This window comes from Bacillus cereus, assembly GCF_002561295.1.
In the GTDB taxonomy this organism is placed as follows: Bacteria; Bacillota; Bacilli; order Bacillales; family Bacillaceae_G; genus Bacillus_A; species Bacillus_A cereus_S.
Genome location: NZ_NTUG01000009.1, coordinates 173,015 through 224,957, shown reverse-complemented (window position 1 = coordinate 224,957; position 51,943 = coordinate 173,015). Strand labels below are relative to the sequence as shown.

The window sequence follows — 51,943 nt, the reverse complement described above, 5'->3', positions numbered from 1 at the left end:
TTTCATAATGTTTTAGATGAAAAAGAAAGAAAAAATCCAATCGCTATGTTAAACCAATATTTACGTGATAGCGAGCGTGAAGTAACAAAAATTGAAAAATTAATCGAGCGTCATAAAACATTAAAATCTAACTTCGCTCGTGAACTTGAGCAGGCTCGTTACTTCGTAAATAAGAGATCAAAGCAAGCGATCATCGCACAAGAAGCAGGGGAAATGCAATTGCATGAACGTGCTTTGGAAGAAGTCGCATATTACGAAGGGCAAGTATCCCGCTTAGAAGAGATGTATGCAGGTGTAGTGGAGCAAATCGATGAGTTAGAGCGCCGCCTTTCTGAAATGAAAAATAAGTTAAAAGAAATGAATGCAAAGCGCATGGAATTAATGGCTCGCGAAAATATGGCACATGCGAACCGTCGTATGAATACAGCTCTTCATAAAATGGATGAGAATAATCCGTTCTTACGATTTGAAGAAATTGAAGATCATATTCGTGATTTAGAGCTTCGTATGAATGAAGAACATGAACGTGATACATTTGATATGAAAATTGCGAAACTTGAGCGTGACATGAAAGAAAAGGATGAAGTATCTTTAACAAAATAGTTGTAGTACATCATAAAATGAATTTATGGTAATAGAGAAAAGGTATTGCGGAAAGCAATACCTTTTTTATTTACGGATAATAAGTTTCTCATATTAAAATTTAGTGGAAGGAATGGGATGTCTACTATCAATCTAATTTTTTGAGTGGAAGAGAGACGGAACATGGTAGTAAAAAGGATGTGTAAATAGGAATAGTTGTTACATGATATTCACTAATTCTACTAAGACTATAATCGGGATTAGAAAAAGCAAGCGTCTCAGTAGGAGTATAGTGCTAGAACATGTTACAATACAGCTAAGAACAAGCAATAAAGGAGAGTTTATTTACGTGAAGATTAAAGCAATTGAACCGACGCCAAGTCCAAATACAATGAAAGTTATCTTAAATGAAGTGTTACCATCAGGGGCACGTAATAACTATACAAACGAAAATACAGAACAAGCACCAGAGCAAGTACAACAAATTTTAAAAATTGAAGGGATTAAAGGTGTATATCATGTTGCGGACTTTTTAGCAGTAGAGAGAAATGCAAAGTATGACTGGAAAGTACTGTTGCAACAAGTTCGTGCTGTGTTTGGAGAAGAAGTAACTGAAGAAGAGGAGAGAGAGCAACTTTCACATTTTGGTGAAGTGAAAGTGTTCATTCAAATGTTCTTTACAATTCCGATGCAGGTGAAATTAACAGATGGAACAACGGAAGAACGAGTAGGTTTACCAGACCATTTTAAAGAAGCGATTATGAAAGTGCAAATGTCTGCGCCTAACGTTGTGAAAGAGCGCAAATGGGTAGAGCAAAGCACACGTTACGGCAACTTTGAAGAAATTGGAAAAGAAGTAGTGGAAGAAATTGTCGCTGCTTATCCAGAGGAACGCGTTGAAAAAACTGTAAAAGAATTATTAGATCAAGCAGGCGCTAAAGAAGTAACGATTACAAAGCGTGAACCATATAAAGTAACAGAGGAAATGATGGCAGATCCGGATTGGAAAAACCGCTATGCAGCGCTTGAGCAAATGGATCCTACAGAAGAAGATATTCCCGTATTGAAGAAAGCGCTAGAAGATGAGAAAGTATCGATTCGTCGTCTGGCAACAGCGTACTTAGGTATGGTAAAAGGTGAAGAAGTATTGCCATTACTTTATAAGGCTTTACTTGATCGATCTGTAAGTGTGCGCCGTACTGCGGGAGACTGTTTATCAGATGTAGGGGATCCAGCAGCGATGTTTGTTATGATTAAATCACTGAAAGATTCAAGTAAATTAGTACGCTGGCGTGCAGCAATGTTCTTATTTGAACTCGGTGATGAAAGTGCAATTCCAGCTCTGCGCGTTGCACAAGATGATCCAGAGTTTGAAGTGGCAATGCAGGCTCGATTAGCATTAGAACGTATTGAAGGCGGAGAAGAAGCGAAAGGATCTGTTTGGAAACAAATGACGGAGTCTCGCAAAGGAGAGTAATCCTATGATTGTTTTCTATGATAGCTGGTGTCCGATGTGCACAGCAGTGGCAGAGCGTACGAAGAATCTTGATAAAAAAGGTAAGATGAAGTTTGTCTCATTTCGTGATAAAGATGTCGTGGAGGAGTATCAACTTTCCGAAGAGATACAAGAAAAGATGGAACAAAGACTTTACATTTTAAAAAATGATAAATGGTATGACGGAATTGGTAGTATATATATATTAGCGAAAGCTGTGCCGTTATACTGGTTCGCGGTACCTTTTATTAAAGTATCTATTTTACTTGGATTTGGAAATAAAGTGTATGATTATATTGCCAATAATAGAAAACTCGTACCTGTTGGACACTGCCATGAAGGCGTTTGTGAAATTCCTTCAAAAAAATGAAAACATTGCTATCTTTCTTTTGCACCTATTATAAGAGCGTGATATGATGAATTTGGAATGAAAGTTGAAGGAGAGATTACAAGATGTCAAATGCATACGAAGAATATATGCGTCAAATGGTAATTCCAATGCGCCAAGAATTAGTGCGTGCTGGATTTGAAGAATTAACTACTGAAGAAGCTGTAACAGAATATATGGAAAATGCGACAGGTACAACATTAGTTGTTGTAAACTCTGTTTGCGGCTGTGCAGCTGGTTTAGCTCGTCCATCAGCTGGTCAAGCAGTTGTACGTTCTGAGAAACAACCTGACCACCTTGTAACTGTATTCGCAGGACAAGATAAAGACGCAACTGCAAAAATGCGTGAGTACTTCGGAGAGATTCCACCGTCTTCACCATCTATGGCAGTATTAAAAGGAAACGAAGTTGTTCACTTCATTCATCGTCATGAAATTGAAGGAGCAACAATGGAAGAGATTATTAATAACTTAGAACAGGCTTTTGAAAAGCATTGCTAAAAAGGGGGGAGTCATTCTCCCTTTTTTCTTTATATATGAGGTGAAACGATGATTGTAACAACAGCAGGGCGAACGAATGAGGAAATGACAACTTATGCAAAAGAGGTAGCGGAAGAATTACAATGTTCTTTTGTCGTACGGAATGATATATCTATATCTAATTTGCATAAACAGTTTGAACAAGATGTACTTGTCGTAGGGAAGAATCGGTTAGCAATTTATCCAAAAGGAACAGAAGAATCGTTCTTTTTCCACCCTAATTCTGCAATGTTTCGTGTGAAAAGATTAATGCGGGGAGAACATGATCCATTTGTACAAGCTGCAAAATTAGAAAAAGGAATGACTGTGTTAGATTGTACGCTTGGCATGGCATCAGATAGTATTGTAGCGAGCTATATTGTTGGAAAAGAGGGATCTGTAACAGGTCTTGAAGGAAATTGCTATATGGCTTATATAATGAATAAAGGTTTAAAGCAGTGGTGTGCGGGAATACCAGAAATTGATGAAGCAATGCGTAGAATTAGAGTGAAGGAAACCGAACATTTTGATTTTCTAAAGAACTGCGAAGACGATAGTTATGATGTTGTATATCTGGATCCAATGTTTGAAGAAACAATAATTGAATCTGATGGAATTCGAGGTTTAAAACACTTTGCTTTGTATAACAATATTACAGATGAGACGATTTATGAAGCAAAGCGTGTCGCGAGAAAGTGTGTCGTGTTAAAAGATCACTTTCGTAGTTCGCGATTTGAAAAACATAACTTTCATGTATGTAAAAGAAAAAGCGCAAAATTTCATTTTGGTGTAATTGAACCTTGCTAATTATTTGAAAAGATGTATAATAAGCAATAATCAATCATATAAAATGTCGTAGATGAAGAGAGTAGTCTGGTTCAGAAGTAAAGCGAGCTAGGGATGGTGAGAGCCTAGTACGGAGAAACGGATGAAGCGCACTTCGGAGACGCTGCTTGAAATGAATAGTAGAGTAAGCCGGGGCCCCCTGTCCTCGTTATAAAAGGGAAAGTGGTTCTTCGGAACAACAAGGGTGGTACCACGGGTGATAACTCGTCTCTTTTTTAGAGACGAGTTTTTTGTGTTTTAAAAAATAAGGAGGGAGTAACATGGAATATAAAGTTAAATTTGCAAAAAGTTTATTTGAAGTGATCGAATCAGAGTTATCATTGGAACAGATTACAGGTCTAATTGAAACTCCGAAGCAAGATGAATTTGGAGATGCAGCATTCCCTTGTTTTATGCTTGCAAAGCAATATAAAAAAGCACCAGCAATTATTGCGAAAGAAGTCGCTGAGAATTTAAATGATTCATTTTTTACAAAAGTGGAGGCAGTTGGTCCATATGTGAACGTATTTTTCAACCGTCATATCGTAAGTGATGACGTATTAAAAATGATTTTAGCTGAAAAAGAAGAATACGGACAGGGACATTTTGGGCAAGAAAAAACAGTAGTAATCGATTACTCTTCACCAAATATCGCGAAGCCGTTCTCCATGGGACATTTACGTTCAACGATGATTGGGAACTCTTTAAAACATATCGCTGAAAAGTGTGGATATGAGGTTGTAGGAATCAATTATATCGGTGATTGGGGAACACAGTTTGGAAAATTAATTACTGCATATAAAAAATGGGGAAATGAAGAGCTTGTAAAAGAAGATCCGATTCGTGAATTATTTAAGTTATATGTTCATTTCCACGAGGAAGTGAAAGAAAACCCAGAGCTAGAAGAAGAAGGGCGTGCATGGTTTAAGAAATTAGAAGATGGTGATGAAGAAGCGGTCTTTTTATGGAATTGGTTCCGTCATGAATCTTTAAAAGAGTTCTCTCGCATTTATGAACTTCTTGGTGTTGAATTTACGAACTTCCAAGGAGAGGCTTTCTATAATGATAAGATGGATGATTTTGTTGAGATTTTAGAAGAAAAAGGGTTATTAGAAGAATCAGATGGAGCACAAGTTGTCAATTTAGAAAAAGAAGATATGCCGCCATGTTTAATTAAAAAGTCAGATGGAGCAACGCTTTATGCAACCCGCGATTTAACAGCCGCACTCTATCGTCAAAACACATATGAATTTGATAAAGCACTGTATGTAGTAGGGGCAGAACAAAGCTTGCACTTTACACAATTTTTCACGGTATTAAAGAAACTTGGTTATAATTGGGTAGATGGGATGGCTCATGTACCATTTGGACTCATTTTAAAAGATGGTAAAAAGATGTCCACACGTAAGGGGAAAGTAGTATTACTTGAGGAAGTATTAGAAGAAGCGATTATGCTTGCAAAGCAGAACATTGAAGAGAAAAATCCAGACTTAAAGCAAAAAGAGGAAGTGGCTAAGCAAGTCGGTGTTGGGGCAGTTATTTTCCATGATTTGAAAAATGAGCGTATGCACAATATTGAGTTTTCTTTAGAAAAGATGCTGAAATTCGAAGGGGAGACAGGACCGTATGTTCAATACACGCATGCACGTGCTTGCTCTATTTTACGAAAAGAAAATGTTGAATTTGAAACAGAATCGTTCGCGCTAAATGATGATCATAGTTGGAGTACGATAAAATTATTAAATAGATTCCCTAAGGTCATTGAAACAGCCTTTTCTAAAAATGAACCTTCACATATTGCGAAGTATTTGTTAGATGTCGCACAAGCATTTAATAAATATTATGGAAATGTTCGTATTTTAGAAAATAATGAAGAGAAGGAAAGTAGACTTGCACTTGTTTATGCAGTAATAGTGGTATTAAAAGAAGGATTGCGCTTGCTTGGAATGGGTGCTCCAGAAGAAATGTAAGCAAAACAATTTTATAATATGAAGATGTTAAAGGATACTATGGTTTCATAGTATCCTTTTTCTTTTACGAACTGATAGAATAAGGAGTATATCATGTATATGCAGGAAATAAAGAAAGCTCAGAGAAGAAATACTTGATCAATGTTAGAAGTCTTATTTTTTAGTTTGATAGTATTTCTAAAAGTAAATATGTCAAAATCGTGTACGAATGAAAATAGATTCGATATTAATTTTGAAAACCTTGCTTAAATCACCTATCTCCTATGGAAAAACAGAGATAGTCTTGTTATGATAACAGGGCATAGTCCTTTTTTGTAACTAAAATAGATAGAATTGTGGGAAAAGTGCAAGAAAAGGACAAACACAAGGGAGGAACAACATGAAGCGTGTTGCTTGGTTTACTGATAGTACAACTGCAAACTTTACAACAGGTGCAGATAATTTTGTTATACCGATTGAAATTGTTATTAATGGTACAGCCTATAAAGACTGTGAAGAAGGTGTTCGTGAACGTGTTTACGATGCGTTAAAAGAAGGTGTAACAGTAACGACGTCACAACCAAATTTAGGAGAAATGGTTGCTCTTTTCTCGAAATGTAAAGAAGAATATGAAGCAGGATTTGCTATCACAATTAGTGGAAGAGTAAGTGGTACTTACCAAAATATGAAACTTGCTGCAGAAATGGCAGGATTTCCTCTAGTTGTAATAGATAGTGAAACAACGAGTTATCCAATGGATGAAATTTTAACAAAAGCGCAAACGTTATACCGTGAAGGTATGACTTTACAAGATATAGAAAAGACAATACAACATGTGGAACGTAGTCCTTACTATGTATTTCCGAAGGATTTGAAAGGTCTATATGCAAGTGGACGTGTGAAGGGCGTACAATTTATACTAGGTAGTTTACTAAGTATAAACCTAATTTTAGAAGTGAAGAATGGCGAACTTGTGCTTGAGAAGAAAGTTCGCAAAATACAAAAATGTAAAGAATATATGCGAAGCGAACTTGAAAAAGAACTGCCGGAAGTAGTACATGTTTTCCATGCGAATGATGAAGAAGGGGCAGAAGAATGGATTGCTGATTTCAGAGCAATATTTCCTGAAATGAAGTTTTTAATTTACCCACTTCCTATATCCTTTGCTGTTCATGCAGGTGCTGGAACAATTGCGATTAGCTTTTCGAAAGGAAAAAACCGTGAATAATTCACGGTTTTTTTATGTAGATAAGATATAAAAAAACTTATAAAATTAAACTAAATACATGCAAAAATATAATGCATAATGTGTATGATTGAATACAGGATATAAGCTATGTAAAATCGAAGCAAGCAAATAGGTGTATAAAAATAATTATTCGAGGTGAATGCATGTTAGAATTTAGGCGATTAGAAGCATGTTTGAAAGAGAAGCGGTTTGTAGATGGATTGCAAGAAATACATCAAGAAATTGCACATATACGAGAAATAAATACGCTATCTTATGTAAAAAAGTGGCTCTCTTCGATTTCATCCACTGAGGAATTTGATACAATAATCCGTCTTACAGATGAAGGGCTTATGCACCAATATAGTGCCTTTTTAATCCGCTATTCATATAAAAAATTTCCAAATATGAGAACGCTCTCTTTATATTGTGATGAGCTAATAGATGACCGAAAAGTACTTGATGCTGAAAAATTATTAAAGGACGCCTTGGAAGATATAAAGGTAGATCAAATAGATTCTAATATTTTATCTAAAGCATATTTTACATTGGTAAGGTGCCTAGTAGAAATGAAACGAAATGAAGAAGCACTCCAATATATGAAAAAAGCTGAGAGTTATAGTACACGTCCAGTTTTTGATAAATGGGGCTATTTTTATATACAAACAGGAGAATGGGAGAAAGCAGAGAACTCGCTTTTAGCTGGAATGGATCATAAGGAAAACGAAGAATTAGCAATCTATCTATTATCACAGCTGTATGCATATAAAGGCGAGCAGAAACGAGCGTTACAACTAATTGACGACGCGATAGATCAGTTTCCGCAAGTACCGTATTTTTATTTTGAGAAGGTGAAACATTTATTAGATTTACAGCGTTATGAGGAAATGCTAACTATAATAGATAAGGTCAATCGGATATTGCCGTATCATTCGTATAAAGTATATTTTACACATTTACGTGCAGAAGCGTTGTATAAAATGAATAAGATTCAGGATTTATCTGTTCTACTAAAAACAGAAATAAGTTTAAAGGAGTCGTTATATCATAATATAGAAAAATGCCCGACAGGAAAAAAGGTACGATTACCAATAGTACCAATTGTACAAAAGGATAATTATTGTGTTCCAGCAAGCTTGGAGATGATGCTCCGTATATGGGGGGAAAGTCGTACACAAGATGAGGTCGCAAATCATATATTCGATGTAACAGGATCAAAGTTTTCAGATACGGTTGTTTATTTGGAAAAACTAGGTTATGTTTGCCGTTATTTTAAAGGAACTGAAAAGAACTACAAAGCATTACTGGATCAAAACATTCCAGTTTTATTAAGTATAGATATTGAACATGCATCCCACGTTCAAGTTCTTTCTGGATATGATGATCAGTTACAAGCTTTTTTTGTTCAAGATCCTAACTTTTTGGAACCACTTTTTATTGAATATGAGAAGCTACAAGAAAGATATCGTTACACCGATGGCCTATCTATTGTATTTGTTCCTAAGGAGGAAAAGGAACAATTGTCATTTTTAGTAGAAGAGGAAGATGTATATTTCCGCAAGCTATTCTCTTTGACGGATCATTTAGAAGAACAGGATAAACAAGGGATTGAAGAACTAGTATCTTTTTTACAAGAGACAAGCGAAAATCCGTACACGTGGTTATATACAATTAAACATATGGATGTTGAAGTAAATCAGGAGTTTATTCTTTTTTGTGCTGAAAGGTTAATAAAGAAATATCCAGATTCAGACTTTGTTAAGCTTCATAGTGCACAATGCTTTATCCGTATACAAGATATGGAGCGAGCTAGTGATGTCTTACAAAGTGTCGAGAAAAAGAATAATCAAGCATTGTATCACTTTATACATGGACGCTATTCTTTAGAGAAAGAGGAGTATGAGGAGGCAATTTCTAGCTTTCGTTCATCATTACAATTAGATGCTGACCAACCAATCGCATGGAGTTTTCTAGCATTATCATATATGTATATCGATCAGTCTGAACAGGGCTTGAAAATGTCACAAATTGCAATTCAGCGTCACCCGGATAGATTTGTTTTTGTAAATCATGGTTTGATTTTAATGGATTTAGAGCGTTATGAGGAAGCATATGAAGTGTTTAATGATTTACTAAAAGAATATAAGTATGAAGCGCATATATGGTATGAAAGAGCCAAATGTGCACATCAAATGGGAAAATTATATTTAGCTATTAAAGGACTTCAAATTGCAATTCAATTAGATAAAGAAGCTCCATATTCATACGTGAAACTATCAGAAATATATGAATCGGATGTGGAAGATAGGAAGAGTGCAGAAGAAGTTCTATTGCAGGGGATCGAAAATTGTGAAGAATCATCGTCATTATATGTTCGATTAGGAGATTTACACTTTCAACATGATGAATTTGAAGAAGCTGAAAAAATATATAAACGTGCTTTAGAAAAAAATAATAGAGACGTTTATTCTCACTTTGGTTTGATTCAAATCTATATGGCAAAAGAACAGTATGGTGATGCAAAGCATTATATTTTAAATATGGAAAAACAATTTGAACAACATGATGAGTTTCTAATGAATGCAGGAATGGTACTATGGGACGCTGAAATTGAATTAGGGGCTAATGAAGAACAATTAAAGATAGCGTTGTCGAAGTTAGAAGATGGTATTCGCTGCTTGAAAAATAATATAGCGAGTATGTTAGAAGAGTATGTAAATAGAATTGAAGGAACGACGTTTGTACAACGTGGAATTGCATTTTTAAGAAAGCTAGGAAAGGAAAGACCAGATGTAATCGAGTATGGCTGTTATGCTGGTATTTTATATGAATCTATCGGACAGTATGATCAAGCGATAAAACGATACAATCAAGCAATAAAGCGCAGAACGAGTGCGCTTCCGTATTGTCGCATTGGTGAATCTCTTATGGTATTAGGGGAATTAGAGTCGGCAAAAAAAGCCTATGAAACTTGCTTAGAAATAGATGAAAACTTTATAGGGGTACATTTGAAGTTAGCGGAAATATATGAAATAGAAGAAAATCGCTTGAAAGAACAATATCATATGCTTCAAGCAATGTTGCAAGACCCAGTCATCGTCAATATGGAGTATGTGGCAGAGCTTTCGGTAGAAAATAATCTTCATAAAGAGCTTTTATCTGAGTTAGAAAAATTAGCTGGAAAAGTAAATGAAATGTGGCGTTTAGATGCTCTTGCATATGTATATGGGGTCATGAAAGAGAGAGAGAAAGAACAAAAATTAGTGGGAGAAGCTTTACAAATGGATGAGGAACATGTAGAAGTACGATATCACTATGCAAAAGTACTTGTTAGAAAAAGGGATTCAGAAGCGATTCCATTTGTTACAAGTTTAATAAGACAAGATATTGAAAATGAGCGTGTATTTGAAGTGTATGTTCAAGCGATAGAACAGCAGCAGAAAGTATCTCAAATACGAGATTCTCTCCATTTGTTGCCCGTTAAGAAAAAAGAAAGAAGTACTGCATTTATGTACGCTGCCTCTGCACTTGCTGAGAGGCTAACTGCGAAACAACAAAATGAAGAACTGAAGAAATCAATCTTTACAAGAGCATTTTATCGAATGAAAAACCGTGCGAAAGAGATCTCACGTATTACAACTGTTATTGATTTATTTGAAATTTCCTTAAGATTAAATCCTAAAAATAGTATGGCAGCACAGCGTTTAGCGATGTTTTATGAAAATGGAAATATGATTACAGAAGCGATCGATGTATTACAAACTTCATTAGAAAGCATTTGGGATGTTAATACGGCAAGACAACTTGTAAAAATTCTCATTGAACACGGTGATGAAGATGAAGAGATGTTAAGAGGTGCTCTTGAATTCATCAAACAGATGGTTAGAGAAGAGCCAAATGATTATAACACTCTGTTATTACATTCCAATGTTTTGTTCATGTTAGGGGAAGAGAAACAGGCAGAAAAAATCTGTTTACAATTAATTGAAAGAATGCCTTTTGTGAGTCGTGCATTCCTTGCTTTAGTGGAAATCTATCAAAGTGAAGCAAGATTTGAAGATGCTATTTCAATGTTAGAAGAGGGAGTCTTGCATCATCCCAAAAATCATGCGATGTTTCTCGCATTAGCAGCGTCTTATCACCAGATTGGAAAAACAGAAAAGGCAGAAGAGCTAACAAATTATATATTATCTTTCGATTCTTCGGATTTGTTAGTTCGATACAATAGAGCATGCTATTTAGCTGTTTTAAAGAGAAATGATGAGGCGAAAGTAGAACTTGAAACAGTTCTTCATGAAGATGAAACTGGATTTTTTGCAAAACTTGCGGAAGATGATGAAGATTTAGTGGAAGTATGGGAAACGATAAAGTAATAGAAATTTTTCATGATGTATACGATTCGAAATTTAGGGTGAAAATGAAAATATATTTTTGAATTGATTGACAATTATCTGTTTTATGGAATAAAATAGCTGTTAATAAAAGTATACAAATCTGAAGACGAGAAAGAGTAAAATATTGTACTGTTCCCCAGAGAGTCGGCGTTATGCTGAAAGCCGATGTACAGACTTTATTTGAAAATCATCTCCGAGGATCCGTGGCTGAATAAAGTAAGCTCGGACGGATGTCTACCGTTACAAAGATCGCGTATGTTAGTACGTTGCTAAGTGCTATTGGTGAAGATGCTAATAGAATTAGGGTGGTAACGCGGGTAAACCCGTCCCTATTTATAGGGACGGGTTTTTTGTGTGCTTTTACAAAATTTCAAAGGAGTGATTGTAAATGGAGAAGGTAGATGTAAAAGAATCAGCTGTAGGGAGAGAAACACGTATTCGCAAACAGTGGAACGAGCAGCATATCTTTGAGCAATCCATTCGAAATCGTGAAGGTGCACAATCTTTCGTTTTTTATGAAGGGCCACCAACTGCAAATGGATTGCCGCATGTGGGACATGCGCTTGGACGGACAATTAAAGATTTAGTCGCAAGATATAAAACAATGACTGGATATAAAGTACTCCGAAAAGCTGGCTGGGACACACATGGATTACCGGTAGAATTAGGAGTTGAAAAACAGCTTGGTATCTCTGGTAAACATGAGATTGAAGAATACGGAATTGAACCATTTATTCAAAAATGTAAGGAAAGTGTATTTACGTATGAGAAGCAGTGGCGTGAATTTACTGAGAGTATCGGATATTGGGTCGATATGGATAACCCATACGTCACATTGCAAAACCCTTACATCGAAAGTGTATGGCATATTCTTGGGACGATTCATGAAAAAGGCTTGTTATATAAAGGTCATCGAGTTTCGCCATACTGTCCAAGTTGCCAAACATCACTTAGTTCACATGAAGTGGCGCAAGGATATAAAACAGTAAAAGATTTAAGTGCGACTGTGAAATTTAAGGTGCAGAATAGTGAAAATGAATATTTACTTGGCTGGACAACAACACCGTGGACATTACCTGCAAATGTAGCACTTGCTGTACATCCAGATATGGAATATGTGAAAGCAGAGAAAGATGAAAAGGTTTATATTGTCGCAAAAGAGCGTGCAAATGATGTGTTAAAAGATGGATATCAAGTATTATCTACTCATAAAGGAGAAGAACTAGTAGGTCTTTCCTATAAACCTCTATTTCCAATGAAGGAAGTTACAAATGGATACCGTGTTATTTCGGCGGATTTTGTTACAGGAGATAGCGGAACGGGACTCGTTCATATCGCGCCAGCTTATGGGGAAGATGATTATAAAGTTGTACAGAATCAAGGGTTATCGTTTCTTCATGTTGTAGATGAGCAAGGGAAGTATACGGAAGCTGTTCCATTTTTACAAGGGAAGTTTGTGAAAGAATGTGATGTTGATATTGTTCGTTATTTAGCCGGAGAAGGATTACTATATCATAAAGAGAAATATGAACATAGTTATCCGCATTGCTGGCGCTGTGATTCACCGCTTCTGTATTATGCTGGGGAAAGCTGGTTTATTCGAACAACTGAAATCAAGGAGACCTTTTTGAAAAATAATGATGAAGTCACATGGTATCCAGATCATATGAAACACGGAAGATTTGGAAAGTTTTTAGAGAATATGGTGGACTGGAATATTAGCCGAAAACGCTACTGGGGAACACCGTTAAATGTATGGGAATGTGAAAGCTGTGATCATCAATTTGCACCGAAGAGTATTGAGGGATTAAGAAAACATAGCGTGGGGCGGGTAGCAGAAAATTTAGAGCTTCATAAACCGTATGTAGATGAAGTGAAGGTATGCTGTGAAAAATGCGGCAGCTCGATGAATCGTACGCCTGAAGTAATCGATGTTTGGTTTGATAGCGGTTCGATGCCATTTGCACAATATCATTATCCTTTTGAAAATAAAGAGCTTTTTGAGGAGCAATTTCCAGCAGATGTAATCGCAGAGGGTGTTGATCAAACGCGTGGTTGGTTTTATAGCTTATTAGCAGTATCTGCTTTATATACTGGAAAAGTGCCTTACAAGCGTGTATTATCTCTTGGGCATGTGCTAGATGAACAAGGACAGAAAATGTCTAAAAGTAAAGGGAATGCACTAGATCCAGTAGAGTTAGTTGAAAAGTTTGGTGCAGATGCACTAAGGTGGGCTCTTCTTGTTGACAGTGCACCGTGGAATGCAAAACGTTTCTCGGAAAGAACAGTACAAGAGGCAAAGTCAAAACTTGTAGATACGCTTGTGAACGTATACAGCTTTTATGTTTTGTACGCAAATCTAGATGGATACGATCCGAAAGGGAAGTACGAGGTTAAGAGAACAAAACTAGATGAGTGGGTACTATCACGTCTTCATAGTACAACGAAAAAAGTAAGAACCGCATTAGAAGATTATCAATTTACAAATGCAGCTCGTGAAATTGCGGCGCTTGTAGATGAACTGAGTAACTGGTATGTGAGACGTTCTCGCAATCGTTTTTGGGAGTCTGGCATGAATCCTGAAAAAGCAGCGGCATATGAAACACTTCATGAAGTCCTTGTTACAGTTAGTAAGTTACTTGCTCCGTTTACACCATTTGTAGCAGAAGATATTCATCTTAATTTAGAAGGAAGTAGTGTTCATGTAGCGGATTATCCAGAGGCAAAGGAAGCATGTATTCAAACAAAGCTAGAACAAGAAATGGATGCCGTTTTACAAGTAGTTGAGCTTGGACGTAGCAACCGAAATCAACATGCATTAAAAGTAAAACAGCCATTAGCAGAACTTGTACTACTCGATCATCATGAGCAGAAAGTAGATTGGGAATCTTATCGTGATATTGTAATGGATGAACTGAATGTAAAATCATTTCATGTAGAATTAGATGAAACAAAATATACATCGTACCAATTAAAGCTTGATTTTAAGACGGCAGGACCGAAGTTTGGGAAGAACGTCAATGCTGTAAATCAATGGCTGAAACAATTATCACAAGAAGAAGTACAAGGGTTTATGGGGGCTGAAAAAGCAGTGTGCAAGCTTGAATCTGGGGAAGAAGTAGAAGTTACCGTAACACTTGAAGATGTATTAGTAGAAAAGGTACCAAAAGCAGGGTTTTCTAATGCTTCAAATGGACAATACACCGTAATGTTAGATACGAATGTGACAGATGAATTGTTACAAGAAGGAATGGCACGTGAGTTTATTCGAGCCGTTCAAGAATATCGAAAACAATTAAATTTACCAGTTAATTTGCGAGTAGATGTTATTTTAGATACAGAGGATGAATTACAAAACACGCTAACAAAGCATAAAGATTTATTAGAAGAAAATTTATTAGTAAAACAATTTACGTTTCAAGCATTATCACAAGAAGATGATGAAATTTCTTTAGGTGAGAAAAAGGTTCGAATCAAATTAAGTCCAGCTAGCTAAATTGCAAAAATAAAATCCTGTATGAATCATGCAGGATTTTGTTTTTTGTCTGCAAAAGAGACAGACTATTATCTGTTTGTGGTTGAAAATGATAGAGAAACACGACTTATATAAAAATAGTTCTTTTTGTTTAGAACACATGTAGGAGAGGTGATTATGATAGACATTTCACAAAAATTAAATATTGAAACTTTACAGAACAAAATCCAGGATCAGTTTGATCGAGAGATATTGAATATTTTAAATGGACAGGCAATGTACGAGCAATTTCAAATACATCAATTAATGGGAAAAAGTGATTATGTTCCTTTTAATGAAGCTATGTGTTCACATGAAACAAGTGAGATGATTTTTAGTGATGAATTTAAAAGATTAAGAACTTTAGGACATCAGGTATCTTTACAAGAATATGAGAATATTACCATTCTTCCTTTGAAGCTACTGCTTGAAAAACGTTACAAATGCATTGTTTTATGGTTTGGTGATGACATGTTCTGTCAGATGAATTTGCTGACGGTGCTGGCATATTTAGAGCAAGTGGGATATAAAGGTAAAGTATTCTTTTGTATGGTGGATGAAATGACTTATGAGGTAGAAGAAATTGAAATATCTCCAGCAGGTTATAAAGAAATTTATCGACAGGTATTGATCCAGCATTATCTTCCGAAAGATCAATTGATGCCGGTCATGTTTCAGGGGATCAGATTATATTTGGAATACTTAAAGAAAGATAATGAAATCACAGCTTATATAAAAAAACATCTACATAAACCTCATGATGAATTGCTGAAAGATTTATTTCCTTTGTTTCCTCAGTATGGTTTAGGTGATGTGCAATATTTAAAAATTATTGAAACCATAGCTAAATCCTAGTGTCTTTAGCTATGGTTTTATTTATAAAAAATAGATTGATCAATTCATAATTCACCCAGTAATCTTTCGCATAATCCACTCTATAGGTCCTCTAGAAAATTTATTTCTCCATAACCCTAAATCATATACAAAAAATGAAAAAACAAATAGTAAATGTTAACACAAAATCGAATTCAATAATGCTTCTTTTAATTTCCATAGGGAAAACGTCCTTTAAATATGTTATGCAATACTCATAGTGAGTTATATTTTTCGAAAGTATGTATTACTTTCATGCACAAATGTTGAGAAAATATTACTTTATCTATTCGTGTGAAAAAGAGAAAGGTAATGTAATCAACTTTATAGAATTACTCGTACATTCAAAAATTTATTAAAGAGAGTGGAGAGTGATTCGAATGTTGAAAAAAAGAGTAGTGGCAATTGCTGCGGCAATACCGTTAGTATTAGGAACAGTATCTACTGCTTCAGCGGTAGAAGGGAAGCAGGTAAAGATAGATAGATATTCTCCTCAGGAAAAAGCAGCTGAATATTTAAAAGCGAATGCCGCGCAGTATGTATTAAAACCAGACCTATCAGACTTGCAATATATTTCAACAACGGATACACAAGTAGCCTCTTATGTTAGGTTTCAACAAGTAGTAAATGGTTCCCCTGTATTTTCAAGGCAAATAACCGTGACTCTTAATGGAAAAGGACAGGGGTTGCTTGCGGTTTCGGATTACCAACCTGTTCAAAAGGTAAAAGAAATAAAGCAAAAAATTAGTGAGAAAGATGCGGAGCAAAAATCAAAGGCATATGTTGGTGGAGAAAGTGAACAAAATCTATGGGCTCCAACAATGAATGAATTTGGTTATGTTATTGAAGATGGCGTTGCTATTCCAGTATATCGAGTTGTAGTCCATTCCAATCAACCATTTGGTGCATGGGAAACATTTATTGATGCTGAGAGTGGAAAGTTAATTAAAAAGGTTGATATAAACCGGAAAGCAGAGGGGACAGGGAAAGTGTTTATGCCTAATCCTGTCGTATCAAGTGGTAGTTTAACTGGATTAAAGGATAATAATGATGCAGATTCAGCAACATTAAATAATCAATTAAAAACCGTTACTTTAAAAGGCTTAAATGGAACTGGTTTTTTAGTTGGAGATTATGTCACTATTTCGTCAAAAGCAAAAACAAAATCGTCAACTCTTCAATTTAATTACACACGTGCAAATGATAGTTTTGAAGATGTGATGGCATATTATCATATTGACACTTTACAACGTTATATCCAACAAATAGGTTTTAATAATATTAATAATCGTTCTATTAAAGTGAATGTGAACGGAACGAGAGATGATAATTCTTTCTACTCTCCATCAACAAAGGCTTTAACATTTGGAACGGGTGGAGTAGATGATGCGGAGGATGCGGGAATTATCGCACATGAATATGGGCATTCGATTCAAGATAATCAAGTGCCAGGCTTCGGAAATTCTGCAGAAGGCGGAGCAATGGGAGAAGGATTTGGAGATTTCTTAGGTGCAACTTATGAAGACGCTACATCAAATACAGGATATGGAAAAGCATGTATAGGAGAATGGGATGCAACCTCTTATTCTAGTTCTAATCCAACATGTTTACGCCGACTAGATAATAATAAGGTGTACCCAAGAGATGTGCAAAATGAAGTACACGCAGATGGAGAAATTTGGGCACAGGGTGAGTATGAAATGGCACAAGCTTTCGGTCGTGATGTAGCAACAAAAATCATTTTACAATCGCATTGGTCGTTAACACCAAATGCTAAATTCAATGATGGAGCAAAAGCGATTAAACAAGCAGATGCTCTTTTATATGGGGGACAACATGCCGCGGAAATTGACCGCATTTGGGCAGCACGCGGAATTCGTACAAATTAATATTGTGAATAAGAAAAAATCCGTGGTTTTTCATTTAATCACGGCTTTTTTGAGGGAGGGAGCATTATTTTTTTGTTTCTTTAAATACAAAGTGCACTTTAAACTTTCTGCCTTCGACCTTTTGACCATTTCGCATTGCTCGAAATGGATGCTCTTGCCATGTAATCGTGACATCTACTTCATCTGATTTTGTAGAAACAGGAAAATTCGCATGCTCAAATCCTATTTTTCCACTTGCTATCCGACCTTCTTTTGAAGAAAATAGTTCATATTTTGTTTCTTTGTTCGGTTCATTTCGAAATACTTCTACTTGAACGTTGTATACTTCATTTTTTCCGATGTTTTGTACGGAGAAGTGATAGGTGTGAAAAACACCTTTTTTAGGTTGCAACATGTCTTTGTCTTTCTGTTTGACTTCATCAATATTGATTTTCCATTGTTTTGAATGTTGCGAGACGGGTAAAGACTGTGGAGAATAGGCATATACTTCATTTGTCATAAGCATACATAGTAGCAAGAACGAGAAACTTACAATTTTTCTCATGTATAAACCTCCAGAATAAATTTACTACTAATATGCGTAGAAAGGTAAAGCGCTATGTAATGAAATGAAAAAATTGAAGAATGGAAAGCTTGCTGAGAAAATTGCAGAAGCTACACATGAAAAGTATTCAAAAGATAATGTACGGATGTTTTTAAATAAAAAGGATATAGTAAAAGAAATTGAAAAAGTAGCAAATGAAAATGATGTTGTATTAGTGACGAGATTATGAAGGATGGCAGTAGAAGACAATGGAATTGAAATTAAAATCAGAAAATAAAGAAAAATAACTTGCATTTTTTCTTTTAAAGGAATAGAATACTCTGTAAATATAAAAAGTGATGAACAGGAAAAGTACATGGTGCAAGGGTCTACAGAGAGCAATCGGTTGCTGAAAAGATTGCGATACCGCATGATGGAAAGACACCTGTGAGCGTTGCTTTGAACGTGATGATTAGTAAAAGCAAACGGTACCTACCGTTATCAGGTCTAAGATGGTCAGTATGACAATTTGGGTGGTACCGCGGAAAAATCCGTCCCTATTTATAGGGGCGGATTTTTGTATTCTTTGAAAGGAGGTGAGTGACCGTGGATGATGACGATGACAACAATAATGTAAATAAATATGAGAACATAGGAGGAAAAAATAATGGATCAAACAATGAAGCGGTCACTCGTTCGTGAATGTAAAACATCTAGCCAAAAGGTAGTTTTATTACAAGGTTGGGTAAAGAAAATTAGGCATCTCGGGAATATCAGTTTTTTATTATTACGTGACCGAACAGGTGTCATCCAATGTGTGTTAGAAAAGGAGTTAGCTGGATATAAAATAGATGTAGAAAGTGTTGTTCAAATTATTGGCGAACTTGTAGAAACTACAAAAACAGAATTAGGCGTGGAAGTAATTGTAAAAGAAGTAAAGGTACTAAACACTTCCGAACAACTTCCTTTTGAAGTGAATAAAAGAAAGTTGCAAGTTGGTTTAGATCAAATGTTAAATGAGCGCGTCATATCGCTTCGTCATGAACGGATACAAGCAATTTTTACGATTCAATCTACGCTCGTACAGGCATTTAGTGAATTTCTAATAGAGAACGATTTCACACGTATCTTTACACCGAAAATTGTTTCGCAAGGAGCAGAAGGTGGAGCGAATGTGTTTAAGCTCCCGTATTTTCAGAAAGAAGCGTATTTAGCTCAATCGCCTCAATTCTATAAACAAATGATGGTCGCAGGTGGATTGGAACGTGTTTTTGAAATCGCTCCTGTTTATCGAGCTGAACATCACAATTCTTCTCGTCATTTGAATGAGTATATCTCTTTAGATGTAGAGCTTGGATTTATTCATGATTTTCATGAAGTGATGGCATTAGAGGCAAATGTTTTACGCCATATGTTTGAACAAGTTGAGCAGAAATGTAAAAAAGAGTTAAAACTCTTACAAGTTACAGTTCCTATCATTACAGAAATTCCAAAGATTACACTTGCAGAGGCACAACGTATATTAAAAACAAAATATAAAAAAGAATCACCAGCAGGGGATTTAGATACAGAGGGCGAAAAGTTACTCGGAAAATATGTGAAGGAAACATACGGTAGTGATTTTGTTTTTATTACACATTATCCGAAAGAAGCGAGACCGATGTACACAATGCCGAATAGAGAAAATCAAGAGGTTACAGACTCCTTTGACTTATTGTATAAAGGGTTAGAAATTACATCAGGTGCGCAGCGCATTCATGATTACGATATGTTACTTTCTTCTTTTAAAGAAAAAGGATTACACTCAGGAAATTTCCAATCTTATATTGATACATTTCGTTATGGGTGCCCGCCACATGGAGGATTTGGGATTGGGCTAGAAAGGCTTGTATATAAATTTTTAGAATTATCGAATGTGCGAGAAGCGAGTGCATTTCCGAGAGATTGTACGCGTCTTGTACCATAAATTGAAAAGAATCTTCGTGCTTGATGCGAAGATTCTTTTTTATGATAGCGATTTGTATAGTAAGCTTCTTTCGTAGTAGTTTTTTGTTTGAAAGAAGAAAAACTTCTTTTTTTTCGACAAAAAATAAATATCTTTCTTGACACTCATATATATAAACGATATAATTCGTAGTAATTTCAAAAGAAATTATATTCAGAATATTAGATTGCGTGGAATAGGAGTAGTAAGGTCATGTATTTGTACAGAGAGCTATGGGTTGGTGCGACATAGTCAAATAACATCCTGAACTCGCCTAGGAGCAGTAAGGTGGAACAGAAGTCTAATTCTTAGTAAATCTTAACGGTTAACCTTCGATAACAGGTTTGTAATCAAACGATTACTGCTAAGGTGGATTCATAATGGAATCAATAAGAGTGGTACCGCGTTAAGTAAATGGCTTAGCGTCTCTTTATATAAAGAGATGCTGGGCCATTTTTTATTATATATAGGAAGAAATGGAGGGTTTATTTGGATTGATCAATTATATTTATTTATTAATATAAAAAGATTTAATTAGGAGGAAAATAGGATGAAACAGACGGAGCAATGGACTTCAAAACTAGGCTTTATAATGGCAGCAGCAGGATCCGCAATTGGACTTGGCGCAATATGGAAGTTCCCTTATATTGCTGGGAAGAGCGGAGGAGGCGCATTCTTTTTAATTTTTATATTGTTTACAGTATTAATAGGCCTTCCGTTATTGATAGCGGAATTTATGATAGGGCGTAGTACACAGAAACAAGCAATTGGAGCATTTAAAAGCATCGCACCGAATACAGGATGGCATTGGATTGGACGTCTTGGCGTTGGCACTTGTTTTATTTTGCTATCATTTTATAGTGTTGTTGGTGGCTGGGTATTAATCTATTTATTCAGAGGGATTACTGGACAATTGATTACACCGCAGCAAAATTATAGCTCGTTATTTACAGAAACAATTGGGGATCCTGTTTGGGCAATCGTTGGTCATTTTGCCTTTATGTTTATTACGATTTGGGTCGTATCAAAAGGGGTACAAAATGGGATTGAAAAAGCGAGTAAATATATGTTACCAGCATTGTTTGTTCTGTTTGTCGCTCTTATTGTACGCTCCTTAACACTTGATGATGCGATGAAAGGGGTTAAATTTTTCTTACAGCCGGATTTCTCAAAAATCACATCGGAAAGTATTTTGTTTGCAATGGGACAATCATTCTTTGCAATTAGTATAGGGATTTCAATCATGGTCACGTATAGTTCTTATTTAAATAAAAAAGAAAGTTTGCCACGTTCAGCGGTAACGATTGTTGGACTGAACCTATTTGTTTCTCTATTTGCTGGTCTAGCTATTTTCCCAGCAGTCTTTTCACTAGGAATGGAGCCAACAGAAGGACCAGGTTTGCTATTTATCGTATTACCATCTGTATTTAGTCAAATTCCATTTGGTAGCTTTTTCTTAACAGTATTTCTTGCACTATTTACATTTGCAACATTAACATCTGCATTTTCTCTACTTGAAACAGTTGTTTCAGCACTAGCAAATGGGCAGCAAGAAAGAAGAAAGAAATTGTCATGGATCATTGGGTTTTTAATTTTCTTAATAGGTATCCCATCTGCACTTTCATTTGGCGTGTGGAGTGATATTACAATCTTCGGTAAAAATATTTTTGATGCGATAGACTTTTTATCTAGTAATATTTTAATGCCACTCGGGGCCTTATTTATTAGTATTTTCGTATCATTTAAAATGGAGAAAAGAGTACTGGAAGCTGAATTCTTTGTTGGCGGAAATTATGGGAAATCAGTATTTACTTGCTGGGTATTTTTACTTCGATATGTTGCTCCGATTGCGATTATCATTGTCTTTTTGAATGTGATTGGGATTATTTAACTTGAAATGTTATAATATTCAGTAAAAATAGAGGTGGATAAAATGAATTATTACGCAACCGATATATAACGTGTTCAGATTCGTGCTCCTCCTATTTGTATATGAGGTCAAAATATGAAAATAGGAGGAGAGAAAGATGCTGGAAGTGCGTGGGAAAAAGTTATATGTGGAGACATATGGATCACGAGAAAATCATCCTGTATTGTTTCTTCATGGAGGACCTGGTGAGATGTGTTTTGATTTTTCCTATCATCAAGCACATAGATTACAAGATTTCTTTCGACTCATTGCTATTGATCAACGTGGGGTAGGGCGTTCAGAAGAGATTGGGAGGCAAGAGCAGTTTGGGTTGAGGGATCTTATTGAAGACTGCGAAGAGTTAAGGAAGATGTTAGAAATTGAAAAATGGTCTGTTATTGGACATTCCTTTGGTGGTTTTCTAGCGTTGTTATATGCAGAAATGTATCCACAATCCATTCAAAAAATTATTTTTGAAGGTCCTACTTTTGATTTTGCATTAACTAGTAGAGCATTATTAAAAAAGACAGCATTTCTACTAAAGAAGTATGGAAAAGAAAAACAAGGAAATGAATGCATAACGATCATCGAGAGCGATGCTAGTTCAGAGGAACTACTAGAGGCTTATTCGAAATTAAGTGGCGAATTAGAAGAAAACAGAATGGAAATATATAATTACGGTGAGGATGAAACGGATTATAGTTTATATAGTGAAGAAGAATGGGAAGAGTTTTATAATCGTTCCGAAATTCATTTTGCAAGATTGAAAGAGGAAGGGGCTATTCATCAATCACTACTATCAAAATTAAAAAATGTTGAGAATCCGATATTGCTCATTATAGGGAAACATGATGTGGTAACCTGTGAAAAACAAATCGAAACTTTTAAAAGAGATGCTCAAAATGGTGAAATTATTGTCTTTGAAGAGAGTGGTCATACACCACATTATGAAGCAGCGGATCAATTTGCAGAAACTGTAATTAATTTTTTGAAGTAAAATAAGAAAAGGTGCTTCATGAAATGAGAAGCACCTTTTCTTTATGTTAAATTTCAGGATGGAAGATTGTAATGTAAGGCCATTTACTTTGCCAGTTCTTTTTTTGTAATCTTTTTTCATACATATTAGTGCGCTCTTTTGTTTCGAGGAAATGAGGTGTTGGCTTCACCTGTAACGTGAGAACATCTTCTATTCCACAAGGGGCAGTTAATACAACATGATTTTGATCATCTAATGTAACTCCCAGAGCAGTCGCAGTTTCTGGGAATTTAGAAATTGCATCAATGGAAGATGAGTAGGGTGGCATGTTATTAACTACATGCATGCGAGCTTGATTTTTCACTGACCATGGAATAGTAGAATCTATATTTTTAAGTTTATTTTCTAATTTTTCTTCGGCCGATTCGCTTATATGTAATGGGTCAAAATAGATAATATCTATGTCTGGCGTTGGCGTTCTTACTTCATATCCATGAAGAACATCCCAAATTTTAGAGCGAACAAATCCAGCGCAAACCCACCAATCAGGCAGTTGTAGAGATTTCACCGTCTGTAATACTTCTATCATCCAAGTATCGTTTTGTATAAGTTTAATAATATCTTGTTCTGTTTTCATATGCATACATATCTCTCCTTAAAAAATGTACTCTTTTATTAGGGGTTGCTTCTACTAATTGAGATTCCATAATGGAGTGCGTCATTCACTGCGTGAGTTTAATAATCCATAAAATCCAATAGGCGCCAGGTACAAATAAGAGTTGAGCTAATAGTGTACCGAGAAATCTTGAAATCATAAGCCAACCAAACGTTTTACTCATTGTGTCAGCACCGTTTTCTGATTGAAGCGCACGCTCTGTTAAAAGAGCAATACGCGGATCTAGCAGTACAGTTAATAAAATTGTAGCAAATCCGTTAATAAGACCGGAAGCTGTGATAGCTTTCGTTGCGAATTTCGGACTCAAATAAGAAGCATATAAGGCTGAAAGGACCCCCGCAGTATAAATTGCAGTTGCGAACACATTAATGAGCATAATTCGTTTTGGAATACCGCCAACTCGCATACGGTGGATCATTTCGAATTTTGGAAAGCGGACATATTTTTTTGTATACTTCAATTTTTGCACATTGTTTGTGTTCATCATTCGAATGAATGAGCCATCTGCTTCAAAATTTTGAATTACATATCCAAATAACTTTGTTAAAGTTGGGTACAGAATAATGGAGAGCAGTGTACCGATAGAAGCGGATAATAAAACAAGGCGCATCGTACTTTCTAAATTAATTAAAGCACCACTCTTAGCTTGATTGATGATACCACCAAGTAAAAAAGCTTGTAGCAAGTTGGATGTTCGTGAAATAAGTAATACCATCCCAACAACGGATAATGCGACGACAATTTTCTTTAAACGAACGCCTGCTAGTCGAATACTATAAGAGCTCGTTTCAACTGCATGGATGATAATTGTAAAAGCCATTATAAAAATTAATGTTGTCATCATTTTTAGTCACCATTTTTCTATGAAATAATAATTATAATACAACAAGAGCAAAGTTTTGGGTATATATGGATAAAACTTAGATGAAAAAGAAGAGACATATAAAAGAATACAAAGATTTGAAATAGTGTAATATTTTGTTAATATAGAAAGGATGGCAATTTTTTTAGGGGGGTGTGTCATGCATACATATTATAGTAATCGTGCCAAAGAGTATGAAGCAGTGTATGATAGGGACGATTCAGTGAGACAAGCAGAACAATTAACATTACAACAAAAGCTAAAAGGGTTGTGTTGCGAGAAGGAAGTTCTAGAAGTTGCTTGTGGTACAGGATATTGGACACAGTATGTAGCGGAAGTGGCTGAACATATTACGGCGGTAGATTACTCGGAAGAAGTATTGGAGGTAGCAAGAGCTAAGGGGCTACCGGAAAATAAAGTTTCTTTTCATAAAGGAGACGCGTTTGAATTGGGAAAATTCCAGAAAACATTTCAAGGCGCATATGCAAACTTTTGGTTCTCACATATTGCAAAAGAGGAGGTCACTAATTTCCTAGAACAATTTCATAAAGTGTTAGAAAAAGGAGCAATGATTTGCTTCGCAGATAATATGTATAATGAAGGAATTGGTGGACAGCTTTTACATAAAGATGGAGATGAAAACACGTATAAAGTTCGTTCACTTGCTAGTGGAGAACATTATGAAATTATAAAGAACTATTATACGAAAGAGGAACTGATAGCTATCTTTGGACCTTTTGCAATAGATTTAGAAGTTCATATGGGCGAATGTTTTTGGTGGATTACATACACAGTAAAATAAACGGGGGAGAATGGATGTATACAACATTTCTATTTGATTTAGACGGAACATTAACAGATCCAAAAGAAGGAATTATTAATTCGGTTTTATATGCATTACGAAAAATGGAAATAGATGAACCGAATCAGGAAGAGATAGAATCTTTTATAGGACCTCCGATTCAGCATTCGTTTGCAGATAGATACAAAATGAATGAAAAACAAGTTGAACAAGCTGTTGCATATTTTCGAGAATATTTAAAGCAAAGTGGTTTGCTTGAAAATAAAGTTTATGAGATGGTTCCATGCATTTTACAAGAATTAAAAGATGAAAAGAAACGTTTATTTGTCGCAACTTCAAAACCGACCATATTTGCAAAACAAGTGCTAGAACACTTTAACTTGAGTCATTTTTTTGAAGAAATTGTAGGTAGCAATTTAGACGGAACTCGAATAAAGAAAGATGAAATTATTGAATATATTTTACATACGAATTCAGAGCTGCAAAGAGAAGAGATAGTAATGATTGGGGATAGAAAGCATGACATGATAGGGGCTAACTGTAATGGCGTCGATTCTATTGGTGTATTGTATGGATATGGAAGTGAAGAGGAATTAAAAGAGGCGGGGGCAACACACATTGTGAAACATGTCGAAGAGTTGCGAAGCTTTTATACAAAAGATCAAAGTTTAAAAATATAAGGTGAAAGAAGGAAATCCCTTTATAGAGAGCGGTAGCTAATTCGCTTTTGTTTAAAGGGATTTTTCAAATGTAATAGAATAAATAATAAATATGCTATTTCCATTATAAAAATTTTGTTAGAAAAAGAGGAGGAGTGTCAGGATTTGAATTGTTAGGAAAAGAGATTTTGTAGGGAATACATAGAAAACGACGAGTTAAAAAGATTGAATTTTCAATCAAAAAGGAAGGTGAGAGAATTGGAGTTAGTTATTATTTTATTAGCACTTAGTTTACTTATGTTTGTTGCCTATAGAGGATTTTCAGTTATTTTATTTGCACCGATTTTTGCATTATTTGCAGTGTTTTTAACGGAACCTAGTTTTGTATTACCTTTCTTTTCAAATATTTTTATGGAGAAAATGGTAGGCTTTATTAAATTATATTTTCCAGTCTTTTTACTTGGTGCAATCTTTGGTAAAGTAGTAGAAATGTCTGGAATTGCAGATTCAATTGCGAAGACAATTATTGACGTGGTGGGTGAAAAGCGGACCATTTTGGCTATTGTTTTAATGGGAGCTGTTTTAACTTATAGTGGTGTCAGTGTTTATGTTGTTGTATTTGCAGTCTATCCATTTGCAGCAAAATTGTTTCGTCAAGCGAATATTCCTAAGCGTTTAATACCAGGAACAATCGTTCTTGGAGCCGTTACATTTACGATGGATGCACTTCCAGGATCACCGCAAATTCAAAATGTAATCCCAACAACATTTTTTAAAACAGATATTTATGCAGCACCTATACTTGGTATTATTGGAGCGATTTTTGTTTTAACGTTAGGTTTAATTTATTTAGAGAACAGGCGTAAGAAGGCAAAAGCAGCTGGAGAAGGGTATTTTGGTTTTGAAGATGGGAATTCTGAAATGGCAGCATCATTAGAGTTAGAGCAAAAGAATCATACTCCTTTCCAAAGTATTGAAATTTCGAGGGCACAGCAAGTTGTTGCTTTTGTACCCCTTATTTTAGTAGGGGTTATGAATAAGTTTTTTACGATGACAATTCCAAAGTGGTATCCGAATGGTTTTGATTTTTCGGCAATTGGAATGCCAGCATTTGGAAAGGTAGAGTTAAGTGCAGTAATTGGGATTTGGTCGGTAGAATTAGCACTTGTCATTGGAATTATTACAACGCTTTTATTATATTGGAAGCGTGTTGTAACGGGATTCCAAGCCGGATTGAATACAAGTATTGGAGGAGCGTTACTCGCAACAATGAATACAGGAGCAGAGTTTGGATTTGGTGGTGTGATTGCAGCACTTCCTGGGTTTGCGATTATACGAGATAGTATTTCTGCAACATTTACGAATCCACTCGTGAATGGAGCAGTGACAACAAATATTCTTGCTGGTATTACCGGTTCAGCTTCAGGGGGGATGGGAATTGTTTTAAGTGCGATGGGAGATAAATTTATTGCGGCTGCTGATCAATACAATATCCCACTAGAGGTTATGCATCGCATTGTCTCAATGGCATCGGGTGGAATGGATACACTTCCACATAACGGAGCGATTATTACAATCCTTACTGTTACAGGATTAACACATAAACAATCGTATCGTGATATATTCGCTGTAACAATATTGAAAACGGTCGCTGTATTTTTAGTAATTGCTTTTTATACATTTACAGGAATCTACTAATAAATTTATTGTTCTGGAAGGAAATAATGATTTGAAGTAGAATATTAAATTTGATAATTTATGTAGTAGAAGGTTCACATTATAAAATATTTAGTAGGGAAAGAAGGGGTGGGTTACTTGCAAGAAATCGCGGAATTTCGTATGCCAAAGAACGTTTTATATGGGAGAAATTCACTTGATAAACTAGGAGAACAAGCGATTAAACTAGGGAAAAAAGCCTTCATTATCAGTGATTCTATTATGAGAAAGCTTGGCTATATCGATGCGTGCGTGAAACTACTAAAAGCAAAAAAAATAGATGTTATTACCTATGAAAATGTAAATGTAGAACCAACAAATATGCATGTTTTGGAAGCATTAACGATATGTACAGAGTCAAAATGTGATTTTATTATTGGCCTTGGCGGAGGAAGTTGTATTGATGCAGCAAAAGCGGTAGCAATCCTTTCTACAAACGAGGGAGAAATTGAAGATTATGTACAAAAGCATATAGAAATAGAAAAGCAACCGTTACCTCTTATTGCGATTCCGACAACATCTGGTACTGGATCAGAAGTGACAAGTGTTGCTGTTATTACAAATACAAAAACAAATGTCAAAATGATGATGAAGCACCCAAATTTCACGCCACAAATAGCGATTATCGATCCTTTATTGACATGTTCTGTTCCACCGAATGTTACGGCAGCAACAGGCATCGATGCACTATGTCACGCGATTGAAGCCTATCTTTCTAGATTTTCGCAACCGCTTACAGATGTACTAGCACTTGCAGCAATTGGATCGATAATGAAACACTTACGAATCGCCTATGAAGATGGAACAAACCTAGAAGCACGCGAAGCAATGATGATCGCTTCTTTACAAGCTGGTATTGCCTTTTCAAATGCAACGGTTACTTTAGTACATGGAATGTCACGTCCAATCGGAGCGCTATTTCATGTGCCACATGGTATATCAAATGCGATGTTATTACCAGCAGTTTTAGATTTTACAAAAGTTTGCTCAGTTAAACGTCTTGCCGATATTGGTCGGATTATAAACCCGGACTTACATTCATTATCTGATGGAGAAGTTGCTGATTATACGATTTTTGAAATAAAAAAACTTTGTTTAGACTTACATATCCCGAATCTTAGGGAGTATGGAATTGATCAACTTGAATTTGAAAATGCCCTTTCAAAAATGGCAAAAGATGCATTAGCTAGTGGGAGCCCGAGTAATAATCCACGCATTCCTTCTTATCATGAGGTGAAAAAATTATATCGCATTTGCTTTGACTATCAATATGAAAATCCCGTAATTACCTCGTGAAAATTCTGAATATTATTAAAATATTTCCACGGAAATGAAAAGAGGTGCATAGAGTAATTTCAATGGCATCGGGAGGAATGGATACACTCCCGCATAATGGAGCGGTTATTACATTATTAGCCGTAACAGGATTAACACATAAACAATCATATCGTGATATCTTTGCCATTACGATTATTAAAACATTAGCTGTTTTCCTAGTTATCGGTGTTTATAGTTTAACTGGGATTGTATAAATGAAAATACGCAAACACGACTTTTACATTAAAGTCGTGTTTTTATTATATAAAAAATATACAATAAAAACAGGTAAGTAATCTATTATTTGAGATTAGGGAGGGACTTTATATGAAATTGATTGGCCTTATCGGTGGGATGAGCTGGGAGTCATCGGTTGAATATTATCGGATAATCAATGAAGAAGTAAAAAAGAGATTAGGAGGTTTACATTCAGCGAAATGCATTTTATATAGCGTTGACTTTGCGGAGATTGAACATTATCAATCTGAAGGTGATTGGGAAAAGGCCGGGAAGATATTAGGAGAAGCTGCATATTCTCTTGAGAAGGCTGGAGCTGACTTCATTGTTATTTGCACAAATACAATGCATAAAGTTATTAGTAATATTAAAGAGAATGTGAATATCCCTATTCTACATATTGCGGATGCAACAGCTATGGAAATAAAAAAACATGGGATTCGATCAGTTGGTTTACTTGGAACGAAATATACGATGGAACAAGATTTTTATAAATCCTGCATAGAAGAAAAGGGTATGAAAGTAATAATCCCAAATGAAATGGATAGGGAAATAGTAAATAGAATCATATATAACGAGTTATGTTTAGGAAAGATAAATCAAACAGCAAGAGATTCCTATAAGAGAATAATACATAGTTTAGTACAAAATGGAGCAGAAGGAATTATATTAGGGTGTACAGAAATAGGACTATTAGTGAAACAGGAAGATACTCAAGTTCCTTTATTTGATACAACTTTTATACATGCGGTTGAAGCTGTAAACATATCTTTAAGTGATTAAAACCACTAAACAAACATAATATTATTATGTAAACTGATGTGATTGTATAGATGGAAAACATTCAGAAAATATTTTATAATGTAAGTGGTTACAATAAGGGGGAGTATGGATGTTTTCACTTCAGCCAATTGCTTTTGTACATAATGAAAGAAAAATGATAAGAGATGATGAATGGGGAGATGTACAATCTTTTATTACATTAATAGAATCATATGCAGAAGAGAGTATATTAGGAATCGAAAGCTTTTCGCATATTGAAGTAATCTTTTATTTTCATAAAGTAACAGATGAACAGATTCAATATTCGGCTAGACATCCACGGAATAATAAAGAATACCCGAAAGTAGGTATTTTTGCCCAGCGAGGGAAAAATCGTCCAAATCGATTGGGAGCGACAATTGTAAAAGTCGTAAGGCGAGAAGGAAAATCAATTGTAGTGGAAGGATTAGATGCAATTGATGGCACGCCTATATTGGATATAAAGCCTGTTATGAGGGAGTTTTTACCGGATGAAGATATTATACAACCTGAATGGGCAACGGACATTATGAAAGAGTATTGGAAAGGGAGCGAAATAAAATGAAAGTATACGAAGCAACAATTGCAGATTTAGATGGATTAGCGGATGTGTTTAACAATTATCGTATGTTTTATAGACAGAAATCAAATGTAGAAGAAGCAAAAGTATTTTTACGTAATCGTATAGAACGAGAAGAATCTATTATTTTTGTAGCTGTAGAGAATGGACAATACCTTGGCTTTACCCAATTGTACCCTTCTTTTTCATCTATTTCTATGAAAGAGTTATGGATATTAAATGATCTTTTTGTTCAAGAAGGTAACCGCGGAGCTGGCATTGGAAAGAAATTATTAGAAGCAGCGAGAACTTTCGCATTAGAGAATGGTGCGAAGGGATTAAAACTGCAAACAGAAATAGACAATATATCAGCGCAACGATTATATGCTGAAAATGGTTATTTGAGGGATAGTCGTTATTTTCATTATGAATTAACATTCTAGCATCAATATGAATGCAGGTGAACATACAAACAGAACTCTATCATGCAACATATATTACTATTGTATAAGTTAACGTGTCTGTTCTTATAATTTATATATGATAGGGGGAAGGTGTTTTGCCACAGATACCATATCCAAATCCACACCTTGTGGCATTTTGTGGGGAAGTACGTCAAGTGACATGTGGTAAGCCGGTACAATTGATTGATTTCTATATGAGCCCTGGAAACCTATATTTGTTTTATGCTGAAACAGGTGAAATTTTAGGAGCATATTCATGTGGATCATTTGGATTTATTCCAGTTATTGTACCAGTTCCTATGAATACAACGTACAATATTATTTGTGATTGCTAGCAAGTTTGTATATGAAAAATAAAAGGCCTAACATATTAAGCTTGATTAATGTGTTAGGCTATTTTTCATAGTGCTAATCATTCCATTAAAAGACATATAGTATGGCGCGTTAAAATCCAATTTACAGCATCTGAAAAGTTTTCTGCAATATAATCTGGTTCAATATGAGCCCAGTTATCGCGATAGGTGTGTAAAGCATCGTGGCCAGCCCCTGTTTGAACTAATATCGTTGTTGCATGAACATTCGCACCCGCAACGATATCAGTCCAGCGATCACCGATGACAATACATTTTGTTAAATCAAGTTCATGTTTTTCTGCTGCTTGCAGAAGCATACCGGTACTTGGTTTTCTGCATTCACATCCATCTCCATGTCTATGAGGACAAAGGTACACATCATCAAAACCGAATGCTTCTAGTTCTTGAATAAAATCTTCTATACTCGCTTTCCCATCAGCAATACCAGGCTGGTTTGTAAAGGAAAATAGTTTTATATTTTGCTCTTTTAATGCCCGTAAAGCATCTTGTGTAAATGGAAATAAGGTGAATTCACCTGGATAATGTATGGTAGTGTCTCCTCCAATTGTTCCATCTCGGTCAATGAAAATAGCTTGAAAGTTTGTCATAATAATTCGTTCCTTCCACCTAACAGATTAAAAATATTTCACAAATCGATATCCGTTTACTTCGTATCCTAATTTTTTATAGAATGGATGAGCTTCTGTTCGCTGTGTACCACTTACAAGCCATGTACCAATACAGTTATGCTCTTTTGCTAATTCTTCTGCATAGTTCATTAAAATTTGTCCAATTCCTTTTCTACGTGCTGCCAGATCAACGCTAATAATGGATATTTCCCCATATCGTGTCACATCTTCTAAGTTCTCTCGTATGCGAAATCCAAGAAATCCAAATATCTCACTATCTTCTTCGTAAACATATAGGAAATCAAATGGGCTCATTTCAACAAACTGTAAGCGGTTTTGCATGTCTGCTTGAGAGATAGTAGAACCTTTTAATTCTTTTGTTAGTGAACAAAGAGCTTCTATATCGGTCACAATCGCTTTTCGAATGTTTGATTTCATACTCTCAACTCCATCTGTAAATATAAATTAGTAACTCCAAATGTTAAAAATTCTGCCAAAAAACAGTTTTTCCTGCTACTCATATTAATATTTAATATATTAGATATGCAGAATAATATTTTAAAAGAAAATATGTTATGATTTACCTGGGTATTATTGTAAATGGAGGGGAAACAATTTGTTACAAGTCAATATTCGCTCAGCGGGTTATGAAACAGGAGAAAAAACAATCCATGATATAGCTTTTTCAATTAAAAAAGGTGAACTGGTGGCTCTTATCGGTGCTAATGGTGCCGGGAAAAGTACGACAATTAAGTCAATGCTTGGTTTGCTTGCAAATATGGAAGGCGAAATTTCGTTTGGTGAAAAAGAGAATCCGTATGCATATGTGCCAGAACATCCAACTTATTATGATTATTTAACTTTATGGGAGCACATTGAATTGTTAATGGCTGCACGTGGGTGTGAAGTAGGGAGCTGGGAGGAACATGCATGCGAGTTTTTACATACATTTCGAATGGAAAAGCATAAGCATGAATACTTATCAAAGTTTTCAAAAGGTATGAAACAAAAATCAATGTTGATTTTGGCGTTTTTAATGGAACCGGACTTTTATATTATTGATGAACCGTTTATTGGATTAGATCCAGTAGCAACACGAGAATTTTTAAATTTCTTATACAAAGAGAAAGAGCGTGGAGCAGGTATTTTACTTTGTACACACGTATTGGATACAGCCGAAAGAATATGTGAGCGATTTTTACTGATTTCACAAGGTACATTAGTAGCAAATGGAAATCTACAAGCGATTCAATCACTTGCGGAAATGCCGGATAGTCCATTATTAGATTGTTTTGATGCAATCGTAAGGCGGGAACAACATGATGAAACAACAGTTTTATAGAAGATTACGTCATGAACTACAAAGGAAATGGAAATCGATTCGCTCTGTAACTGATTGGACAATCGCATTATATTTTATCGTTCCAGCACTTGTGTTTAGCGGGATTTATTATCATTCGTTATGGACAAGGGAATTATCTGCAGAAGAACCGGCTTATTTTTTATTAGGTTTGTTTGTGTTTTCCTTTGCTACATATTCAAGAGGGATGCGTTCGTTTTTTGAGAAAGCAGATAGCCTGTTTTTAATTCAACACCCAGTTCATATGCAAAAGTTAATAAAATATGGCATGGTATATACCTGTATTCGAATAAGTATAACAAATATCATTGTAACGCTCATTATGTTACCTATATTGGTTAAGAGTATGGATACATCCCTTTTACAAGTTGTATTATTTTGGTTATCCTTTACCGTTTTTCGGTGTGTACTATCGTTATTGGTAAGATATATGGATGTGCGTGAAGGTAAACGCTGGGTATTATGGATTGTAAAGATTATTGTGTTTTTTATGAGTTTTATTTGCTTGGGAAGTGGAGTGTTTTTAGGTTTTCAGCATCCAGTATATGCAATGCTATTTATTATTGTATTGATTGGAATTAGTTTGATATTAATAAAAGAAAAAATGAATTATAAGCGTTTCTTTTTTAAGGAAGTTGAAAAGGAAAAGGAAGAAGGAATGCGCTGGACGATGGAAATTATGCATTTTAGTGGTCAAACAACGAAGCCAAGTAATAACGCGAGACCATGGTTGTTTCCACGTTCTAAGCATATATTGGGAAAGAAATCTGATTCGCGTATTATTGAATTATTTTTCAAGGAGTATTTTCGATCAGGTGCTTCTCTAAGTTTTTATATAAAAATTATTTTTTTGAGTGCAACATCTATAAAAGTAACACCATGGTGGATTGCACTTATTATTGTTGTATTTTCGGGTGTTGCTATTGCACGTTATTCTGGTGACCAATGGAATGAGTTTACGAAAAAAATGTTCCTTCAGTTATATTGTAAACAAGGGAAGTTATTATTGTTAAAAGGAAGGGCCACGATGTGCTTGTTTATTCCGGCTGTTTTCATTTATGGAATAGTTCTTCTGGCACAATTTTATTTATTACCAGCTATTATTATAGGTATCCTGTTATTAATAGTAATAGGATGGATCGTATTTTTACCATAGAAAAAGAGCTCTAATGGCTCTTTTTTAGTCTGTAATGCATTGGTATATAAAATATAGTAAAACGAAAATACTTACGACGGAGTACATGAGATCTAAAGTCATTGTAAATCCCCCTCATGATTGTTGTACTTATATAATATGAAATCTTACTATTCTATATGCAAATGAAAAAAATATGAAAGTTAATAAATTTGTAAAGTGCAAAAATTAGCATCATTTTGTATAATGGAAGAAACAACCGTTATAAAAATATAAGTAGTGAAAGAGGAGGGAATAAAAAAATGCCAAATTGGTTTAGAAAGACGTTAGTCGCATTAATTACTGTATTTACATTTGGCTTAGTGACGCCTCCTTCTATTTTGCTTGATAATGCAAAAGCGGACAAGCCGACAAGGCAACAAAATTTTGAGCAGCCGTCCTATACATATGAAGAAGATATTGAGAGGTTAACCGCCGACACCTTTATCACCTATGCAATGCAAGAGGCTGAAAAACAATCGATGCAAAAGTTCGGTTCTAAAATTGGACCTGTAATCGAAGATGAATTTAAAGATATTATTTTACCTAAAATAGAAGAGGCAATTGCGGAATTTACAACAGATGTGCCTGAGCAGTCATTGCAATCATTGGCAATTTCACAGAAACCAGCGGGTGGTAATAACGAAAAGATTTTTCATGTGTATGATACGAAAACAGGAAACGATTTACTGCGTTTTCATGTAAGACGTGATCATCCACCGCAAGATGGATATTATTTTAATTTCCACTACCATCGTTTTGATGATGGATATACAGCGCATCATGAGTTAGGCGATATTTATTGGAATACGAATATGCCACCGAAATGGTTGTCGTGATAAGAAAGAACAAGGAGATGTCCTTGTTCTTTTTTTCTTTTATAAAGGTGAACAGACACTGAATAACGAATTAAATATGTTTAGATTTATTTAAAAAAGAGGATAAGGGAGTATGCATTATGCCGAAATATGTTGTATTTGATTTTGATGGCACATTAGTAGATTCACAAAATATATTTGTTCCAATTTATAATCAAATTGCCGAAAAGCATGGGTATACAATAGTAAGGGAAGAAGACATTGAACCGTTACGAAAATTGTCTATTTCTGCAAGGTGTAAACAGCTGCATGTACCGTTGTATAAATTACCAATGTTAGCAGTAGAATTTTATAAACTATACCAGCCGGCTATTAAAGATTTAGTCTTATTTCATGGTATGAAGGAAGTGTTAGATGAATTACATAGAAAAGGTTATGAAATAGCAATTATATCATCCAATTCAGAAGAACATATTAAAGCGTTTTTACATAATAATCAAATGGAAGCTATTCAAGATATTTATTGTTCAAAAAATTTGTTTGGCAAAGATAAAATGATTAAGAAATTTTTAAAAGAAAAAAAGTTAAAAGAAGCTGATATGTTGTATGTTGGTGATGAACAACGAGATATTGTTGCATGTAAAAAAGTTGGTGTGAATGTGATATGGGTTGGGTGGGGATATGATGTGATGGAAACTGTAAAAGAAGATTCTCCAGATTATATGGTGCATACACCAAATGAAATTTTACATATCGTGGAGTCTATTCGCTAAAATATATAGAAGATAGAGAAGGAGATGCGACGGTTTGAACCTGGTATTCATCATATTGAATTTTGGGTGGAGAATTTAGAGAAACCGATGCGTTTTTACAGTAGATTGTTCGCTATTATTGGATGGAAACAGTTGAACGAGAATGCATTTAGTACGGGGAAGGGTGAAATATATTTTAAGGAAGTAGATGAAAAGATTGTAAGAACACTGGGGCCGAGACATATTTGTTATCAGGCTGTAAGTAGGGCTGTGGTTGATGAAGTAGCTCATTTCTTGCAAAATGTACAAGCGAAGATTATTCGTGGACCGATTGAGATGAATCATTACTCGGATGGGTATTATACGGTGGATTTTTACGATCCGAATGAGTTTGTAGTAGAAGTTGCTTATACGCCTAATGTGGAAATGTGATGAAGGCTTGTATAATTAATAGAGGGAGGCTATCCCCCTCTATATAGCCCATATTGTTATATTTTTATTTGACTTTCGTAAACGTAAGAGGTTGTGTACTTAACATAGCTGGTACATGTAATTGGATTGTTTGAAATTGCCCTTTTATATCCATCTCATAAGCAAGCAATACCTTCATTTCTATTTGGAATAAGTCTAACGTCGCAGAGAACATATCGTAATGATGATGCTGTAGTGGGACTTTCATCTCTGTAAATTGTACATATAATTCTTCATTTTGTTTATATACTTCTAGTGTCCCGTAAGCCGAATGTTCAAAGGTTCCGCTGTAGTCTTCTAATGCATGAGAAGGTGCAGTCTCTTTTATTTGCTCTGGAAGTGATTGGTTTCCTTCTTTCATCATTTCTTTTATTTTAGCAGTGTCTTCTATAGCACGCTTACACCAATCAATTGTTTCTAATCCGAGGAGTTCGTCATAAATTTGATTTGCGAGATAACTAGGGAGTAACGTACTTCCCGAGTTCGTTAATATGACAAGGCCTATATTTTTTTGGGGAATGAATGAGACAAGTGCCGTAAAACCATCAATATTTCCACCGTGATGAATCACTTTATAGCCACGGTAGGCACTAATAAACCAGCCAAGACCATAACTGTTTAACGGGGATTCAGGTGTTGATAAAAATGGCTGGTCAGGAATCGTGTTGTGTGGCGTATACATTTGTTGTAACATTTCAGCAGATAGTAATTCGTGATCTCCTGTTTTTCCTTGATTAAGATGGAAAAGTACCCAATTCGCCATATCTTCAATTGTTGAATTGATGCATCCAGCAGCTCCTACTGTATCAATATTACGGAACGGTACTTCCTGTATTTCTCCATTTTTCTCAACGTAAGGTAATGCGTAATCATTCGTATTTTGTGAGTCGGTAATAGAAAAATTTGTTTGTTCCATTTGAAGTGGCTCTAAAATATGTTCTTTGACGTATTGTTCCCATGTCTGATCTGTAATGTTTTCTACAATATAGCTTATTGTTGCATACATTAAGTTGTTATATAAGAAAGCAGTGCGAAATGGCGCGTCAAGTGGTAAATGTTTTATTTTTTCAACGATGTCTTTTCGCGTTAAGGAAGAGTTGTACCAAAGCGCATCATGTCGGTTTACTCCGGAGCGATGGGAAGCTAAATCTCGCGCGGTAATTTGTGATCCCGCAAATACATCGGATAAAGAGAATGTAGGAATATAAGATTGAACAGGAGCATCCCAATCAAATTTTTTTTGCTTTGCTAATAGGCTTAAAGAAAGTGTACCAAACGCTTTAGTGGCAGAACCGATTGCAAAGCGTGTTTGAGGTGTAACCGGCTCTTTTTTTTCTAAATTACGATATCCAAAACCTTCTGAAACAATGACTTCTCCATCTTTTATAATTGCTACAGCAGTCCCAGGAACGTTTAAATCTTCCATCATGTTTTCAATGGTTGTTTGTAGTGTGCGAATAATAGGAGTTTCAATTTGAGACATTTTTCTAACCTCCAAATATTATTTTTTACTTCCGCACTATACCTTCTTTGATAAGGAGTTAAATCCCTCTTAAAAGATGAAAAGTTAAGGATTTTGTAAGATTCACTGAAATGGATATTCTATATTAGATTTCTGTTAATACTTACTATGTAGAAATTTTTTAATAATAGCTTTTATTAATTTTGTTATGTATTGAAGTTTTTTATGATAAACTCCATATAGGAAATAGATGCGAAAGAGGGTTTTTCTTACATATGAAACATGCTGAATATGAATACTTAAATTTGTGCCGCCATGTGATGGAGCATGGTACAAAAAAAGAAGATCGTACAGGAACAGGGACTGTGTCTGTATTCGGATATCAAATGCGTTTTGATCTTAGTAAAGGATTTCCTTTATTAACGACAAAACGTGTGCCATTCCGTTTAGTAGCAAGTGAACTTCTTTGGTTTATGAAAGGTGATACAAATATTCGTTATTTATTACAAAATAACAATAATATTTGGAATGAGTGGGCGTTTAAAAATTGGGTGGAAAGCGATGCGTATGAAGGACCGGATATGACGGATTTTGGGCTTCGTTCTCAGCAAGATGAGGAATTTAAAGCACAATATGACGAGCAAATGGAGTTGTTTAAAAAGAACGTTCTTGAAAATGATGCGTTTGCAAATCAGTACGGTTATCTAGGAGATGTTTATGGGAAACAATGGCGTGCTTGGAAAACAACAGCTGGTGAAACGATTGATCAGTTAAAAGATGTGATTGAAATGATAAAAAAAACACCAGATTCTCGTCGATTACTTGTTTCTGCATGGAATCCTGAAGATGTGCCAAGTATGGCGCTTCCGCCTTGTCATACGTTGTTCCAATTTTACGTAGCGGATGGAAAACTATCATGTCAGCTGTATCAACGAAGCGGTGATATTTTCCTTGGCATTCCATTTAATATTGCAAGCTATTCGCTGTTAACACATTTAATTGCGCATGAATGTGGCTTCGAAGTAGGAGAGTTCGTTCATACAATTGGTGACGCGCATATTTACACAAATCATTTTGAACAAGTGGAAAAACAATTAGCGCGTGAACCACGTCCGTTTCCAACGTTAAAATTAAATCCAGATGTGAAATCGGCTTTTGACTTTGAAATGGAAGATTTAACGTTAGAAGGCTATGATCCGCACCCTGCTATTAAAGCACCTGTCGCAGTGTAAACATAAAAGGAGATGAAAATATGATTATTTCATTTATGGTCGCAATGGATGAAAATAAGGTCATCGGTAAAGATAATAAATTGCCATGGCATTTACCGAGTGAATTGCAATATGTTAAGAAGACCACAATGGGGCATCCGCTTATTATGGGAAGAAAGAATTATGAAGCGATCGGAAGACCACTTCCAGGAAGACGAAATATTATTGTAACGCGTAACGGAGATTATCATGTAGAAGGTTGTGAAATTGCGCATTCTGTAGAAGAAGTCTTTGAACTTTGTAAAGGGGAAGAAGAGATTTTCATTTTTGGCGGGGCGCAAATTTACGAATTATTTTTACCGTATGTAAACAAACTTTATATCACGAAGATTCATCATTCATTTGGAGGGGACACATTCTTCCCAGAAATGAATATGAAAGAGTGGAAAGAAGTTTTTGTAGAAAAAGGCGTTACGGATGAAAAGAATCCATATACATACTACTACCACATATATGACAAACAACAATAATTATAAAAAAGATTGATGTGGATATTCACGTCAATCTTTTTATTTGGATAACAAGATAAAACTTTATGAACGAACTTTTTTAGTGATATAATGGTAGAGGTTGTAAGTTTTAGTAGTTTGGAAAAATTCATAAAAGAAAGCTTTTTATGTATTGTTTCTTTACATAGCTAAAGGAGGAGAATCGATTGAAAAAACTATGGGGGCTACTTTTTCTTTGTTTCACACTTATGCTAGTAGGGTGTGGGAAAGAAGAAAAACCAGCACAAGCATTTGATACATATGCAAAAGCGTGGAATAAACAAAAATTTGCAGATATGTACGATCAGTTATCAGAAAATGCGAAAAAATCTATTTCGAAAAAAGATTTTACAGAGAAATATGAAAAGATTTATGCAGGTATTGAAGTTAAGAACCTTAAGGTGGAAATAGGAAAAGTAAAAGAGGATAAAGAAGATAAGGGCCCGGTTCCTTTTAAAGTAAGTATGGATACAGTTGGTGGGAAAATTTCCTTTTCTCATGAAGCTAAGCTTGTGAAAGAAAAAGACGGAGATAAAGAATCTTGGAAAATAGATTGGACTCCAGATTTCATTTTTCCAGGTATGACAAAAGACAGTAAAATACGTATGCAAACGTTTCAATCGAAGCGCGGAGAAATATATGATCGTAATGGAAAAGGACTTATAACGAATGGAAGAGCAAATGAAATTGGCATCATTCCAGGTAAACTAGGAGAGGCTGCACCACAGACAAAGGAAACAATTGGAAAGTTGCTGAATATGTCTGTAGAAGAGATAGATCAAAAGCTTGCGGCAAAATGGATTAAACCAGATTCATTTGTACCAATTGGGATTTTACAAGAAGGTGCAACGCAAAATGATTATATTTCTTTAGACGGTGTAACGACTCGACAAGTCAATGTTCGTACATATCCATTGGGAGAAGCTGCAGCACACTTAACGGGTTATATGGGGAAAGTAAATGCGGAAGATTTAAAAACGCTTGAGAAAAAAGGATATCAAGCAGATGACCCAGTTGGGAAAGCGGGTTTAGAGCAAGTATTTGAAGAGAAATTGCGCGGCGAAAAAGGCGGCCGCGTCTTTATGGAAGATGCACAAGGAAAAGAAGTAAAAGATTTGGCGAAAAAAGAAGCAAAAGATGGAGAAAATATTACGTTAACAATTGATAGTACCGTTCAAGAAAAAACCTACAATGAAATGAAGGATGAAGCGGGTTCAAGTGCAGCAATAAATCCACAAACTGGTGAAACAATTGCGCTTGTAAGTAGCCCTGCGTATAATCCGAATGTAATGGTAAGAGGCGCATCAAAAGCGCAACGTGAAGCATGGAATAATGATCCGAAAAAACCAATGATGAATCGTTTTACACAAGCATCGGCACCAGGTTCTGTATTTAAAGCAATTACAGGTGCAATTGGCCTTGAAACGAAAACAATTAATCCGAAAGAAGAATTGAAAATTGAAGGGTTACAATGGACAAAAGATTCTTCATGGGGAAGTTATTATGTAACGCGTGTAAAAGATGCAAGTCCAATTGATTTTGATAAAGCAATGAAGTATTCGGATAACATTTACTTTGCGCAAGAAGCAATCAAAATCGGTAAGGATAAATTTATGAGTGAAGCAAAGAAATTTGGATTTGATGAAAAACTACCAATTGAATATCCATTCCCAGCTTCTAAAATTGCAAAAGATGGTATTAAAAATGATATTCAAATGGCTGATACAGGATATGGACAAGGGGAAGTATTAATGACGCCTCTTCATTTAGCATTAACATATGCACCAATTGTAAATGAAGGAAACATTCCAACTCCTCATCTGATTAAAGAGGAGAAGCAAACTAAACCTTGGAAAGAAAATGTGATTTCTAAAGAAAATCAAGATATTTTAAAAAATGCGTTAACAAAAGTAATTAATGATGAAGATGGTACAGGGAAAATTGCTAAAATAGACGGAATGACTCTTGCTGGAAAAACAGGGACAGCTGAGTTGAAAGAATCAAAAGAAGCAGATGGAAAAGAACTTGGATGGTTTGCTGCTTTTGATGTAAATGCACCAAATATGATTGTTACAATGATGATTGAAGATGTAAAAGGTAGGGGCGGAAGTAATGTCCCTGCTGAAAAAGTAAAACATGTTTTTCAAAAGTAATACTAAAAAAGCTAGCTCCTTAAAACGAGCTAGCTTTTTTGATTGAGTCATAAACTGTGAACATTTTATGAAAAAAGAGGATATGTTTATTTACTTACGAAAAAAAAGTAGCTATTTTTATTGACAGGAATAAAATGTTTTTGTATTATACTTACATAAGGTAAGTGATTTACTTTTTAATAAAAAATCTCAAATTAAAGATATTTATTAAGGGAGAGAATAAAAATGACAAAAGTACTATTTATTACAGCAAATCCAAATTCAGTAGAAGCATCTTTCGGTATGGCGGTAGGAGAAGCTTTCATTGAAGCATATAAAAATGAACACCCACAAGATGAAGTAGTGACAATTGATTTATTTAACACAACAGTACCAGCACTTGATGCAGAAGTATTTGCAGCTTGGGGAAAATTCGCAGCAGGTGAAGGCTTTGAAACATTAAGTGAAAGCCAACAAGAAAAAATTGCAGCAATGAACTCAAACTTAGAAACATTTATGAATGCAGATCGTTATGTATTTGTAACACCAATGTGGAACTTCAGTTATCCACCAGTAGTAAAAGCATACTTAGATAACTTATCTATTGCAGGTAAAACATTTAAATATACTGAAAACGGACCAGTTGGTTTATTAGAAGATAAAAAAGCACTTCATATTCAAGCTACAGGTGGCGTATACTCTGAAGGACCATACGCAGCAATGGATTTCGGTCGTAAGCACTTAAATGCCGTATTAGGATTTATGGGAGTATCTGATACAGAATACCTTGCAGTTGAAGGTATGAATGCAAATCCTGAAAAAGCGCCTGAAATTAAAGAAGCAGCAATTGCAAATGCTCGTGAATTAGCAAAACGTTTCTAATATAGAAAGTTTAAAAATGTCCAAACGCTTGTCGTTTGGACATTTTTTCTTCTTTTTCCTTCGTTTGTCTAGTATAATGAATGACGGAATGAGAATAGGTGGGGGTTCTATATGATTCAGACGTTTTTTAAAATCTTTTATTTAATTTTAATTGTAATTGGTATTACACCGAGGTTATGGCGTATAAAGCGTAAAGCAAATACGATGTCGCCACAAGAAAAAGATCGCCTCGTGTATAAAACAACGAATTGGTTCGGTAAGAAAATGGTTCGTGTAGCTGGATCCACTGTACAAGTAAATGGACTTGAAAATGTACCGAAAGATAAACCAGTACTTGTTGTAAGTAATCATCAAAGTAATATGGATATTCCGGTTTTACTTGGTTACTTAAATAAACCAATTGGATTTGTTTCAAAAGCAGAAATTAAAAAATTTCCGCTTGTACCAACTTGGATGGAATTAATGAATTGTGTGTTTATGGATCGCAGCAATCGTCGTCAGTCTCTTCAAGCCATTAAAGACGGGATTGAACTTTTAAAGAATGGACATTCTATCGTAATTTTCCCAGAAGGAACGCGCAGTAAGGGCGGTGAAATGGGAGAATTTAAAGCAGGTAGTTTTCATCTTGCTATAAAAGCTGGTGTCGCAATTTTGCCTGTAACATTAGAGGGAACGTATAAGATGTTTGAAGAGAATGGAAATCGCATGAAGCCTGCGCAGGCAACAGTTACCATTTCAAAACCAATTACACCTGAGCAATACGCAAGTATGGATGTAAAAGAATTAACGCAGTATACGCAAGATATTATTGCAGCTCAATTACATAAGTAATAAAAAAAAGTCTCAGCCTTGAAAAGCTGAGACTTTTTTTATGCAACAGGTAATACATAAAACAATACGCAGAAAAACATCATTGCACTACCACCTAATACAAAAAGGTGCCAAATTGCATGGTTGAAGGGCAATTTTTCCCAAAGAAAGAAGATGGCCCCTACTGAATATAAAATCCCGCCAGTTAACAATAGTGAAAATCCGTGCCCAGTTAAATTTTCATAAAGCGGTTTAATCGCGACAATAATGAGCCAGCCCATAATGATGTAGCACAGTGTTGACATTTTAATAAAACGACGCACAAAGAAGATTTTAAAAATAATGCCACCGATTGCCAATGTCCAAATAATTGCAAGTAATGTCCAACCAAGTGGTCCGCGCAATGTAATGAGTAAAAATGGTGTATATGTGCCGGCAATCAATAAATAGATAGCGGAGTGATCTAAAATCGTAAACAGTTTTTCTACTTTTGGATGGTGAATGCTATGTAGCAATGTCGAAAATAAATATAGTAGAAACATGCTTACACCGTAAACAGTAAATCCAACAATGGCAGAAGCTGTACCGTGTTTTGTAGCATGAATAATTAATATAACAAGGGCAGGGATACTTAAAATAGCACCGATGCCATGAGTAATCGCATTGGCAATTTCTTCTTTCACAAACATTGTCATTCGTGTCATTTTTTGTGTCATGATTTAATTCCTTTCACGTTTGATGAAATATGTTGTAATTTCTTTTACCATATCATATACGCAAGAAATAGAAAATGAAATTTGTTTAAGAGATTATATTTTCGAATTTTTTTGACAAAAGACGTTTGATGCGTTGACGTTTACAAACTTTTTTGACAAAATAAAATTAAGTGAGATTAAGGGGGAAGTCATATGCCAAATATTGGGGTTCCAGGTTTGATATTAATTTTAGTACTCGCTTTAATTATTTTTGGTCCAAAAAAGTTACCTGAAATTGGACGAGCATTTGGAGAAACATTAAAAGAGTTTAAAAAGTCTGCGAAAGGTTTGCATGATGATACGGAGGAAAAGAAATAAAGTTTACTAGGTTATTTTGTTTCTATGGTATACAGTGAGTGGGGAATGTGGTGATAAGAGTGGACAATCAAGAGATGAGTGTCATAGAGCATCTTGGGGAGTTAAGGAAGCGACTCATTATAACAGCGCTGACGTTTCTGATTTTTATTGTCATTGGCTTTTCGTTTACGAAAGAAATATATCATTTTATTGTAAAAGATTTAAATATGAAATTAACGGTTCTAGGTCCAAGTGATATTTTATGGATTTATTTTGTAATCGCAGCTGTCTTTTCAATTGTGTGTACAATACCAGTTGCAGCGCTACAGATTTGGCTATTTGTAAAACCAGCGTTACACGAACATGAGCGAAAAATGACAGTTTTGTATATACCGGCATTATTTTTATTGTTTATTGGAGGGCTTTGCTTCGGTTATTTTCTCATTTTACCATTTGTTTTAAAGTTTTTAATGAGTCTTGGTAATGATATGTTTCAGACAATGTTTACGACGGATAAATATTTTTCATTTGTGATGAATATGACTGTACCATTTGCTGTGATATTTGAGTTACCTGTCGTTACGATGTTTTTAACTAGTATTGGGGTTCTTAATCCGATTGCGCTGCAAAAAGTGAGAAGGTATGCGTATTTTATTTTGATTGTAATTGCTGTTTGTATTACACCACCAGACTTTATTTCTGATTTTTCAGTAGCTGTACCTCTTCTTGTAATTTATGAGTTAAGTATTACAGCGTCAAAGTTTGTATATAAGAGGAAAATAAAGCGAGAAACGAATACAGAATCAAAAAGTGCCTCATTATAAAGGCACTTTTTTTATTTATTTGTTATACTATACTTGTAAGCGTATACAATATAATAAGGAAAAAAATTATAGAATCTCCGAAATTTAGACAAACTTTTCAACATTGTAAGTTTATACTGAAGTTATAAATCCAATAAAAAAGAGGATTGATATCGTGATTATGAAAAGTTTTTATTTCACTCATTCAACAGGGAATTGTATCAAAATATTTGAAATTCCCGTCTTGCAAGCACAGCATCCGTTAGCATTTCTCATTCAGTCACGTCTTCAACTATTTATTGCTAAAATTCAAAAACAAAAACAACCGAGATTTTCATACTCTTTTCGTGAATATTTACAAAGTTGCTTAAAGTGGAATGATTATTCGAATGTGTATCAAACAAATTCACTTGAAAAAAATGCATAATCTAAAATAGAGACAGGGCAAATGTGCTCTGTCGTTTTCTTTTTGGGCATAAAAACCAAAGAATTTTGTCGAAAATCAGCTCAAACTGTTGAAAGCATTGTGAATGCTAGTATAATAACAAGGAGAGCGTATTGGAAAGGGAAGAAGTATAATATGCAAAAAATTAAAATTGTAACAGATTCAACGGCAGATTTATCATTAGATGTGATTGAGAAATATGATATTCATGTTATCCCATTATCTATTTCTGTGAATGGACAAACATACTTAGATAGAGTAAATCTACAACCCGATGAATTTATTGAAGAAATGGCAAAATCAGAAGAATTACCAAAGACATCACAACCTGCTCTGGGATCATTTGTAGAGATGTATGACAAGCTAGGAGAAGATGGTAGTCAGGTACTTTCTATTCATATGACAAGTGGAATGAGTGGTACAGTTGCAACGGCAAATAGTGCTGCATCAATGACGGAAACAAAAGTTACGGTTGTTGACTCGCAATTTATTAGTCATGCTTTAGCGTATCAAGTAATTGAAGCTGCAAAAATGGCACAAGAAGAACGCTCGTTAGAAGATATTTTAAATCGTCTTGATGAAGTAAGAAAAAATACTCGTTTGTATGTAGTTGTGGATACGTTAGAAAATCTAGTAAAAGGTGGACGTATTGGAAAAGGAAAAGCATTTATTGGTTCTTTATTAAATATTAAACCGATTGCTAACCTTGAGGGTGGTGTATATAACCCTGTAACAAAAGTGCGTAGCCAAGGACAAATTGTAAAAACATTAGTAAAATTATTTGAGGAAAATACAGCTGGAAAAGTGGTAAAAGCAGTAGGGATTCCACATGCAAAAGCAATTCCATTAGCAGAAAGCGTAAAAGCGGCTGTTGAAAAAGTTAGCGGATTCGCACAATCAGAAATTTTTTATACAACTCCAGTTATAAGTACTCACACAGGACCAGGAGCAATTGGTTTTATGTATTTAGCAGAGTAAAAAAAAGCTACTTGANNTCAAGTAGCTTTTTTTTACTAATATAGAAAATGTGAGATGAGAAGAGTAATAAAGGCGCTTCCGCTAATGATATAGCGTGTTTGTAAGTATTTCCCCATGAAAACACCCTTCGTGCTTTTTCTCTATATAATGTATTTTTCAAAAAAATGTTACACATTAAGATGTTCTAACGCTTGTTTATGCTCGTTTTTCTTATTGCTAGATGGGATCGAAATATACGTCTGACCAAGAAACAATACATGAAGTTGTTCCCAAGGTAACATACGTAAGTTCCAGTTATTACGAAGTCGCGTAATCGCCTCTCTAGGCGTCTCATCAGCGAGTGCAAACGTACCGTAATGCATTGGGATGAAATGCGTTGCTTTTACATCCAAAAAGGCTTGCACTGCCTCCTCTGGGGAAACATGAGATACTTTCATAAAGTGGAGTAAGTACCCAGCGCCTTTTCACATTTCTGTGATAGGTTTCCATGCACTCCTCCCCGAACCGTACGTACACCTCTCGATGTATACGGCTCTCCATTTATCAATCTAGCTTTCCGTTGTGCAGGTCTAGATGGCAAGTTCGGCAGAGTGCCATGGTTTTGCGTTTTCTTTCAATCATCCGCTTTTCCCATCTTTTTTTGCCATTTAGGTCTTTTAGCTTTTTTATGTGATGGATTTCTAAGGGGACATTTTTTGCCTTGCACCATTCACATTCTTTAGCTAATAATCTGTCAATAAGACTCGTTCGATTAAATATCATATTGTGTTCCGTAGGAATATTGTCGATTTCGTTTCTTGTAGATGGTACATCTTGTTTTTTGAAACCATCTTTGTAAAGAAAGGAGATTCTTGTACCGTCTTTCGTTTTATACCTGACTCCAAAGTGTCCATTTATTTTGTACTTGCTTAAAATCCTTTTGACACTTGATTTGTACTTATTGCCGAAAGTTTTATACATGCTGTATTCCATTATGTGTTTAAAACTATCTAATTTATGGACATTATTAGCTAATCTATAGTAGTTATATAGTCCTCGAATTTCAGCATTGTACGTCATCAATATTTCAAGGTCATCATTATGAATTAGGTGTGCACGATGTGTTGAAGACCATGCGTTGGTTTCAGAGTCTATTTTTAATGCTTTGTATTCAATAAGTTTGTTTCTCCAAGCTTCATGGGGCATCAGTAGTTCACAGGTCATAGTCCTAGTTCTTTGTTTGTGTCCACTTGCTGTATGTTTCCGTGTGATATTATCATGACTGATTTTTATGTCGTAGCCAAGGAATCTAGCTCTATTACTCGAGTGTGTTATCAGCGTTTTTTCTTGGGACAATTCTATTTTTAATTCTTTTTCTAGGAAATTTGTTAGTTCCTTTTTGATTGTTTGACAATCCTGTTTGCTACCGATGATTCCAATTAGAAAGTCGTCCGCATATCTTGTGTATTGCATTCTTTTGTAGTTATCATCCATAGGGTCGTTATGGGTTATTTCCATCATATGTTCCTTGAGAGATTTTACATGTTTTATAGCTTTCAATTTTTCTTCCTTATTCATTTTATCCCATTTTTCTCTGTAATCCTTTCTGGCTCTGTACAGTCTTGATTCCCTAGTTCTATATTCCTTCAGTCGTTTACGAGCCTTTCCCTTATCGAACTTTTCTTTGTAATTTTTCATGAATACATCCAGTTCATTAAGGTAGATGTTAGAGAGTATAGGGCTGATAATTCCTCCTTGTGGAGTACCACTATAAGTTTTGTGATAAGTCCATTTTTCAAGGTATCCAGCTCTTAGGAATTTCCAAATAAGGTTAATGAAAGCTTCATCCTCAATCTTTCTTTTTAGAATGTTAATAAGTATGTGATGGTCTATGTTGTCGAAGAAACTTTTAATGTCACCTTCTATGAACCATTTTACACCTTCGAATCGATTTCTCACCTGTTTGAGTGCAGTGTGGCAACTCTTTTTAGGGCGGAAACCATGTGAATTCTCGGAGAATGTTTTTTCATAGATGGCTTCTAATAACATTCTGATAACTTCTTGTAAAAGCTTATCCTCAAAGGAGGGGATACCTAATGGACGCTGTTTCCCATTCTTTTTTGGTATATAGACCCTTCTAGATGGTTTGGGTTGATAGCTAAAATCTTTTAAACTTTCAATTAGCTTGTCGATACGCTCTAGACTCATGCCATCGATGGTTTGACCATCTACACCTTCTGTCATATTGCCTTCCTTAGAATATATCTTGGAGTAGGCTAAAAGATAGAATTCCATGTTGTATAGGTTTCTGTACAGTCTATGATATTTATAATAAGAACGATTAGCCTGCTTCACTAGATTGTCTAACACTATTTTCGGACTTCTCATAGAGCCTCACGCTCCTTTCCAATTTGATGTTAGACTTGATAAACTGTTTCCCTTCGCCATGTAACAAGCTTTCCTTGTCTCGGACTACTACGGAAACTCCGTTACCTTATCGGATATTCAGACACAAAATTGTCATAGCTTCGATGAGCTTTCCGACTTAGGTAATCACCATTTAGTACGTGTAAGAACCTGCGTGTTGTAATGTCGGATGCGACGTTCGCCCTTTACCTCTTATTGAGGATGGTCAGTCTTAGACCACTACTTGAATAACGAATGGTTGATTATTCAAGTTTATAAGAATAAATATGCAAATAATTTATTCTCTTTGACTGTATATCGTTTATAGCTATCTTCCGATATAGGTGAGACCTTAACCCCCTTGGACTGTCGTTCAGGCAGTATAGCTTTCATCCTTGTTTACAACTTTTCATCTTGCCATTCAGTCGTACCGCGATAACTCGGTAACTTATGGCTTTACCAACATGCTACACTCCCCGATTAGTTTCCCTTTCGGATAAGTTGGTTGATGACAAGCTAGTGTGGCCTTACTTGCTCCCTTGCAAAGGGGAGATTTCTTACACGACCTTATGGTCGCACCCATTCTGGTTCATATGCACCAATGGGAATTAAGGCAACGTCAATTGAAAATTTGCTACCGATTTCTTTAAATCCTCGGAAATAGCCACTATCACCACAAAAATAAATTGTTTCATCTGTTGTTCCGTTATCGATAACCCATCCACCCCAGTGGGAAGTATTCATATCAAACAATGATCTTCTCGTCCAGTGCTGCGCTGGTACGAAGTGAAAGTCTACATCATCAATTTTTGTAGATTCCCACCAGTTATATTCTTCTACTCGCATAAATTTTTTTCTTGTAAATAATCTTTTTAATCCAGTAGGTACTAAGTAGAGAACGTCTGAATTTAATTGACGAAGTGTAGCAAAATCCAAATGATCATAATGACCGTGTGAAATAAGGACAATATCAATCTTAGGTAATTCTGGTAATGTAAGACCAGGATTCGTTAGTCTTGGAACAAGCTTTATTTTTTTTGACCACACTGGATCCGTTAAAATGTTGAGCCCATTCGTTTGTATAAGAAATGTTGAGTGACCTATCCATGTAATTGTTGTTTTTTCAGTATTTGTTCGTAAAAATTGAGCATGCTTGACAGGTGATTGTTCTACGAGATAAGAAAAATCTTTTTTGTTTTGTTTTCGCTCTTTACGCCAACGTAAAAACGAACGAATCGTTTTTTTTGTACTAATAGTATCCATGTTTTCATAGCGCTTTACCATGAACATCACCTCATTTGAAATCTTTGTAGTTGTATTGTACCGAAATGTTGTTAAGGAAAAAAGTAAGAAAAATTGATTAATGATTAAAAGATTGTAAAAAGTAGTGCGGTCATCTTTACAAAAGTAAAAAAAGTAGGAATTTCATCTTAGGAATTGTTATGTAAAGAGAGGAGAAGGAGATAATATTAGTAAACAATGAAAGTATTGTCTAGTAATTGACTCGAAAATAGGAAGTAACATACTAAAATTCGTACAATTTCGTGAACAAATCGGATAAACAATTTTCTCATAGTGTTTACTTTTGTTATGATGAACATAACATACATAAATCAAAGAGAGAGAAAAGAGGTTTGAAAATGAAGCGTTATCAAAAGCTGATTGGTCTCATAGTTGTTTTTTGCTTATTTATACTTGCAGGATGCGGCTCAGGATCGAAACTCCGTAAACCATTAAATTGGGATTTAGAAACTTTTGAATACATAAATCAAGATGGTAAAAAGTTTGGAACAAAGGATTTAAAAGGAAAAGTATGGGTAGCTGATTTTATGTTCACAAATTGTCAAACGGTTTGTCCTCCTATGACTGCGAATATGGCAAAGTTGCAGAAGATGGCGAAAGAGCGAAAATTAGATGTTCAATTCGTTTCGTTTAGTGTAGATCCTGAACTTGATAAGCCAGAGAATTTGAAAGCATTTATACAAAAATTCACAGAGGATACAAGTAATTGGAACTTGTTAACTGGTTACTCATTGGAAGATATCACGAAATTTTCAAAGGATAATTTCCAATCACTTGTAGATAAACCAGAGAATGGGCAAGTTATCCATGGAACATCTTTTTACTTAGTCGATCAAGAAGGCAAGGTAATGAAAAAGTATAACGGAATTAGCAAGACACCATATGAAGACATTTTACGTGATATGGAGCGACTCTTGAAATAAAAGAAGGATGCTGAGCATCCTTCTTTTTGTATATGGAAAATATATATAATGATTAATCTATGGATAAAATATCGTGCTGTTGCGGAAGTTTTGGGGCGCGGATTTCTAAAATGCCATTTTGATAAGATGCTTTTGCGCTTTTTTTCTTAATTAAATAAGGAAGTTTAATCATACGTGAAGCTCCTGACATGGACCGCTCACGACGATAGTAATTATGTGAAACTTCATCTGTTGTTTCTTCCATGATGTCTTCTGTAACAGAAATTTTTAAGTATTCACTTTGGATTTCTATTTGAATTTGTTCCTTTTGAAC

General features: G+C 35.2%; 47 protein-coding genes, 3 pseudogenes and 4 other annotated features (1 of these 54 only partly in view). Of the genes and pseudogenes, 39 read left to right on the top strand and 11 right to left on the bottom strand.

The window, feature by feature from the left end; all coding sequences use genetic code 11:
- The 11 genes from CN373_RS08275 to CN373_RS08225 all read left to right on the top strand — a co-directional run.
- Positions 1-603: PspA/IM30 family protein (locus CN373_RS08275; protein ID WP_098359068.1), on the top strand; the 603-nt coding region annotated here is incomplete at its 5' end.
- A gap of 328 nt (positions 604-931) precedes the next feature.
- A complete protein-coding gene (locus CN373_RS08270) occupies positions 932-2,059 on the top strand; it encodes a conserved virulence factor C family protein (RefSeq protein WP_098359067.1) in 1,128 nt (375 codons plus the stop codon).
- A 4-nt stretch (positions 2,060-2,063) separates the two neighbouring features.
- Positions 2,064-2,447, top strand: a complete 384-nt coding sequence (locus CN373_RS08265; protein ID WP_098359066.1) for a thiol-disulfide oxidoreductase DCC family protein — start codon at positions 2,064-2,066, stop codon at positions 2,445-2,447.
- Between the two features lie 83 nt (positions 2,448-2,530).
- The gene (locus CN373_RS08260) at positions 2,531-2,965 is read left to right on the top strand and encodes a BrxA/BrxB family bacilliredoxin (protein WP_000063700.1); all 435 of its coding nucleotides are present in this window, start codon (positions 2,531-2,533) and stop codon (positions 2,963-2,965) included.
- A 48-nt stretch (positions 2,966-3,013) separates the two neighbouring features.
- The gene (locus CN373_RS08255; protein ID WP_098359065.1) at positions 3,014-3,790 is read left to right on the top strand and encodes a class I SAM-dependent methyltransferase; all 777 of its coding nucleotides are present in this window, start codon (positions 3,014-3,016) and stop codon (positions 3,788-3,790) included.
- A gap of 40 nt (positions 3,791-3,830) precedes the next feature.
- Positions 3,831-4,044, top strand: a binding site (T-box leader).
- Positions 4,045-4,089: 45 nt separating this feature from the next.
- On the top strand, positions 4,090-5,778 hold the full coding sequence (gene argS, locus CN373_RS08250) for an arginine--tRNA ligase (protein ID WP_000456041.1): 1,689 nt from the start codon (positions 4,090-4,092) through the stop codon (positions 5,776-5,778).
- Between the two features lie 379 nt (positions 5,779-6,157).
- Complete coding sequence (locus tag CN373_RS08245; protein ID WP_098359064.1) at positions 6,158-6,985, top strand: DegV family protein; 828 nt, start codon at positions 6,158-6,160, stop codon at positions 6,983-6,985.
- Between the two features lie 164 nt (positions 6,986-7,149).
- Positions 7,150-11,358, top strand: a complete 4,209-nt coding sequence (locus CN373_RS08240; RefSeq protein ID WP_098359063.1) for a bacteriocin-processing peptidase family protein — start codon at positions 7,150-7,152, stop codon at positions 11,356-11,358.
- A gap of 115 nt (positions 11,359-11,473) precedes the next feature.
- Positions 11,474-11,713 (top strand) — a binding site (T-box leader).
- Between the two features lie 54 nt (positions 11,714-11,767).
- The gene (gene ileS / locus CN373_RS08235) at positions 11,768-14,875 is read left to right on the top strand and encodes an isoleucine--tRNA ligase (RefSeq protein ID WP_098359062.1); all 3,108 of its coding nucleotides are present in this window, start codon (positions 11,768-11,770) and stop codon (positions 14,873-14,875) included.
- Positions 14,876-15,031: 156 nt separating this feature from the next.
- On the top strand, positions 15,032-15,748 hold the full coding sequence (locus CN373_RS08230; RefSeq protein WP_000565552.1) for a hypothetical protein: 717 nt from the start codon (positions 15,032-15,034) through the stop codon (positions 15,746-15,748).
- Positions 15,749-16,146: 398 nt separating this feature from the next.
- Positions 16,147-17,655: a M36 family metallopeptidase gene (locus tag CN373_RS08225; RefSeq protein WP_000914785.1), complete on the top strand. Its 1,509-nt coding sequence runs from the start codon at positions 16,147-16,149 to the stop codon at positions 17,653-17,655.
- Between the two features lie 64 nt (positions 17,656-17,719).
- Here CN373_RS08225 and CN373_RS08220 read toward each other — a convergent pair whose 3' ends face one another.
- Positions 17,720-18,199, bottom strand: coding sequence for a hypothetical protein (locus tag CN373_RS08220; protein WP_098359061.1), 480 nt, complete (start codon positions 18,197-18,199; stop codon positions 17,720-17,722).
- Between the two features lie 64 nt (positions 18,200-18,263).
- On the opposite strand from CN373_RS08220, the gene CN373_RS25505 reads away from it, so the two are divergent.
- The 4 genes from CN373_RS25505 to CN373_RS08200 all read left to right on the top strand — a co-directional run bounded on the left by CN373_RS25505 (position 18,264) and on the right by CN373_RS08200 (position 23,068).
- Entirely contained in the window at positions 18,264-18,428 is a 165-nt protein-coding gene (locus CN373_RS25505; protein WP_165770746.1) for a hypothetical protein, read from the top strand.
- 100 nt (positions 18,429-18,528) lie between these two features.
- Positions 18,529-18,740 (top strand) — a binding site (T-box leader).
- Positions 18,741-18,845: 105 nt separating this feature from the next.
- Positions 18,846-20,144, top strand: coding sequence for an aspartate--tRNA(Asn) ligase (gene aspS / locus CN373_RS08210; RefSeq protein ID WP_000372947.1), 1,299 nt, complete (start codon positions 18,846-18,848; stop codon positions 20,142-20,144).
- A gap of 201 nt (positions 20,145-20,345) precedes the next feature.
- Positions 20,346-20,595 (top strand) — a binding site (T-box leader).
- A gap of 117 nt (positions 20,596-20,712) precedes the next feature.
- Positions 20,713-22,053 carry a sodium-dependent transporter gene (locus CN373_RS08205; protein ID WP_098359060.1) on the top strand — a complete coding sequence of 447 codons (1,341 nt, stop codon included), beginning with the start codon at positions 20,713-20,715 and terminating at the stop codon, positions 22,051-22,053.
- Positions 22,054-22,189: 136 nt separating this feature from the next.
- Positions 22,190-23,068: an alpha/beta fold hydrolase gene (locus CN373_RS08200; RefSeq protein WP_098359059.1), complete on the top strand. Its 879-nt coding sequence runs from the start codon at positions 22,190-22,192 to the stop codon at positions 23,066-23,068.
- A 46-nt stretch (positions 23,069-23,114) separates the two neighbouring features.
- Here the strand turns inward: CN373_RS08200 and CN373_RS08195 are convergent, their stop codons facing one another.
- Together CN373_RS08195 and CN373_RS08190 are read right to left on the bottom strand one after the other, a co-directional pair.
- Entirely contained in the window at positions 23,115-23,690 is a 576-nt protein-coding gene (locus tag CN373_RS08195; protein WP_098359058.1) for a nucleotidyltransferase family protein, read from the bottom strand.
- Positions 23,691-23,769: 79 nt separating this feature from the next.
- The gene (locus tag CN373_RS08190) at positions 23,770-24,567 is read right to left on the bottom strand and encodes a lipid II flippase Amj family protein (protein WP_098359057.1); all 798 of its coding nucleotides are present in this window, start codon (positions 24,565-24,567) and stop codon (positions 23,770-23,772) included.
- Between the two features lie 178 nt (positions 24,568-24,745).
- Here CN373_RS08190 and CN373_RS08185 point away from each other — a divergent pair, with 178 nt between their 5' ends.
- From CN373_RS08185 to CN373_RS08145, 9 genes and pseudogenes are all read left to right on the top strand, one after another.
- On the top strand, positions 24,746-25,387 hold the full coding sequence (locus CN373_RS08185) for a class I SAM-dependent methyltransferase (protein ID WP_000557790.1): 642 nt from the start codon (positions 24,746-24,748) through the stop codon (positions 25,385-25,387).
- A 14-nt stretch (positions 25,388-25,401) separates the two neighbouring features.
- Positions 25,402-26,067 carry an HAD family hydrolase gene (locus tag CN373_RS08180; protein ID WP_098359056.1) on the top strand — a complete coding sequence of 222 codons (666 nt, stop codon included), beginning with the start codon at positions 25,402-25,404 and terminating at the stop codon, positions 26,065-26,067.
- Between the two features lie 237 nt (positions 26,068-26,304).
- Positions 26,305-27,744 carry a GntP family permease gene (locus CN373_RS08175; protein WP_098359055.1) on the top strand — a complete coding sequence of 480 codons (1,440 nt, stop codon included), beginning with the start codon at positions 26,305-26,307 and terminating at the stop codon, positions 27,742-27,744.
- Positions 27,745-27,852: 108 nt separating this feature from the next.
- A complete protein-coding gene (locus CN373_RS08170) occupies positions 27,853-29,058 on the top strand; it encodes an iron-containing alcohol dehydrogenase (RefSeq protein WP_111901920.1) in 1,206 nt (401 codons plus the stop codon).
- Positions 29,059-29,102: 44 nt separating this feature from the next.
- A pseudogene (locus tag CN373_RS08165) lies at positions 29,103-29,294 on the top strand (GntP family permease); the annotation flags it as partial.
- A gap of 112 nt (positions 29,295-29,406) precedes the next feature.
- Entirely contained in the window at positions 29,407-30,099 is a 693-nt protein-coding gene (locus CN373_RS08160) for an aspartate/glutamate racemase family protein (RefSeq protein ID WP_000766637.1), read from the top strand.
- 109 nt (positions 30,100-30,208) lie between these two features.
- Positions 30,209-30,682 carry a tRNA (N6-threonylcarbamoyladenosine(37)-N6)-methyltransferase TrmO gene (tsaA, locus tag CN373_RS08155; protein WP_098359053.1) on the top strand — a complete coding sequence of 158 codons (474 nt, stop codon included), beginning with the start codon at positions 30,209-30,211 and terminating at the stop codon, positions 30,680-30,682.
- Positions 30,679-31,119, top strand: coding sequence for a GNAT family N-acetyltransferase (locus tag CN373_RS08150; protein WP_000870119.1), 441 nt, complete (start codon positions 30,679-30,681; stop codon positions 31,117-31,119). Before tsaA ends, CN373_RS08150 begins: the two co-directional genes overlap by 4 nt.
- 116 nt (positions 31,120-31,235) lie before the next feature.
- Positions 31,236-31,475 (top strand): hypothetical protein, encoded by a 240-nt coding sequence (locus tag CN373_RS08145; protein ID WP_001135597.1) that lies wholly within the window; start codon positions 31,236-31,238, stop codon positions 31,473-31,475.
- 77 nt (positions 31,476-31,552) lie between these two features.
- On the opposite strand, the gene CN373_RS08140 is transcribed toward CN373_RS08145, so the two are convergent.
- Both CN373_RS08140 and CN373_RS08135 read right to left on the bottom strand, forming a co-directional pair.
- Positions 31,553-32,101: an HAD-IIIA family hydrolase gene (locus tag CN373_RS08140; RefSeq protein ID WP_098359052.1), complete on the bottom strand. Its 549-nt coding sequence runs from the start codon at positions 32,099-32,101 to the stop codon at positions 31,553-31,555.
- A gap of 27 nt (positions 32,102-32,128) precedes the next feature.
- Positions 32,129-32,560 carry a GNAT family N-acetyltransferase gene (locus CN373_RS08135; RefSeq protein ID WP_000841200.1) on the bottom strand — a complete coding sequence of 144 codons (432 nt, stop codon included), beginning with the start codon at positions 32,558-32,560 and terminating at the stop codon, positions 32,129-32,131.
- A 178-nt stretch (positions 32,561-32,738) separates the two neighbouring features.
- Here CN373_RS08135 and CN373_RS08130 point away from each other — a divergent pair, with 178 nt between their 5' ends.
- The 5 genes from CN373_RS08130 (at position 32,739) to CN373_RS08110 (ending at position 36,658) form a co-directional block, all read left to right on the top strand.
- Positions 32,739-33,464: an ABC transporter ATP-binding protein gene (locus tag CN373_RS08130; RefSeq protein WP_000942289.1), complete on the top strand. Its 726-nt coding sequence runs from the start codon at positions 32,739-32,741 to the stop codon at positions 33,462-33,464.
- Positions 33,442-34,638, top strand: a complete 1,197-nt coding sequence (locus CN373_RS08125; RefSeq protein WP_098359051.1) for an ABC transporter permease — start codon at positions 33,442-33,444, stop codon at positions 34,636-34,638. The genes CN373_RS08130 and CN373_RS08125 overlap by 23 nt, the downstream gene beginning before the upstream one ends.
- Positions 34,639-34,919: 281 nt before the next feature.
- A complete protein-coding gene (locus CN373_RS08120) occupies positions 34,920-35,495 on the top strand; it encodes a YpjP family protein (protein WP_001134423.1) in 576 nt (191 codons plus the stop codon).
- A gap of 119 nt (positions 35,496-35,614) precedes the next feature.
- A complete protein-coding gene (locus CN373_RS08115; RefSeq protein ID WP_001127481.1) occupies positions 35,615-36,247 on the top strand; it encodes an HAD-IIIA family hydrolase in 633 nt (210 codons plus the stop codon).
- A gap of 24 nt (positions 36,248-36,271) precedes the next feature.
- Positions 36,272-36,658 (top strand): VOC family protein, encoded by a 387-nt coding sequence (locus tag CN373_RS08110; RefSeq protein ID WP_001251084.1) that lies wholly within the window; start codon positions 36,272-36,274, stop codon positions 36,656-36,658.
- A gap of 64 nt (positions 36,659-36,722) precedes the next feature.
- On the opposite strand, the gene CN373_RS08105 is transcribed toward CN373_RS08110, so the two are convergent.
- Complete coding sequence (locus tag CN373_RS08105) at positions 36,723-38,180, bottom strand: serine hydrolase (protein ID WP_098359050.1); 1,458 nt, start codon at positions 38,178-38,180, stop codon at positions 36,723-36,725.
- Between the two features lie 254 nt (positions 38,181-38,434).
- Between CN373_RS08105 and CN373_RS08100 the strand changes: the two genes are divergently transcribed.
- The 5 genes from CN373_RS08100 to CN373_RS08080 all read left to right on the top strand — a co-directional run bounded on the left by CN373_RS08100 (position 38,435) and on the right by CN373_RS08080 (position 43,763).
- Positions 38,435-39,391 carry a thymidylate synthase gene (locus tag CN373_RS08100; protein WP_098359049.1) on the top strand — a complete coding sequence of 319 codons (957 nt, stop codon included), beginning with the start codon at positions 38,435-38,437 and terminating at the stop codon, positions 39,389-39,391.
- A gap of 20 nt (positions 39,392-39,411) precedes the next feature.
- Complete coding sequence (locus CN373_RS08095) at positions 39,412-39,900, top strand: dihydrofolate reductase (protein ID WP_000587144.1); 489 nt, start codon at positions 39,412-39,414, stop codon at positions 39,898-39,900.
- A gap of 185 nt (positions 39,901-40,085) precedes the next feature.
- The gene (locus tag CN373_RS08090) at positions 40,086-42,071 is read left to right on the top strand and encodes a penicillin-binding transpeptidase domain-containing protein (RefSeq protein WP_098359048.1); all 1,986 of its coding nucleotides are present in this window, start codon (positions 40,086-40,088) and stop codon (positions 42,069-42,071) included.
- Between the two features lie 225 nt (positions 42,072-42,296).
- Positions 42,297-42,932, top strand: a complete 636-nt coding sequence (locus tag CN373_RS08085; protein ID WP_098359047.1) for an FMN-dependent NADH-azoreductase — start codon at positions 42,297-42,299, stop codon at positions 42,930-42,932.
- Between the two features lie 111 nt (positions 42,933-43,043).
- Positions 43,044-43,763 (top strand): lysophospholipid acyltransferase family protein, encoded by a 720-nt coding sequence (locus tag CN373_RS08080; protein WP_098359046.1) that lies wholly within the window; start codon positions 43,044-43,046, stop codon positions 43,761-43,763.
- Positions 43,764-43,801: 38 nt separating this feature from the next.
- On the opposite strand, the gene trhA is transcribed toward CN373_RS08080, so the two are convergent.
- Positions 43,802-44,458 carry a PAQR family membrane homeostasis protein TrhA gene (gene trhA, locus CN373_RS08075; protein WP_000192312.1) on the bottom strand — a complete coding sequence of 219 codons (657 nt, stop codon included), beginning with the start codon at positions 44,456-44,458 and terminating at the stop codon, positions 43,802-43,804.
- A 192-nt stretch (positions 44,459-44,650) separates the two neighbouring features.
- On the opposite strand from trhA, the gene tatA reads away from it, so the two are divergent.
- The 4 genes from tatA (at position 44,651) to CN373_RS08055 (ending at position 47,020) form a co-directional block, all read left to right on the top strand.
- Entirely contained in the window at positions 44,651-44,815 is a 165-nt protein-coding gene (tatA, locus tag CN373_RS08070) for a twin-arginine translocase TatA/TatE family subunit (protein ID WP_001132888.1), read from the top strand.
- 74 nt (positions 44,816-44,889) lie between these two features.
- Entirely contained in the window at positions 44,890-45,618 is a 729-nt protein-coding gene (gene tatC, locus CN373_RS08065; protein ID WP_098359069.1) for a twin-arginine translocase subunit TatC, read from the top strand.
- Between the two features lie 154 nt (positions 45,619-45,772).
- Entirely contained in the window at positions 45,773-46,024 is a 252-nt protein-coding gene (locus CN373_RS08060) for a DUF2535 family protein (RefSeq protein ID WP_000605583.1), read from the top strand.
- A 153-nt stretch (positions 46,025-46,177) separates the two neighbouring features.
- Positions 46,178-47,020 carry a DegV family protein gene (locus CN373_RS08055; protein WP_001169467.1) on the top strand — a complete coding sequence of 281 codons (843 nt, stop codon included), beginning with the start codon at positions 46,178-46,180 and terminating at the stop codon, positions 47,018-47,020.
- Between the two features lie 167 nt (positions 47,021-47,187).
- On the opposite strand, the pseudogene CN373_RS08050 reads toward CN373_RS08055, so the two are convergent.
- The 3 genes and pseudogenes from CN373_RS08050 to CN373_RS08035 form a co-directional block, all read right to left on the bottom strand.
- Positions 47,188-47,460 (bottom strand): annotated as a pseudogene (locus tag CN373_RS08050) (MBL fold metallo-hydrolase); the annotation flags it as partial.
- Between the two features lie 103 nt (positions 47,461-47,563).
- Positions 47,564-49,387 (bottom strand): reverse transcriptase/maturase family protein, encoded by a 1,824-nt coding sequence (locus tag CN373_RS08040; RefSeq protein ID WP_001257374.1) that lies wholly within the window; start codon positions 49,385-49,387, stop codon positions 47,564-47,566.
- Positions 49,388-49,984: 597 nt separating this feature from the next.
- Positions 49,985-50,689: pseudogene (locus CN373_RS08035) on the bottom strand (MBL fold metallo-hydrolase); the annotation flags it as partial.
- A gap of 356 nt (positions 50,690-51,045) precedes the next feature.
- Here CN373_RS08035 and CN373_RS08030 point away from each other — a divergent pair.
- Complete coding sequence (locus CN373_RS08030; protein WP_000833348.1) at positions 51,046-51,630, top strand: SCO family protein; 585 nt, start codon at positions 51,046-51,048, stop codon at positions 51,628-51,630.
- A 52-nt stretch (positions 51,631-51,682) separates the two neighbouring features.
- Here the strand turns inward: CN373_RS08030 and CN373_RS08025 are convergent, their stop codons facing one another.
- On the bottom strand, positions 51,683-51,943 hold the 3' portion of the coding sequence (locus CN373_RS08025) for an Hsp20/alpha crystallin family protein (RefSeq protein WP_001278767.1). 207 nt of this gene lie beyond the right edge of the window; 261 of the gene's 468 nt are visible here — the last part of the coding sequence; the start codon falls outside the window, past its right edge; its stop codon occupies positions 51,683-51,685.

Excerpts from the sequence above, each read along its gene's own strand:
- CN373_RS08265 (WP_098359066.1), top strand. The coding sequence starts at position 2,064 with ATGATTGTTTTCTATGATAGCTGGTGTCCGATGTGCACAGCAGTGGCA.
- CN373_RS08260 (WP_000063700.1), top strand. The coding sequence starts at position 2,531 with ATGTCAAATGCATACGAAGAATATATGCGTCAAATGGTAATTCCAATG.
- CN373_RS08255 (WP_098359065.1), top strand. The coding sequence starts at position 3,014 with ATGATTGTAACAACAGCAGGGCGAACGAATGAGGAAATGACAACTTAT.
- argS (WP_000456041.1), top strand. The coding sequence starts at position 4,090 with ATGGAATATAAAGTTAAATTTGCAAAAAGTTTATTTGAAGTGATCGAA.
- CN373_RS08245 (WP_098359064.1), top strand. The coding sequence starts at position 6,158 with ATGAAGCGTGTTGCTTGGTTTACTGATAGTACAACTGCAAACTTTACA.
- CN373_RS08240 (WP_098359063.1), top strand. The coding sequence starts at position 7,150 with ATGTTAGAATTTAGGCGATTAGAAGCATGTTTGAAAGAGAAGCGGTTT.
- ileS (WP_098359062.1), top strand. The coding sequence starts at position 11,768 with ATGGAGAAGGTAGATGTAAAAGAATCAGCTGTAGGGAGAGAAACACGT.
- CN373_RS08230 (WP_000565552.1), top strand. The coding sequence starts at position 15,032 with ATGATAGACATTTCACAAAAATTAAATATTGAAACTTTACAGAACAAA.
- CN373_RS08225 (WP_000914785.1), top strand. The coding sequence starts at position 16,147 with ATGTTGAAAAAAAGAGTAGTGGCAATTGCTGCGGCAATACCGTTAGTA.
- CN373_RS08220 (WP_098359061.1), bottom strand. The coding sequence starts at position 18,199 with ATGAGAAAAATTGTAAGTTTCTCGTTCTTGCTACTATGTATGCTTATG.
- CN373_RS25505 (WP_165770746.1), top strand. The coding sequence starts at position 18,264 with ATGAAAAAATTGAAGAATGGAAAGCTTGCTGAGAAAATTGCAGAAGCT.
- aspS (WP_000372947.1), top strand. The coding sequence starts at position 18,846 with ATGGATCAAACAATGAAGCGGTCACTCGTTCGTGAATGTAAAACATCT.
- CN373_RS08205 (WP_098359060.1), top strand. The coding sequence starts at position 20,713 with ATGAAACAGACGGAGCAATGGACTTCAAAACTAGGCTTTATAATGGCA.
- CN373_RS08200 (WP_098359059.1), top strand. The coding sequence starts at position 22,190 with ATGCTGGAAGTGCGTGGGAAAAAGTTATATGTGGAGACATATGGATCA.
- CN373_RS08195 (WP_098359058.1), bottom strand. The coding sequence starts at position 23,690 with ATGCATATGAAAACAGAACAAGATATTATTAAACTTATACAAAACGAT.
- CN373_RS08190 (WP_098359057.1), bottom strand. The coding sequence starts at position 24,567 with ATGATGACAACATTAATTTTTATAATGGCTTTTACAATTATCATCCAT.
- CN373_RS08185 (WP_000557790.1), top strand. The coding sequence starts at position 24,746 with ATGCATACATATTATAGTAATCGTGCCAAAGAGTATGAAGCAGTGTAT.
- CN373_RS08180 (WP_098359056.1), top strand. The coding sequence starts at position 25,402 with ATGTATACAACATTTCTATTTGATTTAGACGGAACATTAACAGATCCA.
- CN373_RS08160 (WP_000766637.1), top strand. The coding sequence starts at position 29,407 with ATGAAATTGATTGGCCTTATCGGTGGGATGAGCTGGGAGTCATCGGTT.
- tsaA (WP_098359053.1), top strand. The coding sequence starts at position 30,209 with ATGTTTTCACTTCAGCCAATTGCTTTTGTACATAATGAAAGAAAAATG.
- CN373_RS08150 (WP_000870119.1), top strand. The coding sequence starts at position 30,679 with ATGAAAGTATACGAAGCAACAATTGCAGATTTAGATGGATTAGCGGAT.
- CN373_RS08140 (WP_098359052.1), bottom strand. The coding sequence starts at position 32,101 with ATGACAAACTTTCAAGCTATTTTCATTGACCGAGATGGAACAATTGGA.
- CN373_RS08135 (WP_000841200.1), bottom strand. The coding sequence starts at position 32,560 with ATGAAATCAAACATTCGAAAAGCGATTGTGACCGATATAGAAGCTCTT.
- CN373_RS08125 (WP_098359051.1), top strand. The coding sequence starts at position 33,442 with ATGATGAAACAACAGTTTTATAGAAGATTACGTCATGAACTACAAAGG.
- CN373_RS08120 (WP_001134423.1), top strand. The coding sequence starts at position 34,920 with ATGCCAAATTGGTTTAGAAAGACGTTAGTCGCATTAATTACTGTATTT.
- CN373_RS08115 (WP_001127481.1), top strand. The coding sequence starts at position 35,615 with ATGCCGAAATATGTTGTATTTGATTTTGATGGCACATTAGTAGATTCA.
- CN373_RS08110 (WP_001251084.1), top strand. The coding sequence starts at position 36,272 with ATGCGACGGTTTGAACCTGGTATTCATCATATTGAATTTTGGGTGGAG.
- CN373_RS08105 (WP_098359050.1), bottom strand. The coding sequence starts at position 38,180 with ATGTCTCAAATTGAAACTCCTATTATTCGCACACTACAAACAACCATT.
- CN373_RS08100 (WP_098359049.1), top strand. The coding sequence starts at position 38,435 with ATGAAACATGCTGAATATGAATACTTAAATTTGTGCCGCCATGTGATG.
- CN373_RS08095 (WP_000587144.1), top strand. The coding sequence starts at position 39,412 with ATGATTATTTCATTTATGGTCGCAATGGATGAAAATAAGGTCATCGGT.
- CN373_RS08085 (WP_098359047.1), top strand. The coding sequence starts at position 42,297 with ATGACAAAAGTACTATTTATTACAGCAAATCCAAATTCAGTAGAAGCA.
- CN373_RS08080 (WP_098359046.1), top strand. The coding sequence starts at position 43,044 with ATGATTCAGACGTTTTTTAAAATCTTTTATTTAATTTTAATTGTAATT.
- trhA (WP_000192312.1), bottom strand. The coding sequence starts at position 44,458 with ATGACACAAAAAATGACACGAATGACAATGTTTGTGAAAGAAGAAATT.
- tatA (WP_001132888.1), top strand. The coding sequence starts at position 44,651 with ATGCCAAATATTGGGGTTCCAGGTTTGATATTAATTTTAGTACTCGCT.
- tatC (WP_098359069.1), top strand. The coding sequence starts at position 44,890 with ATGAGTGTCATAGAGCATCTTGGGGAGTTAAGGAAGCGACTCATTATA.
- CN373_RS08055 (WP_001169467.1), top strand. The coding sequence starts at position 46,178 with ATGCAAAAAATTAAAATTGTAACAGATTCAACGGCAGATTTATCATTA.
- CN373_RS08040 (WP_001257374.1), bottom strand. The coding sequence starts at position 49,387 with ATGAGAAGTCCGAAAATAGTGTTAGACAATCTAGTGAAGCAGGCTAAT.
- CN373_RS08030 (WP_000833348.1), top strand. The coding sequence starts at position 51,046 with ATGAAGCGTTATCAAAAGCTGATTGGTCTCATAGTTGTTTTTTGCTTA.